Source organism: Mesorhizobium sp. WSM4308, from assembly GCF_002294905.1.
Lineage (GTDB): Bacteria > Pseudomonadota > Alphaproteobacteria > Rhizobiales > Rhizobiaceae > Mesorhizobium.
In genome coordinates this window covers 1-57267 of sequence record NZ_NSFW01000027.1, presented here as the reverse complement: position 1 = coordinate 57267, position 57267 = coordinate 1, and the positions used below count along the sequence as shown (strand labels likewise).

Genomic DNA, 57267 nt, shown 5'->3' with positions numbered 1-57267 from the left:
CATGGCGCCCGACGCGGGTGGGGCCGAGGGAATCATCATGGCGGTAGAGACAGTGCAGCGGGCGTCCGGGCGCGGCATCTGGGGATGGATGTTCTTCGACTGGGCGGCGCAGCCGTTCTTCACGGTCGTCACCACTTTCATCTTCGGTCCGTATTTCGTCTCGCGCATGGCCGGCGATCCCAACACCGGCCAAGCGGTCTGGGGCTACGGCATCGCCGCGGCAGGGCTGGTCATCGCCGTGCTGTCACCGATCCTCGGTTCGATCGCCGACCAGACCGGGCCGCGCAAGCCGTGGATCGCTTTCTTCGCCGCGATCAAGATCACCAGTCTCGCTTTGCTCTGGTTTGCCGCACCCGGCTCGAACCTGTTCCTGGTCGTGGCTTTGTTCTCGCTGGCGTCGGTAGCAGCGGAATTTTCTACCGTGTTCAACGATTCGATGATGCCGCGGCTGGTGCCGAAGAGCGAGATCGGCCGCATCTCCAACATGGCGTGGGGTCTCGGCTATCTCGGCGGTATGATCGCGCTGATCTTTGTCGTCACCTGCCTCGCCGGCTCGCCGGAGACCGGCAAGACGATCATCGGCATCGACCCGCTGTTCGGGCTCGATCCGAAGCTCGGCGAGGATGCGCGCGCCACCGGACCGCTGTCGGCCGGTTGGTATTTCCTGTTCATCCTGCCGATGTTCTTCTTTACGCCCGACGCCATCAAGGGCATCCCGATCGGGCCGGCGGTGCGGGAAGGCCTGTCGGAGCTGAAATCGACGCTGGCCGAGGTGCGCAGGCGCGGCGGCATCTTCCGCTTCCTCGTCGCCCGCATGATCTACCAGGACGGCGTCAACGCGCTGCTGGCGCTTGGCGGCACATTCGCGGCGGGCATGTTCCAGTGGTCGATCACCGAGATCGGCATGTTCGGCATCATCCTCAATGTCGTCGCCATCTTCGGCTGCTGGATCGCGGCACGCCTCGACACCGCGCTCGGCTCCAAGGCCGTGGTTATGATCGCGCTCGTCATGCTGTCGATAGCAACCATAGGCGTCATCTCGACGGGGCCGGGCTTCACGCTGCTCGGCCTGATCCAGCTCCCGACCACCGATTCGGGCGGGCTGTTCGGCACGGCGGCCGAAAAGGCCTATATTCTCTACGGGCTGTTGATCGGCCTGGCCTTCGGCCCCGTGCAGGCGTCGTCGCGCTCCTACATGGCGCGCAGCGTGACAGCGGCGGAATCCGGCCGCTATTTCGGCATCTACGCGCTGGCCGGTCGGGCGACCAGCTTCCTGGCGCCGTTCCTGGTGGCGACCATCACCGCGCTCTCCGACTCGGCGCGGCTCGGCATGGCCGTGATCATCCTGTTCCTCGGCATCGGCATGGCAATACTGGTTCGCACGCCGTATCCGGCGGATCGGCCGTCGGAGTAGCGCCTTACCCTCCCCCTTGTGGGGAGGGTCGATCCGCGAAGCGGAGCGGGGTGGGGGGCAGCGCCATCACGCCACCCCGGTGCGCTCGCAAGCGAGCGCACCGACCCTCCCCATCGAGGGGAGGGCAAAAGTGCTCAGTGCCGGAAATGCCTGACGCCGGTAAACACCATCGCAATGCCATGTTCATCGGCGGCCGCAATGACGTCCTTGTCGTTCATCGAGCCGCCGGGCTGGATGACGGCGGTGGCGCCGGCGGCGACTGCGGCAAGCAGACCGTCGGCGAAGGGGAAGAAGGCATCGGAAGCCACCACCGAGCCCTTGGTCAGCGGTTCGGCCATGCCGGCAGCCTCGGCCGCGTCGAGTGCCTTGCGGGCGGCGATGCGGGAGGAATCGACGCGGCTCATCTGGCCGGCGCCGATGCCGACTGTGGCGCCGTCTTTTGCATAGACGATGGCGTTGGACTTGACGTGCTTGGCGACGCGGAAGGCGAATTTGAGATCGGCCATCTCCGCCGGCGTCGGCGCGCGCCTGGTCACCACTTTCAGTTCGAGATCGTCGACCACGGCATTGTCCCGGCCCTGGACGAGCAGGCCGCCGGCAACGGATTTGACGGTCGTGCCGGGCGAGCGCGGGTCGGGCAGGCCACCGGTGACCAGCAGGCGCAGGTTTTTCTTCGCGGCAACGATCGCCGCGGCCTCGTCCGTGGCATCGGGCGCGATGATCACCTCGGTGAAGGTCTTCACGATGTCCTCCGCCGCTTCGGCGTCGAGCGTACGATTCAATGCGACGATGCCGCCGAAGGCCGAGACCGGATCGCAGGCGAGCGCCTTGGCATAGGCTGATTTCAGCGACGTGCCCTCGGCGACGCCGCACGGGTTGGCGTGCTTGATGATGGCGACGGCGGCGGAGCGGCTGGGATCGAACTCGCCGGCCAGTTCGAAGGCGGAGTCGGTGTCGTTGATGTTGTTGTAGGAGAGCTGCTTGCCCTGCAGCTGCCGCGCCGTGGCGACACCTGGACGCTTGTCGCCATTGACGTAGAAGCCGGCGCTCTGGTGCGGGTTTTCGCCGTAGCGCATCACTTCGGCCAGCCGGCCGCCAAAGGCGCGCCAGGTCGGATGCTCGATCTCCAGCGCCTCGGCGAACCAGCTGGAAATCGCCGCGTCATAGCTGGCTGTGCGGGCAAAGGCCTTGGCCGCCAGCTTCTTGCGGAAATCCAGCGACAGCGAGCCGATGTTCATCTCCAGCGCGTTCAGCACCGAGGCATAGTCGCCCGGATCGGTGACGATGGCGACATAGGCATGATTCTTGGCCGAGGCGCGGATCATCGCCGGGCCGCCAATGTCGATGTTCTCGACGATTGCCGCATAGTCGGCGCCGGAGCGGCGGACTTCCTCGAACGGATAGAGATTGGAGACGAGGAGGTCGATCGGCTCGATGCCGTATTTGCGCATCGCCGCCGCATGCTCGGGGTCGTCGCGCACGCCAAGCAGCGCGCCATGCACGGAAGGATGCAGCGTCTTGACGCGGCCATCCATGATCTCGGGGAAGCCGGTGAGCTCGGAGACGTCGCGCACCGCCAGCCCGGCCTCGGCGATCGCCTTGGCGGTGCCGCCGGTCGAGACCAGTTCGACACCGGCCGCGGCCAATGCCGTGGCGAAGTCGATGAGGCCGGTCTTGTCGAACACCGAAAGCAAGGCACGGCGTACGGGAACGAGGTCCGGGGCGGGAATGTTCTTGGCGGCGACGGCCATGGGCTGGCGGCCTTTCACGGCTGGAGGGGCAAGCCCGCGCCGTAGCACATGACATCAGGAAATCAAGCGCCGTGCACCATTCGGCGGTTTGATATGCAATTTGCCGGCCCCGGGTATAGGCTGATCTCCTCGCGATGGAGGAATATTGATGGCATTTGTCCGTATTGGCCAGTTCACGGCATTACCGGATACGACCGAGCGGTTGCGGGCGATCTACGAAACCGAGGCGATCCCAGCCATCCGCGCCGCCAACGGCAACATCAGCGCCGTGCTGCTGCAGCAGCATCAGGCGCGCGACACTTTCATGGCAATCACCGTATGGAGCACTGTCGAGGACGCGGAGCGCTATGACCGCAGCGGTCAGGCGGCGGCGATGGCCGACGAGATCCGTTTCGCCTTCGCCGGTCCGCCGACGCTCAGCACCTATGAGGCCTTCGGCATCCCGCAGCAGGCTTGAGCGAGCCGGCCGCCTTCGCGCGGCAAATCAGTTGTTTTCCGGATAGCCGACGATGCTGGTGCGCGTCAGCTGCCAGTGGACTTCGGACATGTCGGACGCCTTGAAGGCAAGCACGATCTGCCGGCTGCGGCGCGGGCCGCCAAGACCGGCGAAATAAATCGATTCCTCGACCTCAGGTACCACTTCGCCCGAGGTGAACACCCAGCTGTCGGCCTGCTCGGCGGTCAGCACCAGGCGGTCATGTTCGTCCTGCAGCAAGTTGATGTCGGGGTGGACATGGAAGCGCACGGTGATGAAGTCACGGCCATTGTTGCGGATCGCGGCATTGCCGGGGCGCTGGAACCGGTCCCTGCCGGCCAGCACATTGCCGTTCGACGACAGTTTCAGCTCGCGCTCGTGCAGGAAGCCGAAACGTGGGACGTAGCCGTCATGGCGGGCGATGAAGCCCTGGACGCCCTTCTGGTCGATGCGCTTGCACTGCACATGCTGCGGGCCGCCGATCAGCGGCGAACCCAGCAGGTCGTTGACGCGCAGCGAATGGCTGAAGCGCGCCGACGAGGTGTCGTTGATGGTGGCGGTCGAGTGCGCGGCGGTGGCGCGGGCCAGCGGCCGGAACTCGGCGGCGCCATAGGTGTCGATGCCGGCATTGACGATGTAATGCTGGCGGCCGGACGACAGTTCGAAGGCAAGGCAGCCGGCGTGCGCTGCGTTGGAAACATCGACCGGCGGCGGTAGGCCGGTGTCGGCGATGACGGTGACGCCGCCCATCGACAGCCGCTCATAGCCCGAATGCGGCGCGTGCAGCAGCGGCGCGCCGGCGGTGTCGTCATGTCGCAATATGGTGGCGATGCGGTCATGGATGGTGGCGCCCATGCCGTTGAAGCGGGCGAGGCTGCCATCCTGGTGGCGGAAGAAGCGCAGCGCCGGCAGCATGCGGTCGATGGCGCCGATCAGTGCCTGCGGCGGGGTCTCCGCCTGGTTGGCGTAGGTCTGGCGCAGCGGCAAAAGGTCGGCGAGGATTTCCAGCACCGACATTGGATTGCGTGAGATATGGCCGCCATCGGCGAGGATCTGGCGGTTGAGTTCCTCGGCGAGGTTGCGGGTGGCGCCGCGCAGCGCAGAAGCCGGCGCCGGCAGGGAAAGCGCGGCGAAGGCAAGTGCTATGCGGGCGCGCAGCCGGTCCTTGCCGTCGGGCATTTCGCGCGCCATCGACCTGAGGTAGCGGATCTGGACGGCCAGCGATTTCAGGAAGGCGCGGTAGAAGGGGAACTCGGCGCCCTGCAGCACGACGGAGGAATGCTGCAGCCAGGCGATGACGCGCTTCGCCGTCGTCCCGGGCTCCCAGGCGATGCCGGCAATGTTGTTTCCGTGCATGGCGATCCAGTCGGACACCAGGGCACGCGCATTGGCGGCGGCAAGTTCGGTGCCGGCGGCGCGCATGTGGCGCAGCCAGCGAAAGCCATGCAGCGTCTTTTGCCAGCCATGATTGGGCACGTTGATCTGGAAGGGCGACTTGCCGCCGGTCTCGACCAGGTGCCCCGACAAGGGATAGCGGCCGTAATAGATCTCGAGCGCGATCTGCGGGTCGGCCAGCCGCAGGTCCGGCGGCGCGATCAGCACGCGTTCGGGCGTGCGGCCGGAATAGCGCCAGCGATAGACCGGCCCGGCGCGCAAACGCCGGCGCGTCTTGCGCCAGAACTCCTTCGCGACAAGCGTCCACAGACGCGTCGTGTTGCTGGCAGCCAGTGCCAAAAGCCCTCCTGGTCCGTCCTCTACCCCGGCGCAGAGTTTACATGAATGAACGAGTCGTGCGAAGGCGAATTCCTGGGTATAGGTCCGGGGGCCTATACTCTCCCTAAAAAAGTCAGCAAATCCTGTGAGTTAAGTCAAATAGCGCCGCACCCGCCGGCCGGACGCGACGCGACTTGCTTTTTGTTCCATGCATGTCGTTATCCCAAAACCGCTACGCACTTTTGGGCGACATGCATTAGCCGGCGCGGCGCATGCGCGCGGCGAAGAAGCCGTCCAGGCCCGAGCGTTCCGGCGCGCCGAGGTCGAGGTCGGCCGGCGTGGTGCGCAGCGTGCCTTGTGGCGTCAAGAACGAATCGATGCCGGCGATCTCGCCTTGCCGCAGCGGATCATCGACGACCCCTTGCGTTTCCTTCAGAAACGCCAGATGCAACCCTTCGCCTTCGAGCGGGTCGAGCGAACAATTGGAAAAGACGATCCGGCCACCGGGCCTGACCAGCGTGACGGCGCGGGCGAGCAACCGCCTTTGCAGGTCGGCGAGCTTTTCGACATCGGCCGCCGTCTTGGTCCATGGCACGTCGGGATGCCGGCGCACCGTGCCGGTCGACGAGCACGGCGCGTCGAGCAGCACGGCGTCGAACACCTCCGTGGGCTCATATTTGAGCAAGTCGGCCTGGACGATTTCGGCCGAGAGGCCGAGGCGGTCGAGATTCTGCGCCAGCCGCCCAAGCCGGTTTTTCGAGGTGTCGACGGCGGTGACCCGGGCGCCGGCCAGGACCAGCTGCGCGGTCTTGCCGCCGGGCGCGGCGCAGAGGTCGGCGACGCGCAATCCGCCGACATCGCCGAAAAGCCGCGCCGGCAGGCTGGCCGCGGCATCCTGGACCCACCAGGCACCTTCGGCGAAACCGGGCAGGTCGGTGACGGCACCGGCAAGATTTTGCACGCGCACCGTGCCGGTCGGCAGCACGATGCCGCCGAGCTTTTCGGCCCAGAGTTCGGGATCGGCCTTGACCGAGAAGTCGACCGGCGCCTCGTACCGGTGCGCGGCGAGAATGAGCTTCGCTTTATCGGCGCCATAGGCAGCCTTCAGCCGGTCGGAAAACCATTTTGGCGCTTCATCGGTCGCGGCAAGAGCGGCGGGCAGTTCGGTTTCCTTGGCACGCGCGAGCGTGCGCAGCACGCCGTTGACGAGGCCGGAAAAGCGTTGCGTGCGCGGATCGGACTTGGCGTGGGTGACCGCAAGGTCGACAGCGGCGCTGTCGGGAATGTCGAGGAACAGGATCTGCGCGGCCGCCACATGCAGCATATGCGACAAAGCGGTGGCGTTGGGCGGCAGCGGCTTTTCCAGGCGCCGCGCCAGCAGGCCCGTAATGGTCATGCGGAAGCGCAGCGCGGTGACCAGGATTGCCCGCACCAGGCCACGATCGCGCAAATCGAGCGCCTTGTATTGCGGATGGCCGTTTTCGTGGTCGGTCAGTCCGTCGAGCGGAGTCCTGGCATCGATGACAGCGGCAAGCAGCCGCGCCGCCGCCTTGCGGGCGGCGAGACCGGCGACGAATTCGCCGCCGTCTCTATGATCCTGATTGCCTGAGCCTGCGCGTCGAGATCCCGCCACGCTCACGACCATCGGCCTTTGGGTCCGGTCGGATTGCGCCCCCATGGGTTGGCCTTAGGCCTTTCCGGTTCCGCCGGCTGTTCCGCTTGAGGGGCCTGGCCCCACGGGCCGGACGGCTGTTGTTCCCCGGCCTGCCGAGGCGCTGGCGTCGGGCGCGGGGCGGCCTGGTTGCCGCCCGCCATCTGCCGTGCCATCTCCTGCAATGCGGTGATGCGGTTTTCAGTGCTCGGGTGGGTGGAGAACAGATTGTCCATGCGCTCGCCGTGCAGGGGATTGATGATGAAGAGATGCGCCATCGCCGGATTGCGCTCCGCATCGGGGTTGGGAATGCGTTCGGCGCCGCGGGCGATCTTGTCAAGCGCCGATGCCAGCCACAGCGGGTGTCCACAGATTTCGGCACCGCGCCGGTCGGCCTCGTATTCGCGGGTGCGGCTGACCGCCATCTGCACGATCATCGCGGCAAAGGGCGCCACGATCATCGCCGCCAGCACGCCGACAAAACCGAACGGGTTGTTGTTGTCGCGGTTGCCGCCGAGGAAGAAGGCGAAATTGCCGAGCATCGAGATGGCGCCGGCGAAGGTGGCGACGATGGTCATGGTCAGCGTGTCGCGGTGCTGGACGTGGGCGAGTTCGTGCGCCATCACGGCCGCGACCTCTTCATGGGTCAGCCGCTGCAGCAGCCCGGTGGAGGCGGCGACCGCCGCGTTCTGCGGGTTGCGGCCGGTGGCGAAGGCGTTGGGCTGCGGGTTGTCGATCAGATAGGTCCTGGGCATCGGCAGCCCGGCCTGCTTGGCCAGCCCCTGGACGATGGCGTAATATTCCGGCGCGTTCTTCTCATCGACCTCGACGGCGCGGTTCATCGACAGCACCATCTTGTCGGCGTTCCAGTAGCTGAACAGATTGGTGCCGGCGGCGATCAGCAGGGCGATCATCATGCCGCCCGAACCGCCGATCAGGAAGCCGACGCCCATGAACAGCGCCGTCATCGCGGCCAGAAGCATGGCGGTGCGAAGGGTGTTCATCGTCTGCTCCTGTCGTGGTGGTAAAAAGGGGTCGATCGTCGTGAGTTCATGGCTATATGATGGGAAACACCTGCCCCCATTTCAATCTGCCGGGACTATCGCATGACCGACCAGACCAGCAAAACGCCAGCCGGCCCGAACGACGATGCGCCGCCAAGAGACCTGTCGCCCGCCGCACAGCGGGCGCTGGCCGAGGCCGAGGCGCGGCGTACGGATTATCGCAGCAAGGAAGCCGCGCTGCCGAAGGAAGTCGGCGGCCGTGGCGGCAAGGAACCCGGCCGCTATGGCGACTGGGAAGTCAAAGGGCTGACCAGCGACTTTTAGGGATTGGTCTCAAGCGGCGTTGCGCTGCGCCTCAAGCGCCAGCCAACCGCGCTCGTCGATGGTGATGCCGACATTGTCATAGCCCAGGATCGCGGCATGCAGCGTTGGCAGTGGGTGCGAATGCGTGGCGCTGATCACCATGACCGCGGCTTGCGCGGCCTCGGCCGCCGCGATGCCGGCCGGAGCATCCTCGAACACCAGGCAGTCGCGCGCATCGAAGCCGAGCCGTTGCGCGCCAAGCCGGAAACAGTCGGGGGCCGGCTTGCCACGCGAAACGTCTTCAGCCGCAACGATGACCGCGGGGACAGGAATGCCGGCAGCCTCCATGCGCGCAAGCGCCAGGGAGCGTGGCGCCGAGGTGACGATCGCCCAGCTTTCTCCCGGCAGCGCCTTGAGAAACGCCGCGGCGCCGGCGATCGGGACAATGCCGTCGAGATCGGCGGCCTCGGCCTTCAGCAGCAGGTCGGCCTCATGCGCCGGGTCGACGCCTGGAAGGGCAAGGTTGGTGATGGTCTCGATCGCCCGCACGCCGTGGATCGTCGGCAGGAAGGCGGCGACGTCGAGGCCATGGCGGCGCGCCCAATCGCTCCACACCCGCTCCGCCGAGGCGATGGAATTGATGAGCGTGCCATCCATGTCGAAAAGGAAGGCCGCGAATTTTCTGCCAGCAAACATGATTTTCCTTGAAGTCGGGGGAGCGTGTCGAGGGAGGGCTGCCCAACCGTAACGTCAAGGCGCGGGCATGGAAAGGCACGAGGGCCTATTTTGCGGCGGTCCAGGGAACCACAGCCATCTCGCGACGTTGGAACGGCATTGCTTTCCATGACGATCGAAGGGGACCTGTGATGCTGATCCGGCTCGGCTACGAAATCGCCATTGAGTGCGCAGAGGCCACACCGGTGATTTCGCTGCTCGAGATCCACAAGGACAGGCAAGCCGACATCAAGCGGCAGACCCGGGTGCTGACCTCGCCTTCGGTGCCGACCAAGCTCTACCATGACCTGCATGGCAATGGCTGCCGCCGCTTCACCGCACCAGCCGGCGCCTTTCGCATCCTCTATGACGCAGTGATCGAAGACAGTGGCGACACGGACGAGGTCAACACGCTGGCCCGGGAAGTGCCGGTGGCCGAATTACCCGACGATGTGCTCGTCTATCTCCTGGGCAGCCGCTATTGCGAGACCGATCACCTCAGTAGTCTCGCCTGGCAGCTGTTTGGCCATCTTCCCTCCGGCTGGGCACGGGTGCAGGCGATCGTCGACTATGTCCACAACCGGCTGTCGTTCGGCTATGGCTATGCGCGTTCGACCCGCACGGCGGCGCAGGCGCATGAGGAGCGGGTCGGCGTCTGCCGCGACTTCGCCCATCTGGCGATCACGCTCTGCCGCTGCATGAACATTCCGGCGCGCTATGTGAACGGCTATCTCGGCGATATCGGCGTGCCGATCGATCCGGCGCCGATGGATTTCTCGGCGTGGATGGAAGTGTTCGTCGACGGCAAATGGTACACGTTCGATCCACGCCACAACCGGCCTAGGACCGGTCGTGTCGTCATCGCGCGCGGCCGCGACGCCACCGACGTGCCTTTGCTGCACAGTTTTGGTCCACACCGGCTCAGCCTGTTCAAGGTGTGGACCTATGAGCAGGAAGGCAATCTGTTCAATCCGCCCCATCACGGTATCGACAGGACGGCCAGCGCACAGATGCTGGCCTAAGGTATGTTGATATTCAGGTGATGCCGGCTCGCAAATGGCCTGACCTGAATCTCAACACATTTTGATTCCGTTCGCGCCCCAACTTACTCGGCTATCTCGGTACAGTTGGCCCGTTGCGGCACAGAAGGCATGTGCCGCATCAGGACGGTGCGAAGCAGTCCGCGATTGCCTCGATTCAAGCATGGTAAGCAGTCCGTAAACGCGGCTGATGCCGCGACTTTTTGTTTACCAGTCATTCACCTTCGACACAGCCGAAGTCCAACAAAAACAAAAGGTTGAAGGTTAGGGGCTCGGTTCCGGCGCCTGACGAGCGGCTTCCGGCTGGAATCCTGCATTGCCCTCATTGCGGCGACGAGGCCGAGGCAAGCGGAGGCTGTTGGATGCGAAATTACGGGGGTCTTGTTCACGCGGTCGGCGGGTTCGCCAGACACAGCGGTGGAAATTTCGCGATCCTGTTCAGCTTTGCTGCCTCGGTCCTGGCGCTGGCCGCAGGCTTCTCGGTCGACATCTCGCAGCTCTACAACGCCAAATCGAGCCTGCAAGGGGTGATCGACGCCGCGGTGACATCGACGGCCCGCGACCTGACGACCGGGGTCATCAAGGAGGCCGACGCGAACAAGGCGGTGCAGAACTTTCTCGTGGCCAACAGCACGGCGGGCATTCTGCAGTCCGACCAAATAGTGCTCGACAAGCTTATCGTCGACAGGACCGCCAACACGGTGCAGGCGGACGCCCATGTCGATGTCGCCCTGTTCTTCCCAGTTTTCGGCATGGGCAATACGAAACGCGTCACCGCGTCGACGACATCGCTTTATTCGGACAAGACCATCGAAGTGGCGATGATGCTCGATGTGACAGGATCGATGGCCGCCAACTGGTGGGCAAAGACCGACAAGATCGGCGACCTGCAGGCCGCCGCTTCAACCGCCGTAGAAAATCTGCTGGACAACAACATCGACCCGAACAATCCGCGCGTGCGCGTGGCCATTGTTCCCTATGCCGAAGCGGTGAATACGGGCGGCCTCGCCGACAGCGTTTTCGTCGAGCAGGCAGGGGGCTCGAATCTGCCACCACCAGTGCCATCAGCGGGTGCACCGATCCCGGTTGGCTCATCCGTGACCCTGCGGCCCGACAAATGCGCCACCGAGCGCAAGGACAAGGATGGCTATGCCGATTACTCGTCCGACGGGCCGTCCGAGTTGCGCAGGAACAACCAGAACCAGGAGTATCTCGCCAAGGTCAACCGCGATGATCGCATGGGTACCTGCCCGACGCCGGAGCTCATTCCGCTGACAGCCGACAAACAGAAATTGCTCGACACGATTGCTGATTTCAAGGCGGCGGGCGTGACCGCCGGCGGCATCGCCGTGCAATGGGGCTATTACATGCTCTCGCCGTCCTGGCGCTCGACCATTGTCAACGCCCGGCTGGGCACCGGTCCCGCCAATTTCGACAACAGAAAGGTCGGCAAGGTCGCGCTCCTGATGACGGACGGCCAGTTCAACACTGCGTTCGCCGGCGGGCGAAGCGCGCCCAGATCGCAGAATGCCGGTCAGATGTCGCGAAGCAATGCCGAAAGCATTTGCGACAACATGAAGCGCGACGGCATCGAGATCTTCACCATAGGTTTCGATCTCGACGATCCGTCGATGACATCGACCGAGCGGGATCAGGCAAAGAGCGTGCTCCAGGGCTGCTCGACTGCGGACACGTCCACCCTGAAACATTATTACGAGGCGGCTACGGGTCCCGAACTGAACGAAGCGTTCAATGCCATCGTGCAGAACATCGAGCGGCTGACGATCGCCAAGTGAACCGCCGTGGCCTCCGGCGACATTGGCCCAACGGAAAAGGCCGCCGCTTCTTTCGAAGCCGGCGGCCTTCCGTGTTTCCGTCCATGGCGCGGCCTGTGGCGGCAACCCCTTCGGGCTACCTGCCGCGCATCTCGCGCCTTAACGGGAAGACTGCTTCCCGAAAGTGCAATCCGCTGAGGCCACGTTCTGGAAAACGAAATCACTCGACATCGGATCACCTCCTTTCGATTTGTTGAACACATCCTCATGATGGGGTGCGTTGCAGCAAATGACAAGATGCCGGGCTGAAAAAGGCGTCCCGCCGGAGAATGCCGCGCAGTCGGGTCCGCGTGCTTCGGCTTGCGATCCCCGGCCAAAACGGACAACATGGCGTTATCGGTCACGGGAGGGACCATGGACGCCACCGAGAGAGCCGCGCGCATCGTACGAACCGTGATCGGGGCGCTGCAGCCGGGCTTTGCCGTCAGGCTATGGACCGGAGAACGGATCGGCCCCGCCGGCGGTCCTGTGCTTGCCATCAACGACCAGGACATCGTCTGGCAACTAGCCCGTCGGCCGACTTTCTCGACGCTGGTCGAGATGTGGATTTCCAAAACCGTCGATATCGAAGAGGGATCGCTGTTCGATTTCTACGCCCTGCCTTCGCAAGGTAAGTTGAAGACAAAGCTCAGATCGCTGCCGAAGCTGGCGATTCTGCGCGACCTCCCGGCCGTGCTGCTTTCGCGAAAGCAGATGACGGCACGCACCGATCTATCGGGACACAATCCTTATGTCAGCGGTTCGAGCAAGGAGGCGATCCAGCATCACTACGACATTTCGAATGCTTTCTACCGGCTCTTCCTCGACGAACGAATGGTCTACAGCTGCGGTTATTTCAGGGATTTCGCCAACGGCATAGACCAGGCGCAGATCGACAAGCTCGACCACATCTGCCGCAAGCTCCGGCTGAAGCCGGGCGAAAGCCTGCTCGACATCGGCTGCGGCTGGGGGGCGATGCTGATCCACGCGGCGAAGCATTACGGCGTCGTCGGCCGTGGCGTGTCGCTGTCGGAAGCGCAGACGAAGCTGGCGCGCGAACGCATCCGCGCCGAGGGGCTCGAGGACCGCATCACCATCGAGATAAAATCCTACGCCGAGCTTTCCGGCACGTTCGACAAGATATCGTCGATCGGCATGTTCGAGCATCTGGGCCTCGCCAACCATGCGGCCTATTTCTCGACCGTCCACCGTCTGCTGAAGCCCGGCGGCATCTACCTGCACCACGCCATCACGCGGCGCAGCAAGGGCGACCCGAAGAAGACCCTGCGCAAAGGACCGGAATACAGGGCGCTGATCAAATACATCTTCCCGGGCGGCGAGCTCGACACCATCGGCATGACGCTCGGGAATCTCGAGGCGCACGGTTTCCTCGTCGCCGACGTCGAGAATTTGCGCGAGCATTATGCCCGCACCTGCAGGCTGTGGGCCGAGCGCCTGCAGGCCCGCTTCGATGAGGCGATCGCTGAGGTTGGCGAGCCCAAGGCACGGCTCTGGCTGCTTTATCTCACCGGCTGTTCGATCACCTTCGATCGCGGCTCGGCGCAGATTTTCCAGACAGTCGTCACCAAGCGCGCGCGGGGGCCAAGCGGCCTGCCGCCGACACGGGCCGACCTTTATCGGTAGCTACAGAAAACGCATCGCGTCGCCGACCTTGATACCGGCCGGCCGATCCACTGTGCAGTAGACGCCGAGATTGTGCGCGTTGTGGCGGACCAGATTGCGCAGGATGCCGGGATCGTGGTCGAAGCCGTCCTGGGCGATGATGGTGAAGCCGCAGCGGCGGCAAGGCTCCGAAATGGTCACCAGCAGATCGCCGATCGCGAGCTTGCGGCCGATCCATTCCGTTTCGGGGAACGAGCCTTCCACCGCCGCCATGTCGACGACGACGTTGGGGCGGAAGCGGCGCGGATCGGCGGCGCCATCCGGATGCAGCGCCTTCAGGCGCGCCAACGACGCCGTGGTCAAAAGGTGGATAGGCGCCTTGCTGTAGCGGGCGGCGGTGACCGGACCGGCATAGGCCGGCGGCGCATTCTCCAGGCCGAAGGGCCGGATCGAGGCGGCGAAGCCGAGATAGGCCGATATGGCACGGTCGCATTCGGCGCCGGGTGCGCTCACCCAGTCGCCGCCAGGGACGGCGATCTCCAGGTCGCGATCATTGGCCAGCCGGGTGCGAATGCGCGGCACCTTGTGCCATTTCGCCTCGCGGTCGGGCCTCGCGATCTCCTTGTCCGAGACATCGACGAGGCCGAACATGCGGTCGCCCGCCATGCCCGCCGGTCCGACCAGGATGGCGTCCTGGCGCTCGCCGGCGAGTGAACTCGCCGGATAGCGCCAGAGCTGCGCGACAGTGCCGATATCATTCATTCCGCTGGTCTCTCGTTGGCCGGGCTTCCCGCGACCTTCGACCAGTCGTTTTCAGCCTTTCTTGTTCTGCCGGTTGGCGATGAGATCGTCAACGACGGCCGGATCGGCGAGTGTCGAGGTGTCGCCCAGGGTGGCGAAATCGTCCTCGGCTATCTTGCGCAGGATGCGGCGCATGATCTTGCCCGAGCGTGTCTTGGGCAGGCCGGGAGCGAACTGGATCTTGTCGGGCGAAGCGATGGCGCCGATCTCCTTGCGGACGTGGGCGATGAGCTCCTTGCGCAGTTCCTCGGTCGGCCCCACCCCCTTCATCAAGGTGACGTAGCTGTAGATGCCCTGGCCCTTGATGTCGTGCGGATAGCCGACGACGGCGGCCTCGGACACCGTGTCATGGCTGACCAGCGCCGATTCGACTTCCGCCGTACCCATGCGGTGGCCGGAGACGTTGATGACGTCGTCGACACGGCCGGTGATCCAGTAGTAGCCGTCGGCGTCGCGCCTGCAGCCGTCACCAGTGAAATACTTGCCCTTGTAGGTGGAAAAATAGGTCTGCACGAAACGGTCGTGATCGCCATAGACGGTGCGCATCTGGCCCGGCCAGGAATCGGTGATGCAGAGATTGCCGTCGGCCGCCCCTTCCAGCACCTTGCCTTCGCCGTCGACCAGCTGCGGCTTGACGCCGAAGAAGGGCCGCGTCGCCGAGCCGGGCTTGAGGTCGGTGGCGCCCGGCAGCGGCGTGATCAGGATGCCGCCGGTCTCGGTCTGCCACCAGGTGTCGACGATCGGCACCTTGCCGTTGCCGACGACGTTGAAATACCACTCCCAGGCTTCCGGGTTGATCGGCTCGCCGACCGAACCGAGCACGCGCAGCGATTTGCGCGAGGTCTTCTTGACCGGGTCGTTGCCGGCGCCCATCAGCGCGCGCAGCGCGGTCGGGGCGGTGTAGAAGATGTTGACCTTGTGCTTGTCGATGACTTCCCAGAAGCGCGCCTGCGAGGGGTAGTTCGGCACGCCCTCGAACATCAGCGTGGTGGCGCCGTTGGCGAGCGGGCCATAGACGATGTAGCTGTGGCCGGTGACCCAGCCGACATCGGCGGTGCACCAGTAGATGTCGCCGTCATGGTAGTCGAAGACATATTGGTGCGTCATCGAGGCATAGACGAGATAGCCGGCGGTGGTGTGCAGCACGCCCTTCGGCTTGCCGGTCGAGCCTGAGGTGTAAAGGATGAACAGCGGGTCTTCCGCTTTCATCTTCTCGGGCTTGCACTCGGCCTTCACCGTCGCGACCTCGTCGTGATACCAGAGGTCGCGGCCCGGCGCCCAGCCGATCTTGCCGCCGGTGCGGCGCACGACGAGGACGTTCTTCACCATGACGAAGTTCTTGGCGGCGATGTCGATCGCCTTGTCGGTGTTCTCCTTCAGCGGAATCGACTTGCCGCCGCGCAGGCCCTCATCCGATGTGATGACGAAGGTCGATTCGCAGTCGACGATGCGGCCGGCCAGCGCATCGGGCGAGAAGCCGCCGAAGACGATCGAATGGATGGCGCCGATACGCGTGCAGGCCAGCATCGCATAGGCGGCTTCCGGGATCATCGGCATGTAGATGGTGACGCGGTCGCCCTTCTTGACGCCGTGCTTCTTCATCACATTGGCGAGCCGGCAAACGTGCTCGTAGAGCTCGTTGTAGGTAATTTTCTTGTCGTCGTAGGGGTTGTCGCCTTCCCAGATGATGGCGGTCTGGTTGCCACGCTTCTTCAGATGGCGGTCGATGCAATTGTACGAGACATTGGTCAGCCCGTCCTCGAACCATTTGATCGCGACCTTGCCGTCGAAGGAGGTGTTCTTGACCTTGCTGAACGGCTTGAACCAGTCGATGCGCTTGCCGTGCTTGCCCCAGAACTTGTCCGGGTTCTTGATGCTGTCGGCATACCATTTCAGGTAGGTGTCGTTGTCGATCAGCGCGTTCTTCTTCCACGCCGGCTGGACGCGATGGACATGAACCTCGGACATTCCTGACTTTCCTCCCAAACCAATCCGCCGCCTTGAACCGCCGGCTGGATCGCGGCGAAGCGGCCGCGAATTCGGCGGCATTATTACCAGTTCCGGCGTTACGGCAATATTAGACGTTGGATTTGCGTGGCGGGATGCCGCAGGGGCATTGGCGGACGTTGTCAGCACTCAGCTTAGCTCGCTGCTAACTGTATGTTTTCGCGTCGAAAAGCCTGTTTCGATCAGGAAAAATCAATAGACAGTTAAGCAACGGCGCGCACAATCTGACGTTGGGAGGAAAGGAGACTCAACCAAGGGACCGCCAAGGGGGCAGCAATGCGCGACCATGCCGAAATGGACCTGATGCTCAAAGGCTATGGCCTGACCACGGCCAAGATTCTCTATCATTTCCCCGACCATCCCCACCTGCTGCAGAGCTTCATCTGGCAGGACTACGACCTCGCTCCGACGTTTCCGGTGCTGATCAAATTCATCGAATTCTGGAAGGCCAAGCTCGACGGGCCGCTGCACTCGGTTGTCTACACGCACCAGAAGCTGATCGCGCCGAACGAATGGCGCAAGGTGGATGGCGAGTTCGTGCTGCATTAACACAAAGCTCGATGAACCGTCTGCCATCGATGGCCGAGATGGGATGGATAGGGCCGACCAGGTCGCCCCTATCCCGTCATCAACTCTTCGATGCTCAGGATCCGAGGGTTTCCACGTAGAAGTACCTCGCCATACCATGACACTTTGTCATGCGATGGCAGAAGAAGGGGTGACGCCCTCAGACCTAGCAGGGTGCGCTCCATTGCTTCACCAAAGGTACTGCCCATAAAACCTATGCCAGGCATACTCGGAGACACGACAAACACCCGGCCTCCTCCATCGACATACAGGCTTACGTGATAATTGTGAGCCGCTGCAAAGCAGGCCAGCTTGGTCTGAAGCAGGGCTTCAATCTCGAAAATTTCTTCGTAGCCTTCGTCTGGAGACCACCAAAAGCTGATATCGCTTCGGGCGCACTCGATCCCAGAACCGGTCTCACCGACCTTAAGGCCATCGAACTCGCTGAGAATGGCAGCTACCGGATGACCAGCCGGGACTGTTGGAGACACGGGAACTTTGCGCCCAGGAAACCACCCGGCTGCGGCAAAGATCGGCAAAACAGCAGGCGGTAGGGTCATCATTGCGCGACTATGAGCAGTGATCCTAACGTCCGCAATAGGTCGACTGCGGACGTTAGCCTAGTGGTGGGCGAATAGTCTCTTGTTGTCAGTTCCCTGTAGTCCTTTTCACACCGCCGGCGGGTTGAGCCGGGCAAAACCTTCCTGGCGGCGATAGGGGAAATACGGATAGGGCGCTGTCACTTCGCTTGCCGCGTCGAGTTTCTTCACCTGTTCGGGCGTCAAGGCCCAGCCGACGGCGCCGAGGTTCTGGCGCAATTGTTCCTCGTTGCGGGCGCCGATGATGACGGAGGAAACGGTCGGGCGCTGCAACAGCCAGTTGATGGCGATCTGCGGCACGGTCCTCCCGGTTTCCCGCGCCACCGCGTCCAGCGCGTCCATCACCCGGTAGAGATGTTCGTCCTCGACCGGCGGGCCGAAGCTTGCGGTGTCATGCAGCCGGCTCTTTTCCGGCAGCGGCTGGCCGCGGCGGATCTTGCCGGTCAGCCGCCCCCATCCGAGCGGGCTCCACACCAGCGCGTCGACGCCCTGGTCGAGGCCGAGCGGCATCAGTTCCCACTCATAGTCGCGGCCGACCAGCGAATAGTAGACCTGGTGCGCGACGTAACGCGGATAACCGTGCTTGTCGGCCTCCGCCAGCGACTTCATCACCTGCCAGCCGGAGAAGTTGGAGACGCCGACATAGCGCAGCTTGCCGGCGCGCACGAGCTCGTCCAGGGTCGACAGCACTTCCTCGATCGGCGTGCCGGCATCGAAGGCGTGCAGTTGCAACAGGTCGATATAGTCGGTGCCGAGGCGCTTCAGCGCGGCGTCCACGGATTTGATCAGTCGTGAACGGGAAGAGCCGTAGTCGGCCGGCCCATCACCCATCGGCAAGGACGTCTTGGTCGAGATCAGCACGGCATCGCGCCGGCCCTTGATGGCTTCGCCGAGCACCTCTTCCGAGGCGCCGTTCGAATAGACGTCGGCGGTGTCGAACAGATTGACGCCGGATTCCAGGCAGATGTCGACCAGCCGCCGCGCTTCCCTGGCGTCGCTGTTGCCCCAGGCGCCGAACAGCGGACCGGAGCCGCCAAAGGTTCCCGCGCCAAATGAGAGTGCGGGCACTTTCAGGCCCGATGCGCCGAGACGTCGATAGTCCATTTTCTTACTCCTGGTGGTTTGGAAAGGGGTGTCGAAAAAACCGGTCCGCCGACGTGCGTCAGGGTCGGACGGAGACGGGCGCGCCGAGCGCGTTGGCGCGATCAAGGCGCAGGGCCAGCCCGGCCACGCCGAGTGCCGCGACCGGCAGCAAGGCGGCCACCCAGGTGAGCGAACCCAGCCCAAGGCCATCGGCGATGACCGCTCCGCCGAGCCAGGCGCCAGCGGCATTGCCGAGATTGAAGGCGGCGATGTTGAAGGAGGAGGCAAGGCTCTGGCCGGCGCCTTGCGCCTTGTCCAGCACCCACATCTGCAGCGGCGCCACGGTGCCGAAGGCGGCGGCGCCGAGCAGGCCGGCATAGATGACGGCCATGACCTGGCTGTGGATGGCGAAGCTCATGGTCGCCAGCACCACGGCGAGCACCACGAGGCTGCCCAGCACCGCCGGCACCAGCCAGCGGTCGGCGACCTTGCCGCCGGCGAGGTTGCCGGCGATGAGGCCGCCGCCGAAGACGAGCAGGATCGGCGACACGGCGGCTTCCTTGAAGCCGCTGATCTCGGTCAACAGCGGAGCTATGTAGGTGAAGACGGCAAAGACGCCGGCATAGCCGAGCACGGTGGTGGCGAGGCCGAGCAGGACCGGCGTGCGGCGCAGCACGGCAAGGTCGGCGCGCAGGTCGCTCTTTTCGGGCGCGACCTCGCTGCGTGGCACCAGGGCCAGGATGACGGCGAAGGCCGCCAGGCCGACCAAGGCCACCGCCCAGAAGGTCGCGCGCCAGCCGAAGGCCTGGCCGAGCCAGGTGCCGAAGGGCACGCCGAGGATGTTGGCGCCGGTGAGCCCGGTGAACATCAGCGCGATCGCCGACGCCTTCTTGTTGGGCGCGACCAGGCCGGTGGCGACGACAGAACCGACGCCGAAGAACGTGCCATGGGCAAAGGCGGTGATGATCCGCGCGCCCATCAGGGTCCAATAATCGGGCGCCAGCGCACAGGCGAGATTGCCCAGCGTGAAGATCGCCATCAGCGCCAGCAGCACGGTCTTGCGCGGCCAGTTGCTGGTGGCGATGGTGAGCAGCGGCGCGCCGATGACGACACCCAGCGCATAGCCCGAAATGAGCTGGCCGGCGGCCGAGATCGAGACGCCGAGGTCCTTGCTGACGTCGATGAGCAGACCCATGATGACGAATTCGGTGACGCCAATGCCAAAGGCACCGGCGGCGAGGGCGTAGAGAGCAAGAGGCATGGCAGTTCCCACTTTGGCGACGAGCGCCTTGTCCAAACCGCGCTCCGAGCCAAAAGATCGTGTCGCCATGCACTGTGAACCAGACTTGCATTGGGCACATTTTCTGTGAAATAGATTCACAAATGGCCAGACCCGACATCAACCGCTCCGGCGAGATCGAAGTGTTTGTGCGCGTGGTCGAGGCGGGTAGCTTCTCGGCGGCTGCGCGCATGTTGCGCATGACGCCATCAGCCGTCAGCAAGCTGATCGCGCGTCTGGAAGCCCGGCTCGGCGCGCGGCTGGTCAGCCGCTCGACACGCAAGCTGCAGCTGACGCCGGAGGGAACGGCGTTCTACGACAGCGGATTGCGTATCCTGGCCGACATGGCCGCGGCCGAGCGCGAGGCGGCGGCGGGTGCCGCACCGCGCGGGCGGCTGCGCGTCAACACCTACGTGCCCTTCGGCGTGCACCGGCTGATCCCGCTGTTGCCGCGCTTCCTCGAACGCTATCCCGAAATTTCGGTCGATCTGGTGCTGACCGACAGCGTCATCGACCTGATGGCCGAACGCGCCGATGTCGCCATCCGCGCCGGGCCGCTCGGCGAATCGCGGCTGGTGGCGCGCAAGCTCGGGCAAAGCCCGGTGGTGGTGGTAGCGGCCCCGTCCTATCTCGAAGCGCATGGCAAGCCGCTGACGCCGGCCGATCTCGATGGGCATAATCGCATGGGCTTCGGCTTCGTCAGGCACATTGATGGCTGGCCGTTTGTCGACGCTGCCGGCAACGCGGTCATGGTCCCGATCACCGGCAACACGCTGGTCAGCGACGGCGAGGCGATGCGGCTGATGACGCTGGCCGGAGCGGGCATCTCCCGGCTGGCGCGCTGGCATGTCGCGGCCGATATCGCTGCCGGGCGGCTAGTGGCGCTGCTGGAGGATTTCAATCCGGGCGACGAGGAGGCGACCCACGCCGTCTATGTCGGCCAGGGCCGGCATCTGCCGGCGCGGGTGCGGGCCTTTCTCGATTTTCTGGGAGAGAGTGTGCGGCTGGCCTGACAGGACACTCGGGAGCCGCCGGGCTCCCGAGATAACTGCGCTGGCAGCTACTATGCTTTCGGCACGAACGGCGCCGGGCGACGGCCAGCCGCCTGGCGCTCCAGCATCCAGCCGGGATATTCGGATGGCAGCGCGCTGACCTCGTCGAGCCTGGCGAGATCGTCCGCGTCGAGCTTCACTTCAGCCGCGGCGAGGTTCTGTTCGAGCTGGTCCATGCGGCTGGCGCCGATGATGACGCTCATCACGAAGGGCTTGGCCAGGACATAGCCGAGCGCCACCGTGGCAACGCTGACGTCATGCTTCTTGGCGATCTCGCGCATGACGGCGACGGCCGCCCAGGCGCGGTCCTCGTTGACCGGCGGGAAGTTGAAGGACGCACGGCGGCCCTCGCCATTGCCGGGCGCGCCAGGACCGTACTTGCCGGAAAGCAGGCCGCCCGCCATCGGCGACCACACCATCAGGCCGAGTTTTTCTTCGCTGATGAGCGGCACGATCTCGCGCTCAAGGTCGCGGCCGGCGATCGAATAGTAGGACTGGATGGTCTCGAAGCGGGCGAATTCCTTGCGGTCGGCGATGCCGAGCGCCTTGGCGATGCGCCATGCCGCCCAGTTGGAAACGCCGACATAGCGGACCTTGCCGCTGGCAACGAGGTCGTCCAGCGCCCGTAGCGTCTCGTCGATCGGCGTCACCGCGTCGGTGCCGTGCAGCTGATAGAGATCGATATGGTCGAGCTGCAGCCGTTCGAGGCTGGCATCGACCGAATCCATGATGTGGCCGCGCGAGGAACCGCGCTCGTTCGGACCCTGGCCCATGGCCCCATGCACCTTGGTGGCGATGACGACGTCCGACCGTTTGACGCCGAGATCCCTGAGCGACTGGCCGAGCAGGCGCTCGGACTCGCCGAAGGAGTAGACGTCGGCCGTGTCGAAGAAATTGACGCCGGCGGCGATCGAGCGGCCGACGATCTCGTTGACGCCCTTCTGGTCGAGGCTGGCGATCAGCCCCCATTGGGCATTCTGCCCGGCGGCGCCGAAGGTCATGGTGCCGAGGCACAGTTCGGAGACGAACATCCCCGTATTTCCAAGCTGGTTGTAACGCATGGCGAAGCTCCAGGAGAAATGTGTGATGACACAAACCAAATAGGAACGGTACGTTTCGTTTCAAGTCGTGGCGCAGCCGGCTTGCCGAACTGGCCCAAAGGCGTGCGTATCAGCGGCTGCCGAAGATCGCCGAGCCGACCCTGACGCTGGTGGCGCCGAAGGCGATGGCCGTCTCGTAGTCGCCGGACATGCCCATCGACAGTTTGGCGACGCCGGCCTCGCGGGCAAGCTTTTCCAGCAGGGCGAAATGCGGACCGGGATTTTCGTCGGCCGGGGGGATGCACATAAGCCCTTCTATGGCGAGGCCGTGGACATCGCGGCAGCGGGCGACGAAGGCGATCGCCGCGCGCGGCTCGATGCCGGCCTTCTGCGGCTCGGAGCCGGTGTTGACCTGGACATAGAGCTTCGGTGCGCGGCCTTGCCTGGCGATTTCCTTGGCGAGTTCGGCGGCGATTTTCTCGCGGTCGATCGTTTCGATGACGTCGAACAGCGCCACCGCTTCCTTGGCCTTGTTCGATTGCAGCGGACCGATGAGATGCAACTCGATGTCAGGAAAAGCCTGCTTCTGATCGGGCCATTTGGCTTGCGCTTCCTGCACGCGGTTCTCGCCGAAGACCCGTTGGCCGGCCTCGATCACCGGCCGGATGTCGGCGGCGTCAAAGGTCTTGGAGACGGCCACCAGCGTCACCGCGCCGGCCTCGCGGCGGGCCTCCTGCTCGGCGGCGGCGATCTTCGCCTTGACCGCGAAAAACTGCTGAACGGTGTCACCCATATGCAAATCCCGCTGTTTTGACCCGCGTTTTTAGCCGCCGCGATGCCCATATGGTTGACGGGTTTGCCAAACCATGGTGAACACCCGGACCACATTCCCTGAACCGCGGAGCCAGTCGCCCGCGGTTCGCGCCTGCTTTTAAGTGAAAAACGTCCCATGGCAACCGAACGATACAATCCGCGCGCGTCAGAACCCAAATGGCAGAAGGCCTGGGCCGAAAAGAAGCTGTTCGAAGCGCGCAATGACGACCCGAAGCCGAAATACTATGTGCTGGAGATGTTCCCCTATCCGTCGGGGCGCATCCATATCGGTCACACCCGCAATTACACGATGGGCGACGTGGTGGCGCGCTACAAGCGGGCCAAGGGGTTCAACGTGCTGCATCCGATGGGCTGGGACGCCTTCGGCATGCCGGCCGAAAACGCAGCGATGCAGAACAAGGTCCACCCCAAGGAATGGACCTACCAGAACATCGCCACCATGCGCGAGCAGCTCAAGGTCATGGGCCTGTCGCTGGACTGGGCGCGCGAATTCGCGACCTGCGACGTCGACTACTACCACCGCCAGCAGATGCTGTTCCTCGATTTCGTCGAGAAGGGGCTGGTGACGCGCAAATCCTCCAAGGTCAACTGGGACCCGGAGGATATGACGGTGCTCGCCAACGAGCAGGTCATTGACGGGCGCGGCTGGCGCTCCGGCGCGCTGGTCGAACAGCGCGAACTGACGCAGTGGTTCTTCAAGATCACCGACTTTGCGCAGGACCTGCTGGATTCGCTCGACGGCCTCGACGAATGGCCGGAAAAAGTGAAGCTGATGCAGCAGAACTGGATCGGCCGTTCGGAAGGCCTGCTGATCCGCTGGCCTTTGGCCTCTGACGTTGCCGGCGAGCATGAGCTGGAAGTCTACACGACGCGGCCCGACACCATCTTCGGTGCCTCCTTCATGGCCGTCGCCGCCGATCACCCGCTGGCCAAAAAGGCCGCCGAGACCAATCCGGCGCTGGCGAAGTTCATCGACGAGGTCCGCCATATGGGCACGTCGGTGGCCGCACTGGAGACGGCCGAGAAGAAGGGTTTCGACACCGGCATCCGCGTCGTCCATCCCTTCGACGACAGCTGGACGCTGCCCGTCTACGTCGCCAATTTCGTGCTGATGGAATACGGCACCGGCGCCATATTCGGCTGTCCGTCCGGCGACCAGCGCGACCTCGACTTCGCCAACAAATACGGCCTGCCGGTGATCCCGGTGGTGATGCCGGAAGGCGGCGATGCGAAGTCGTTCCAGATCACGGAAGAAGCGTATGTCGACGACGGGGTGATGATCAATTCACGCTTCCTCGACGGCATGAAGCCGGACCGCGCCTTCGACGAGGTGGCGAAGCTGCTGGAGCAGAAGACGATCGGCAACAGGCCGATGGCCGAGCGCAAGGTGAATTTCCGCCTGCGCGACTGGGGCATTTCGCGCCAGCGCTACTGGGGCTGCCCGATCCCGATGATCCATTGCGAGGATTGCGGCGTGGTGCCCGTGCCGAAGGCCGACCTGCCGGTCAAGCTGCCCGACGATGTCGATTTCGACCGGCCGGGCAACCCGCTCGACCGGCATCCGACCTGGCGGCATGTGAAGTGCCCGCAATGCGGCAAGGACGCGCGGCGCGAGACCGATACGATGGACACGTTCGTCGATTCGTCCTGGTATTTCGCCCGCTTCACCGCGCCCTGGGCGCATGAGCCGACCGATCCCAGGGCGGCGAACGAATGGCTGCCGGTGGACCAGTATATCGGCGGCATCGAGCATGCGATCCTGCATCTGCTCTATTCGCGCTTCTTCACCCGCGCCATGCGCGAGACCGGCCATGTCGATCTGGCGGAGCCGTTCAAGGGCCTGTTCACGCAAGGCATGGTGGTGCACGAGACCTACCGCGTCGGATCGGCTTCGAACGGCCGCTGGCTGGCGCCGACCGAAGTGCGGCTGGAGGGCGTCGACGGCGAACGCCGCGCCTTCGACATCGCCACCGGCGAGGCTGTCACCATCGGCCCGCTGGAGAAGATGTCGAAGTCGAAGAAGAACACGGTGAGCCCGGAAGACATTACCGACGGCTACGGCGCCGACACGGCGCGCTGGTTCATGCTGTCGGATTCGCCGCCCGAGCGCGATGTCGAGTGGACCGACGATGGCGCCGCCGGCGCGCACCGCTTCATGCAGCGCATCTGGCGGCTGGTGTCGACGGCGGCCGAGACGCTGGCGGGCGTCAAGCCCGCGGCGGCCGACGCAGGCGAGGCGGGAGCGGTGTCGAAGGCCACGCACAAGATCCTGAAGGCGGTCGGCGAGGACATCGAGAAGCTCGGCTTCAACCGCGCCATCGCCCGCATCTATGAACTGGCCAATGTGCTGACCACGCCGCTCAACCAGGTGGCGGAAGGCAAGGCCGATCCGGCACTGCAGAGCGCCTCCCGCCAGGCGGTTGAGATCCTGGTGCATCTGATCGCGCCAGTGATGCCGCATCTGGCAGAAGAGTGCTGGGAGACGCTCGGCGGCACCGATCTGGTCGCCGAACGGCCATGGCCGGTCTTCGATCCGGCGCTGGTCGTCGACAACGAAGTGACCTATCCGGTGCAGGTCAACGGCAAGAAGCGGGGGGATTTGACAATTGCCCGCGACGCGGACCAAGGTGCGGTCGAAAAAGCGGTATTGGCTCTCGACTTCGTGCAGAAAGCACTCGAAGGTAAGGCTCCGCGCAAGGTGATCATCGTACCGCAGAGGATCGTCAATGTCGTTGCCTGATCGGGAAAAGACAGAGCTGAGCCGTCTGCTGCGCCGCGTCGCGCTCGCCGGCCTTGTCGGCTCGCTGGCTCTGGTTTCGGCCTGCACGGTACGGCCGCTCTATTCCAACGCGCCATTGTCGACGGGCTCGACCACCAATGCCGAGCTGGCGTCGATCGCCATCAAGCCGGTCAGGACGCGTTATGCCCAGCAGGTGCGTAACAATCTGATCTTCGGCTTCGGGCGGGGCGCCGGCGAACCGGCGTCGCCGCTTTATTCGCTTAATCTCAGCGTGGCCGAAGCTGTTGAATCCTCGGCCCTCGTGCAGGTCGGCACCGATGAGGACGAGCCGACCGCCGGCTCGGTGACGCTGACCGCCAACTATACGCTGACCGATGCGAAAACCGGCGCCGTCATCACCGTCGGCAAGCGCTCGATTACCTCGTCCTTCGACAGGCCGCGCCAGGAATTTGCCTCGTACAGGGCGCAGATCGACGCCGAGAACCGCGCCGCGCGCGAACTGGCCGAGGCGCTGCAGCTGTCCATCGCCCAGGATCTGGTCAGGCACGGCAAGGCGGCCAGCTAGCGCCAGCTTCTTTTCACGGAAACGCCATCTCGATCCTGGTGTCCGGTCGCCTCGCAGCGGCCGGGCGGCATATTTTCAACTCGCCCTTGGCCCGATGCATTGGGATGCGCGGGCGACCGTTGAACGAGGATCAGCCGCCCGAATTCCGATCACCTCACATCGCCGCGAAAGATACGTTTCGACCGCTCCAAAAGCGCTGGCGGGAAGCAACTGTTAACCACTCGCTCCCTATTGCTCAGCAGACATTTCAGAGTGAGTCTTGAGAATGGAATCCAAGCGTTTTCCTCGGGTCAATTCATTGAAGCCAGCTTCGCCCGATGACCCCGAGGGAAAGCGTTTCAACGGCGTGAGCGGCAAGGTGGACGGCCAGCCGCCCGGCGCGACCGCGGGCGGCAATTTCCCGCCACCTGTCGATCTCGGCGGCAATGAAAGTCCCGCCTGGCAGGAGTATTTCTTCCTGGCGCCCAATGTGCGGTTTACCCGCACGCCGGACTACGAAGCCAGCGCACGCCATCCGCGCCAGATCACCTCCGAGCAAGGTGAATCGCCGGCGCCGCCGGCGCGGCAAGCCGTCGCACAGCCTGCCGCGGCTGCGCCGTCGTCCGTGGTCCCGTCCCCGTCATTGTCGGCGGCGATGAAAAGCCGGAACGCCGCTTTGGAAACCGCCCGGCCGCCCGCCGGCAACAAAGCCGTGATGCATGAAAGATCACCGGCCTCGGCATCCGTTCCGCCAAGGCATGCCAGCGAAAAGGCGCGGACCGTCGTGACGGCCGGTCCGAGGACCGCCGCAACAGCAGGTGCATCGGCGCCGGCCGCGTCTGCCCAGGGAATGGCGGCGCCGGTCAAGACAACCGACCGCGAAACTGTCCGCTGGCCCTATCTGTCGGATCACGTCTTCTTCGAGCTCATGGCGCCCTACATGATCGAAGGTTCGTCGCCCGCGTCGCGAGCCGTCCCGGTTCAGCGCGCCGCCGCGCCGGTCGCCGCCGGGCGGGTCGACGTTCGCGCCGCGCCGACGGCCGACCCGACCGCGTTGTTCCGTGTCATCGACTGCCTTCCAGGCCAGCAGGCCTCGTCCGCCTCGTCGGATGTCCGTCCGGCCAACTCCAACGAAGCGGTGGTTCAGCCGGCGGCGGGTGGTGTGCCGAAGCGAACCCAGGCGCGGGTCGCAGTGCCCGCCGTCGCGGGCAATGCCGCTCCGGCGCAAGGCGCCGAGGACACCGTGCAGGTTCCGGCCGGGCGCGCCTCTTCGCCGCTGCCTCTGGCCGGCAAGATCGTGCCAGCCACGACGGGCGAGGCGTACGAACTTCCCTCGGAAGAGCTGCTGCAGCGGCCGCCGGAAGGGCAGGGCTTCTATATGTCGCAGGAGCGGCTCGAGCAGAATGCCGATCTCCTGGAGAGCGTGCTCGAGGATTTCGGCGTGCGCGGCGAGATCATCCACGTTCGCCCGGGTCCGGTCGTCACCCTCTATGAGTTCGAGCCGGCGCCGGGCGTCAAATCGTCCCGCGTCATCGGTCTTGCCGATGATATCGCCCGCTCCATGTCGGCGATTTCGGCGCGCGTCGCCGTCGTGCCCGGCCGCAACGTCATCGGCATCGAGCTGCCGAACGAGACGCGCGAGACCGTCTATTTCCGCGAACTGATCGAATCGCAGGGCTTCCGCAAGACCAGCTGCAAGCTGGCGCTTTGCCTCGGCAAGACGATCGGCGGCGAGCCCGTCATCGCCGAACTGGCGAAGATGCCGCATCTGCTGGTCGCCGGGACCACCGGCTCCGGCAAGTCGGTCGCCATCAACACCATGATCCTGTCGCTGCTCTACCGGCTGAAGCCGGAAGAATGCCGGCTGATCATGGTCGATCCGAAGATGCTGGAACTCTCGGTCTATGACGGCATCCCGCATCTTCTGACGCCCGTCGTCACCGATCCCAAGAAGGCCGTCACCGCGCTCAAATGGGCGGTGCGCGAGATGGAGGACCGCTATCGCAAGATGGCGCGGCTCGGCGTGCGCAACATCGACGGCTACAATGAGCGCGCCGCCCAGGCCCGCGACAAGGGCGAGGCGGTCGTCATGACCGTGCAGACCGGCTTCGAAAAGGGCACCGGCGAGCCGCTGTTCGAGCAGCAGGAAATCGATCTTGCGCCGATGCCCTACATCGTCGTCATCGTCGACGAGATGGCCGACCTGATGATGGTCGCCGGCAAGGAGATCGAAGGCGCCATCCAGCGCCTGGCGCAGATGGCGCGCGCGGCCGGCATCCATCTGATCATGGCAACGCAACGCCCCTCGGTCGACGTCATCACCGGCACGATCAAGGCCAACTTCCCGACCCGCATCTCCTTCCAGGTCACCTCCAAGATCGACAGCCGTACCATCCTGGGCGAGCAGGGGGCCGAACAGCTGCTCGGCCAGGGCGACATGCTGCACATGATGGGTGGCGGGCGGATTTCGCGCGTGCATGGCCCCTTCGTCTCCGACGCTGAGGTCGAACATGTCGTGGCGCATCTGAAGGCGCAGGGCCGCCCGGAATATCTGGAGACCGTGACCGCCGACGAGGACGAGGAAGAAGTCGAGGACGATCAGGGCGCGGTCTTCGACAAGGGATCGGTCGCCGCCGAGGACGGCAATTCCAGCTATGACGAAGCGGTCAAGGTGGTGGTGCGCGACAAGAAGTGTTCGACGTCCTACATCCAGCGCCGTCTCGGCATAGGCTACAACCGGGCCGCATCCCTGGTCGAGCGCATGGAGAAGGAAGGTCTGGTCGGCGCGCCCAACCATGTCGGCAAGCGCGAAATCATCATGGGCCGGCGCCCGCCGGCAGCCGCGCCCGACGAGGACGGCACGGAATGATCGGCGGCCCTTGCGGCGGTCGGGCTTCTCCCGACACATAACAAAAAGGCCGGTCGCCCGGCCTTTTCTCATTGAAGCAGTGCGATCTCAGCCGATCTTCTGGCCGGTCTTGGCCCAGTCCGCAAGGAAGGCGGCGAGACCCTTGTCGGTCAGCGGATGGTTGACCAGCGCCTTCAGCGTCGCCGGCGGCGCGGTGATGACGTCGGCACCGATGAGCGCCGCTTGCTTGACGTGGTTCACCGTGCGCACCGAAGCGGTCAGGATCTCGGTCTGGAAATCGTAATTGTCGTAGATCTGCCGGATCTCCTGGATCAGCTCCATGCCGTCCGAGCCGGTGTCGTCGATGCGGCCGACGAAGGGCGAGATGAACGAGGCGCCGGCCTTGGCGGCGAGCAGCGCCTGGTTGGCCGAGAAGCACAGCGTGACGTTGACCATGCGGTTCATCTGGGTGCGGATCGTCTTGCAGGCCTTCAGGCCGTCCAGCGTCAGCGGCACCTTGATGCAGACATTTGGCGCGATCTTGGCCAGCACCTCGGCCTCGGCCATCATGTCCTTGTATTCGGTCGCCACGACTTCGGCCGAGACCGGGCCGGCGACGATATCGCAGATCTGCTTGGTGACGTCGGCGATCTTGCCGCCGGATTTGAGAATCAGCGACGGATTGGTGGTGACGCCGTCGAGCAGCCCCAGATCATTCAGCTCACGGATTTCCTTGATGTCGGCGGTGTCGACAAAAAATTTCATGGCGGTCTCCTGACGATTTCGTCGTGCTTGGGAAGGCACGTTCAGCGTTGCTCTTTGATCTAGACCAAAGTCGGGGCAAGGTCACGCCTCATGATCGAAGATTCGCCCTTTGTCGCAGCCGCGCCGGTGCTGGTGCCGATGCCTGCCGAACGCCCCTACACCTATGCCGTGCCGGCCGGCATGCGCGTGGTGCCGGGGTCGATCGTGCGCGTGCCGCTCGGGCCGCGCCAGGTTGCCGGCATCGTCTGGGATGGCGCGGTCGAGACTGTCGACGCGAAAAAACTGCGCCCGATCGAACAGGTCTTCGACTGCCCGCCGATCGACCGTTCGATGCGCCGTTTCGTCGACTGGGTGGCGCAATACACGCTGTCGGCGCCGGGCATGGTGGCGCGGATGCTGCTCAGAGCGCCGGAGGCCTTCGACCCGGAGCCCTGGATCGAGGGGTTGCAGCGCACCCTTATCGTTCCCGACCGGATGACGGATGCGCGGGCGCGCGTGCTGGAAACGGCCGAAGGCGGGTTGGCCTGGACACGATCCGGCCTCGCGCATGCGGCCGGCGTGTCGTCGACGGTGATCGAGGGGCTGAAGGCGCAAGGCGTGTTCGAGGCGGTGATGATCCCGCCGCGCCCGGTCGTGGCAGCACCTGACCCGAGCTATGCCGTGCCGGAATTGATGCCAGACCAGAGCGACGCCGCATCGATGCTGCGCGCCAATGTCGCGGCCGGCGCCTTCAACGTCGCGCTGCTCGACGGCGTCACCGGGTCTGGCAAGACGGAGGTCTATTTCGAGGCGGTGGCGGCCGCGCTCGACCAGGGCAAGCAGGTGCTGATCCTTTTGCCGGAAATCGCGCTGACCCATGCCTTCCTCGAACGCTTCCAGCAGCGCTTCGGCGCCAAGCCGGGCGAATGGCATTCCGACCTGCCGCCCAGGATGCGCGAAAAAGTCTGGCGGCAGGTGGCGGAAGGCACGGTGCGCGTCGTTGCCGGCGCGCGCTCGGCGCTGTTCCTGCCGTTCAAGGAGCTCGGCCTGATCGTCGTCGACGAGGAGCACGACCCTGCCTACAAGCAGGAGGACCGTGTCTTCTACAATGCGCGCGACATGGCGGTGGTGCGCGGCCATATTGGCGGCTTCCCGGTGGTGCTGGCATCGGCGACGCCATCGGTCGAGAGCCGCGTCAATGCGAGCCAGGGCAAGTACAACAGGGCCATTCTCTCCGCCCGCTTCGCCGAGGCGGCGCTGCCGCAGCTGAAGTCGATCGACATGCGGCGCGCGCCACCGGCGCGTGGCGGCTTCCTGTCGCCGGTGCTGATCGACCATATGCGCAAGACGCTGGAGAAGAAGGAACAGTCGCTGCTGTTCCTCAACCGGCGCGGCTATGCGCCGCTAACGCTGTGCCGCGTTTGCGGCCACCGTTTCGGCTGCCCGGTCTGTTCGGCCTGGCTGGTCGAGCATCGCTTTCGCGGCCAGCTGGTCTGCCATCATTGCGGGCACAATGAGCGCCGCCCCGAAGCCTGCCCGGAATGCGGCACGCTCGATCATCTGGTCGCCTGCGGCCCGGGCGTCGAGCGCATCGCCGAGGAGGTCGTCACGCATTTCCCCGATGCGCGCACCATTGTCTTGTCGTCCGACCTGATGGGCGGCGTGCGGCGGCTGCGGCTGGAACTGGAGGCGATCGCCGATGGCGAGGCCGACATCGTCATCGGCACACAGCTCGTCGCCAAGGGCCACAATTTTCCCAACATGACGCTGGTCGGCGTCGTCGATGCCGATCTTGGCCTTGCCAATGGCGATCCGCGCGCCGCCGAGCGCACCTTCCAGCTGCTCAGCCAGGTGACCGGCCGCGCCGGCCGCACCGGCAAGAAGAGCCTCGGCCTGCTGCAGACTTTCCAGCCCGACCATCCGGTGATGCGGGCGATCGTCTCGGGCGATGCCGAGGCTTTTTACGAACGCGAGATCGCCGAGCGCGAGCGGGCGGCGCTGCCACCGTTCGGCCGGCTGGCCGGCGTCATCGTCAGCGCGGTGACGCGGGGGGAAGCGGAAGGGCATGCACGCGGCCTGCGCCGCGCCGCGCCCGAGGCGTCAGACCTGTTCGTGCTGGGGCCGGCGGAAGCGCCGCTGTCCCTGCTCGGCGGCCGCCACCGCTTCCGCCTGCTGATCCAGGGCGAACGGCGCGCCGACATGCAGGGCTTTATCCGCGCCATGCTGGCCAACGGGCCGAAGCAGCGTGGCTCGGTCCGGGTGCAGGTCGACATCGATCCGCAGAGCTTTTTATAAGGCCGCCATATCGGCGATAGCGAGAAATGGAAGATCACATGAAAACCCTTGGCTTGCTCGGCGGCATGAGCTGGGAATCGACCGCCATCTACTATCGCCTGCTCAACGAGATCGTGCGCGAGCGCCTCGGCGGGTTGCATTCGGCCAAGCTGCTTTTGTGGTCGTTCGATTTCGCCGCGATCGCCGAGCGGCAGCATCATGGCGATTGGGACGGCGCCGGCGTGCTTCTGAATGATGCCGCGCGCAAGCTGGAGGCGGGCGGTGCGGAAGGCCTGGTTCTGTGCACCAACACCATGCACAGACTGGCTGACCAGGTGCAGGCGTCGGTGTCGATCCCCTTGATCCATATCGCCGACGCCACTGCGGCCGCGGTCAAGCGCACAGGCATGCAGCGCCCGGCGCTGCTGGCGACGCGCTTCACCATGGAGCAGGATTTCTACAAGGGCCGGCTCGCCGACAAATACGGCCTGTCGCCTGTCGTGCCCGATGCGGCCGGGCGCGACATGGTGCATCGCGTCATCTATGACGAGCTCTGTCAGGGCATCGTCAGCGAAGCTTCGAAGGCGGCCTACATGGAAGAGGCCGAACGCCTTCGGCGTGACGAGGCCGCCGACAGCATCATCATGGGCTGCACCGAGATCACCATGCTCATCGGACAGGATGATTTCGACATTCCGGTTTTCGACACGACACGCATCCATGCCGAGGCGGCGGTGGAATTCGCGCTCGGTTGATGCGCCCGCTTTTTATTCTGACGCAATTGCCTAGGGAAAACGCTATGCGTTTTTCCCAGGAAAACGTTTCACGCTTTTCCTGCCATGGCTTTGAAAGTGCCTGATGCCATCTGGCGCGGCGCTGTTCCTCGGTTAGAATGCCCGGAATTTCAAAACAGGCATTTCGAGGGGACAGCATGGATTTTGCGCTTCCATGGCCGACGAGCCAGGGCGAATGGCTGGCCTGGTCGAGCGCCGTCTTCACCGTGCTGCTCGGGTTTCTGTTTTTCCTGGCGCCTGGGCTGGCCTTCCGCATCCTGCGCCTGCAGGCGAAACCGGACAAGGCGGCGGCGATCGCCGAGGGGCGTGGCAGGATGTCGGGCTTTTATCTCGGCGTCGGCCTGTGCTGCATTCTCTTGGCGCAGCCATTGGTTTACATGGCGCTCGGCTTCTCCTGGCTGTTCACGGCCTTCGGCCGGCTGCTGTCGATGATGTCGGATGGCGCCAACACACCTTTCAATTGGGTTTCCATTGTGGTGGAGTTGGTCCTGGCGGCGTTGCCGCTCGCCTTTGCCTTCGGCTTTGTGCCCTGAATCCAAGGCTATTCCGGCGCATCGGGCGCGAGTCTTTCGCCGGATGCGACAATAGTGCCTGAAAAGCATGCGGAACGACGCATTGCGGTCTTAAAATGCCTGTGCTAGACGGCAATCGACTTTCGGCCGGGGATAGCGGAAGCCGCGCCTCCGTGCTTGAAAAAATGCAGTAAGGTCAAAGATTTAGCCAGAGTTTTTGCTCGCGCCAACAATCTGCGGCCTGTCAGACAAGAGAAAAGACGGTCCGTGGCTCAATCGTCATCGCCAATCTCAGGTGTCGCAGAACGCTATGCGGGTTCGCTGTTCGAACTCGCCCTGCAGGCAAATTCCGTGGCCAAGGTCGAGTCCGACCTCAACAGTTTCGAGGCGATGCTCGCGGGCAGTTCCGACCTGACCCGGCTGATCAACAGCCCGGTATTCTCCAGCGAGGAGCAGGCCAAGGCCATCGCGGCGATCGCCGACAAGGCCAAGATCACCGGCCTCACCGGTAATTTCCTGCGCGTCGTCGCCCGCAATCGCCGGCTGTTCGCCGTGCCCGGCATGATCAAGGCGTTCCGCCAGATCGCCGCCGAGCATCGTGGCGAGACCGCTGCTGAAGTGACGTCGGCTCACGAGCTGACGGCTGCCCAGCAGACCGAACTCAAGGCGGCGCTGAAAAGCGTTGCCGGCAAGGACGTGGCCATCTCCGTCACCGTCGATCCGTCGCTGCTCGGCGGGCTGGTGGTCAGGATGGGCTCGCGCCAGATCGATACGTCGCTCAAAACCAAACTCAATTCGCTCAAGCTTGCACTGAAAGAGGTCGGCTGATGGACATCCGCGCCGCGGAAATTTCCGCAATTCTGAAAGACCAGATCAAGAATTTCGGCAAGGAGGCCGAGGTCTCCGAAGTTGGACAGGTGCTGTCCGTCGGTGACGGTATCGCCCGCGTCTACGGCCTCGACAATGTCCAGGCCGGCGAAATGGTCGAATTCCCCGGCGGCATCCGCGGCATGGCGCTCAACCTCGAAGCCGACAATGTCGGCGTCGTCATCTTCGGCGCCGACCGTGACATCAAGGAAGGCGACACCGTCAAGCGCACCGGCGCCATCGTCGACGTTCCGGTCGGTCCGGGCCTGCTCGGCCGCGTCGTCGACGCGCTCGGCAACCCGATCGACGGCAAGGGCCCGATCAAGGCGATCGAACGCAAGCGCGTCGACGTCAAGGCGCCCGGCATCATCCCGCGCAAGTCGGTGCATGAGCCGATGTCGACCGGCCTCAAGGCCATCGACGCGCTGATCCCGGTCGGCCGCGGCCAGCGCGAGCTGGTGATCGGCGACCGTCAGACCGGCAAGACCGCCATCATCCTCGACACGATGCTCAACCAGAAGTCGGTGCACGACAACGGCCCCGAGAAGGAAAAGCTCTACTGCGTCTACGTCGCCGTCGGCCAGAAGCGCTCGACCGTCGCGCAGTTCGTCAAGGTGCTGGAAGAGCGCGGCGCGCTCGAATATTCGATCATCGTCGCCGCCACCGCTTCCGATCCGGCGCCGATGCAGTTCCTGGCGCCGTTCGCCGGCTGCACCATGGGCGAATATTTCCGGGACAACGGCATGCATGCGCTGATCAGCTACGACGATCTGTCGAAGCAGGCCGTCGCCTATCGCCAGATGTCGCTGCTCCTGCGCCGCCCGCCGGGCCGCGAAGCCTATCCGGGCGACGTCTTCTACCTGCACTCGCGCCTGCTCGAGCGCGCCGCCAAGCTCAATGACGATCTGGGCAATGGCTCGCTGACGGCTCTGCCGGTCATCGAAACCCAGGCCAACGACGTGTCGGCCTACATCCCGACCAACGTGATCTCGATCACCGACGGCCAGATCTTCCTCGAAACCAACCTGTTCTTCCAGGGCATCCGTCCGGCCGTCAACGTCGGTCTGTCGGTGTCGCGCGTCGGTTCCTCGGCGCAGATCAAGGCAATGAAGCAGGTTGCCGGCTCGATCAAGGGCGAGCTCGCGCAGTACCGCGAAATGGCGGCCTTCGCGCAGTTCGGCTCGGATCTCGACGCCGCCACGCAGCGCCTGCTCAACCGCGGATCGCGCCTGACCGAACTCCTGAAGCAGCCGCAGTTCTCGCCGCTGAAGACGGAAGAGCAGGTCGCGGTGATCTTCGCCGGCGTCAACGGCTATCTCGACAAGCTGCCGGTCAACCAGGTCGGCAAGTTCGAGCATGGCCTGCTCAGCCACATGCGTGCGGCGGGCAAGGACGTTCTCGACGCCATCCGCAAGGAAAAGGCGCTGTCGGACGATCTGCGCGCCAAGCTGAAGGCAGAGATCGACGCTTTCGCCAAGACCTTCGCCTGAGCAAAGCGACAAGACGGGATCAGGTTTGAAGCATGCCTTCATTAAAAGACCTTCGTAACCGTATCGCCTCGGTCAAGGCGACGCAGAAGATCACCAAGGCGATGCAGATGGTCGCCGCGGCGAAGCTGCGCCGTGCGCAAGAGGCAGCGGAAGCGGCGCGCCCCTATTCGGAGCGCATGGGTTCCGTGCTGGCCAACATCACCCAGGCAATCGGCAGCGGCGGCGACGCCCCGGCGCTGATGACCGGCACCGGCAAGGACAACGTGCATCTGCTCGTCGTCTGCACCGCCGAGCGCGGCCTGTGCGGCGGCTTCAATTCGCAGATCGCCCGTCTTGCCCGCGATCATATCCGGCGGCTTCTGGCCGACGGCAAGCAGGTCAAGATCATCTGCGTCGGCAAGAAGGGTTTCGACATCCTGCGCCGCGACTATGCCTCGATGATCCTCGATCGTGTCGACCTGCGCGAGGTCAAGACGCTCGGCTTCTTCAATGCCGACGCGATCGCCAAGAAAGTCATCCACCTTTTCAACGAGGGCGCCTTCGACATCTGCACGCTGTTCTATTCGCAGTTCAAGTCGGTGATCAGCCAGGTCCCGACCGCGCAGCAGATCATCCCGGCCGGCGTCGCTTCGGCTCCCGCCGAGGCGGTGGATGGCGGCAATGCCGTCTACGAGTACGAACCGGAGCCGGGCGAAATCCTCTCCGACCTCATCCCGCGCAACATTTCCGTGCAGGTTTTTCGGGCGCTGCTCGAAAACGCGGCCGGCGAAATGGGCGCCAAGATGAGCGCCATGGACAATGCGACGCGCAACGCCGGCGAGATGATCAACAAGCTGTCGATCACCTACAATCGCCAGCGGCAGGCGCAGATCACCAAGGAACTGATCGAAATCATTTCGGGCGCCGAAGCGCTCTAGGCGTGGTTCGCGGGCCATCGGCCCGCTCCAGGACCGCGTGAGAAACAAAGGACGAAAAGGGTAAAGACGATGGCGAAAGCAGCGACCCCCAAGACGGCGACACCCAAGACGGCGGCCCCCAAGGTGGCAGCAGCGAAGACCGCAGCCCCCGCAAAGGCGGCCAAGGCTCCGGCAGCCGCCGCGAAGGCAGCTCCGGCAAAGACGGCCGCGGCGCCGGCCAAGGCCGCGGCGGCCAGGACTCCCGCAGTGGCCGCCAAGGCGACGGGCGTCGTCGGCAAGGTCCGCCAGGTCATCGGCGCCGTCGTCGACGTGCAATTCGGCGATCACCTTCCGGCGATCCTGAACGCGCTCGAGACGACCAATGTCGGCAATCGCCTAGTGCTCGAAGTTGCCCAGCACCTGGGTGAAAACACCGTGCGCTGCATCGCCATGGACTCCACCGAAGGTCTGGTGCGCGGCCAGGAAGTGCGCGACACCGGTGCGCCGATCACCGTGCCGGTCGGCCCGGGCATGCTCGGCCGCATCATCAACGTCATCGGTGAGCCGGTCGACGAAGAGGGCCCGGTCGACGCGATCGAAATGCGCTCCATCCACCAGCCGGCTCCGACCTATGTCGAGCAGTCGACGGAAGCGCAGATCCTGATCACCGGCATCAAGGTGCTCGACCTGCTGGCACCTTACGCCAAGGGCGGCAAGATCGGCCTGTTCGGCGGCGCCGGCGTCGGCAAGACCGTGCTGATCCAGGAACTGATCAACAACATCGCCAAGGCGCATGGCGGCTATTCGGTGTTCGCCGGCGTCGGCGAGCGCACCCGCGAGGGTAACGATCTCTATCACGAGTTCATCGAATCCGGCGTCAACAAGAAGGGCGGCGGCGAAGGCTCCAAGGCGGCTCTCGTGTACGGCCAGATGAACGAGCCGCCGGGCGCGCGCGCCCGCGTCGGCCTGACCGGCCTGACGGTCGCTGAATATTTCCGCGACCAGGGACAGGACGTGCTGTTCTTCGTCGACAACATCTTCCGCTTCACGCAGGCCGGTTCGGAAGTGTCGGCTCTTCTGGGCCGTATCCCGTCGGCCGTGGGCTATCAGCCGACGCTCGCCACCGACATGGGCGCGCTGCAGGAACGTATCACCACCACCACCAAGGGCTCGATCACCTCGGTGCAGGCCATCTACGTGCCCGCCGACGACTTGACCGACCCGGCGCCGGCGACCTCGTTCGCCCACCTTGACGCGACGACGACGCTGAACCGCGCCATCGCCGAAAAGGGCATCTATCCAGCGGTCGATCCGCTGGATTCGACCTCGCGCATGCTCGACCCGATGGTTGTCGGCGAAGAGCACTATGCCGTTGCCCGCCAGGTGCAGTCGATCCTCCAGCGCTACAAGTCGCTGCAGGACATCATCGCCATCCTGGGCATGGACGAGCTGTCGGAAGAGGACAAGCAGACCGTGGCCCGCGCCCGCAAGATCGAGCGCTTCCTGTCGCAGCCCTTCTTCGTCGCCGAAGTGTTCACCGGCGCGCCGGGCAAGCTCGTCGACCTCGCCGACACCATCAAGGGCTTCAAGGGCCTTTGCAACGGCGACTACGATCACCTGCCGGAAGCCGCCTTCTACATGGTCGGCGGCATCGAGGAAGCGGTCGAGAAGGCACAGCGCCTGGCGGCTGAAGCGGCTTAATCAAGGGAATAGGGAGTAGTCAGTAGTCAGTAGTGAATAGCAGCTGGGTGATCGGGGCGGTTCCCTCTCTCCCTACTTCCTACTCACTATTCCCTACTCACTAAATTGACATGGCTGAAGCTTTCAAATTCGAACTGGTCTCGCCGGAGCGCCTGCTGGTTTCCGCTGAGGTCGAATCCGTCGTCATTCCGGGTGCCGAAGGCGAGATGACCGTGATGGCGCATCACGCGCCGGTCATGACCACGATCAAGCCGGGTGTCGTCACGGTGAAGACCGCTTCGGGCGGCGAAGAACGCTATGTCGTGTTCGGCGGTTTCGCCGACATCGTTCCGGCCGGCTGCACGCTGCTGGCGGAATCGGCTGTGGCCGTGAAGGATGTCGACCGCGCCGATCTCGCCCGCCGCATCCAGGAAGCCAAGGAAGATGCCGCCGACGCCAAGGACGACCAGGCGCGCAGCAAGGCGGAACAGTTCCTTAGCCAGCTCACGACGCTGGAAGGCGCGATTCTTCCGGCCTGAAACTTGCTTCCAATGACTGATTGAAAAGCGGGGCCTTGCCTCGCTTTTTTGTTTGTTGGACAGTCGGACTTGGCGAGGGGGACGGCCGATGACCAACGAAACAGCTGCGCGAGAACCAGCTTCGCGATCCCGGTGGTCGACCGCTCTGGTATCGGCGTTTGGCGGTCCCTTCGGTGGGTTCCTCTGGATCGGCAGCGGCAGACTGGCGGTCGCCAGCCTGATGGTGTTCAGCGCCATCTTTTTCGCGTGTGTCTATACAGGATTTCCGGTGTTGCCGGGCGTCGATCTTGGCCCGGTAGCCAACCTTTCCAGTATTGGTTTGATGCTCCTGTCGGTCGGGCTCGTTGTGCCCTTCACGCGTCGCTTCAAGCCCGACAAGTGGTTTGCGCACGGGCTTTGGGTGCTGGTGCTTGTCTTTTTGACCACTTACCCGTTTGCATTTTCAATACGCGCGTTCCTGTTCCAGCCGTTTTCCACGCCGTCCGGCAGCATGGAGCCGACGCTGGTGGAGGGAGACTATTTCTTTGTCTCCAAATTCGCCTACGGCTACGGTCGCTACAGTGTGCCCTTTGGGCTGTTGCCGGTCGATGGCCGCATATTCGGCGCCGAGCCAAGGCGAGGCGATATCATGGTTTTCAGGGTGCCGACTAACCCAGACATAGACTACGTCAAGAGACTCATCGGTTTGCCCGGTGACAGGATTCAGATGATCGATGGCGTGCTCCACATTAACGGTGTGGCGGTGAAGCTTGAGGCTGTCGGCGATTATTCGTCGGAAGAGGTAAAATCGGCGAAGCTACAGCGGGAAATACTGCCGGAGGGAGTTTCCTATCTGGTGATCGACCTGGCCGACAATTCGGTCGGCGACAACACACGCGAGTTTGTGGTGCCCGTGGGAGAGTATTTCACGTTGGGCGACAATCGCGACAACTCCAACGACAGCCGCTTCCAAATGGGCCTCGTTCCCTACGAAAATCTCGTCGGCAAGGCGGTGCGCCTGTTCTGGAATTCGCGAGGCGTGGAATATTCTTCCCGGCAGACGTTGGACGGTTCGGCTGCCAAATAGCCCGTATCGGGTCCCGCCTTGACTATTCAGTTCCTATTCCCAACGCGGCGAAGGCCAGTGTCGGACCGTCCCGTCGCAGGTGAACGAGATGGACGGCCACGAGTTCAATCAGCGTCTGGCGCTCGGCGTGATCCCCGGCGAAGCCGGCCAAGTCGAACACCACCGTCACGGTTTCGTTCGCCGGCAATTGCTGGTCCAAAAGCGCCGTCAACGCCGCATCGAGCGGGTCGGTGAAATGGTTTTCGGGCAAGGTTTTTCCGCGTGCGGCGCAGGCGGCGATCCAGGCCGCCACCACCAGCGTGAGATGCACGAACTCAGTACCGGCTTCGAGGCACTCGATGGCGGAGGCGATGATGCGCTGCGGCAGCTTCTGGCTGCCATCATTGGCGATCTGCGCCGTGCGGTGGGCGAGCGCGGTGTTAGAAAAACGCTCGGCAAGCTCGGCCGTGTAGGTCGCCGTGTCGAGCCCGGCATCTTCCGGCAATGTCGGGATGGCCTCGGCCCATAGCCCGTCGACGAACTTCCGGATCGCCGGATCGGCGAAAGCGCGGTCGACAGTGGCGTGGCCGCTGAGCAGGCCGAGATAGGCGATGCCCGAATGCGCGCCGTTGAGCAGCCTGAGCTTCATGTCCTCGAAGGGGCCGACATCGCCGACCATGGTGACGCCGAACTTTTCCCAGTCCGGCCTGCCGGCCGGAAAATTGTCCTCGACCACCCATTGGCGGAAGGGCTCGGTCATCACGGGCCAGGCATCGTCGACACCGAGTTCGCCAGCTATGCGTGCCCGGTCGGCGTCGGTGGTTGCCGGCACGATGCGATCGACCATGCTCGACGGAAAGGCGACTTCATTCGCGATATGGTCGGCGATCCTGGTGTCGCCTGCCGTGCCAAACCTGGCATCGCGCAGCTCGGCGAATTCGGTCAGCAGCCGATGCAGCGTGGCGCCGTTGGCCGGCAGGTTGTCGCAGCACAGCACGGTGAAGGGCGCGGTGCCGGCGGCCAGTCTCCGGGCAACCGCCTCGGCGAGGAAACCATGTGCCGTCTTCGGCACCCGCGGATTGGCTACATCGTGGATGATGTCGGGATGGGCGACGTCCAATCCGCCGCCCGCGGCCCTGAGATAGGCCTTTTCGGTGATGGTCAGCGTGACGATGCGGGTGCGCGGATCGGTCAGCGCGGCCAGCACCGCGCCCGGGTCTTCCCGCGCCACCAGCATCGACTGGATAGAGCCGATGACGCGCAGCTCCTCCTCGCCACTGCTGCGGATCGCCAGCGTGTAGAGCCCGTCCTGCGGCGACAGCGCATCGCGCGTGTCGGGGCTGCGCAAGGAGACGCCGACGATGCCCCAGTCCGTTTCGCCCGCCGCCAGGCACTCGTCGACATAGGCGGCCTGATGGGCGCGATGGAAGGCACCGACGCCGAGATGCACGATGCCCGGCGCAACCGTGCCGCGGTCATATCGAGGTGCGACGACCCCCACCGGCAACGCATGCGCCGTGCGGTTGGAAAGGCGGCGGTCTGTCATCGGTTCGCGGCGCTCGTCTGACTGGTGATCTTGCTGGGCGGATCGGCAACCGACGTAACATCGCCGGCCTTTGCCCACAATGCTCAGCTTTGCTCAAAAGTCATCATACAACAGTCTAATTTTTGTATGTTGACATAATTTGTAGCCGACCCTACCGATAGCGCCCTGGGAGGATCGCCGTGGCGCTGACCGATGCGGATTTGCTGTTTCCCGCCGAGGGGCATCCGCGCTCGATCGCCCGCGATCTCTATGCCGGGATCAAAGACCTGCCGCTCGTCAGCCCGCACGGCCACACCGATCCGCGCTGGTACGCGCTCAACGAGCCATTCCCGGACCCTGCGCAATTGCTTATCGTCCCGGACCACTACATCTTCCGTATGCTGTTCAGTCAGGGCGTTCGGCTCGAGGATCTCGGCGTGCCGACCCTCGAAGGCGCGCCGGTGGAGACCGACGGCAGGACGATCTGGCGACGCTTCGCCGAACACTATTATCTCTTCCGTGGCACGCCGACCCGGCTGTGGTTCGACCATGTGCTCGCCGATCTGTTCAGTATCGAAGAGCCGCTGGATGCAACGACGGCCGACCGCCATTACGACACGATCGCGACGGTGCTGCAGTGGGAGAATTTCCGCCCGCGTGCGCTGTTCGAGCGCTTCAACATCGAGGTCATCTCGACCACCGAAGGCGCGCTCGACGATCTCAGATGGCACCAGATGATCCGCGACAGCGGCTGGGAAGGCCGCGTTATCACCGCCTATCGGCCGGATGCCGTCGTCGATCCCGACTTCGAAGGGTTTTCGGCCAATCTCGACCGGCTCGGCGAAATCACAGGCTGCGATACGGGGAGCTGGGCCGGCTATCTTGAGGCGCATCGCCAGCGGCGCGCCTTCTTCAAGAGCTTCGGTGCGACCTCGTCGGATCATGGCCACCCGACGGCCGAGACCGCCAATCTTTCCGATGCGGCGGCGCAGGAGCTGTTCGACCGCATCCGCCGCGGCTCGCAGGATGAGCGCGAGCGCAAACTGTTCCGCGCCCAGATGCTGACCGAGATGGCCAAGATGAGCCGGGATGACGGGCTGGTGCTGCAGATCCATCCCGGCTCCTGGCGCAATCATTCGCCTTCCATTTTCCAGAGATTCGGCCGCGACAAGGGCTTCGATATCCCGACCCGGACCGATTATGTGACGGCGCTGAAGCCGTTGCTCGATTGCGTCGGGCTGGAGCGCGACCTGACCGTCATCCTCTTCACGCTCGACGAGACCAGCTATGCGCGCGAACTGGCGCCGCTGGCCGGCGTCTACCCGGCGCTGAAGCTCGGGCCGGCGTGGTGGTTCCACGACAGCCCGGAAGGCATGCGCCGCTTCCGCGAGATGACGACCGAGACGGCAGGCTTCTACAACACCGTCGGCTTCAACGACGACACCCGCGCCTTTCCCTCGATACCGGCGCGCCACGACGTGGCGCGGCGTGTCGATTGCGCATTCCTGGCGCGGCTCGTCGCCGAACATCGATTGCGCGAGGGCGAGGCGCATGAATTGGCCCGCGACCTTGCCTACACGCTCGCGAAGAAAGCGTACCGGCTGTGAGCCGGGCGTTTCGGTTTTCAAAGGGAGGAAAGTCATGGCGCATTTTTCGAAACTGATGGCAGCCACATTCGCCTTCGGCTCGCTGCTGGTCGGCATTGCCAACGCCGGGACCGTATTGCGATCGTCGGATACGCATCCGGACGGCTATCCGACGGTCGAGGCGGTCAAATACATGGGCGACCTGATCAAGCAGCGCACCAATGGCCGCTATTCGGTCGAGGTCTATCATTCGGCGCAACTTGGCGAGGAGAAGGACACGATCGAGCAGACGCAGGCCGGGGTCATCGACCTCGACCGCGTCTCGATGGGGCCTTTCAACGGCATCGTGCCGGAGACCGCAGTGCCGTCACTGCCCTACATGTTCCGTTCGGTCGAGCACATGCGCCACGTCATGGACGGGCCCATCGGCGACCAGATCCTGAAGGCGTTCGAAACGCATGATCTCGTCGGTCTGGCCTTCTACGATTCCGGGGCGCGTTCCTTCTACAACACCAAGAAGGACATCACCTCGATCGCCGACCTGAAAGGCATGAAGTTCCGCGTCATCCAGTCGGACGTGTTTGTCGACATGGTCAATGCGCTGGGCGCCAATGCCACGCCGATGGCCTATGGCGAGGTCTATTCGGCGTTGCAGACCGGCGTCATCGACGGTGCCGAGAACAATTGGCCGAGCTTCGAATCCGCCAAACACTACGAAGTCGCGAAGCACTATACGATGGACCAGCACCAGATCGTGCCGGAAGTGCTCGTCATGTCGAAGGCAAGCTGGGAGAAGCTCTCGCCGGAAGACCAGGGGATCGTGCGGCAAGCGGCCAAGGACAGCGTCGTCAAGATGCGCGAACTGTGGGACGCACAGGAGAAGAAGTCGCGCGGCATCGTCGAGGCCGCCGGCGTCAAGGTCAGCGAAATCGACAAGCAGCCGCTGATCGATGCGATGAAGCCGGTCTACGACAAGTATCTGTCGACGCCCGAGCTGAAGGACCTGGCCGCGCGCATACAGGCCGAGAAATGAGCGGGACGGGCAATGGGCCGAGCAGCGCGGAAACCACCGCGCTGCCTTCGATCAACGCGGCCAAGGGATTCTGGCGCGGTGTGGAGCGCGTGCTCTCCGGGCTCGCCCGGCTGGCCCTGTGGGTCAGCGGCGCCGGATTGACGCTGATGACGATCATCATCTTCTGGCAGGTTTTCTCGCGCTATATGCTGAACCGCTCGCCGAGTTGGACGGAATCCTTTTCCGTGCTCCTGATGGGCTGGTTCATCTTCCTGGGTGCGGCCGTCGGGGTGCGTGAACGCACGCATCTCGGCTTCGATGTGCTGCTTTATGTCCTGCCCACCTCGGCCAAGGCGGTGCTGCGCAGCATTTCGGACATCGTCGTGTTCGCTTTCGGTGCCGGCATGATCGTCTACGGGGTCCAACTGGCCAAGCTGACATGGAACACGGTGATGCCTTCGCTTGCGCTGCCCGGCGGCGTCAGCTTCCTGCCGGTCATTTTGGGTGGTGCGTTGGTCTGCCTGTTTTCACTGGAGCGGCTGGCCGGGCGTTTTGCCGGCCTGCCCGTCGACGCGGATATCTATGCAACCGGCGAGGAGCTTTGAACAATGGCGCTGGCCGTCCTCTTCGGTGCATTCGTGTTCCTGCTGGTCATCGGCACGCCGATCGCGTTCTGTCTCGGCGTCGCCAGCTTCGCGACGATCCTGACGCTCGGCCTGCCGCCCGTCGTGGTGTTCCAGCGGCTCAATTCCGGCGTCAGCGTCTTTTCGCTCATGGCCATCCCGTTCTTCATCTTCGCGGGCGACCTGATGGTGCGCGGTGGCATCGCCGCGAGGCTGGTGGCGCTGGCGGGATCGCTGGTCGGCCATCTGCGCGGCGGCCTCGGGCAGGTCAACATAGCGGCCTCGACGATGTTTGGCGGCATTTCCGGCTCGGCGGTCGCGGATGCTTCGGCGGTCGGCGGGCTGATGATCCCGCAGATGAAGGCGCGCGGCTACGGCATCGACTACGCCGTCAACATCACCTCGGTCGGCGCAATCATCGCCCTTTTGATTCCGCCCTCGCACAATATGATCATCTATTCCATCTCTGCTGGCGGCCGCATCTCGATCGCGGACCTTTTCACGGCTGGCGTCCTGCCGGGTCTGCTGCTGGCGCTGTCGCTGATGGTAACGGCGTATTGGGTCGCAACCCGCCGAGGGTATCCGACGGAACCCTTCGCCGGCTTCGGCCGGGCGTTGCAGTTGCTTGTCGCCGCCATTCCCGGCCTCATCCTGATAGGCATAATCTTCGGCGGCGTCAGGTCCGGCGTCTTCACCGCGACCGAAAGCTCGTGCATCGCCATCGTCTATGCTTTCCTGGTGACGTTGATCGTCTACCGCTCGATGAGTTGGGGCGATTTCGTCGCGGCCACGACGGCGGCGGTGCGTACCACCGCCATGGTGCTGATGATCATCGGCTGTGCGGCTGCCTTCGGCTGGTTGCTCGCCTATCTTCGCGTGCCGGCCGCGCTCGTCGCCTTCCTGCAATCGGTGTCCAGCGACAAGCTGGTCATTCTCCTGCTGATCAATGTCGTGCTTTTGATCCTCGGCACCTTCATGGACATGTCGCCGCTCATCATCATCACGACCCCGATCTTCCTGCCGGTCGTCATGGCCTATGGCGTCGATCCCGTCCATTTCGGCGTGATCCTCATCCTCAATCTCGGCATCGGCCTTTGCACGCCGCCGGTCGGCGCGGTTCTGTTCGTCAGCTGCGCCATCGGCCGTATCCCGATCTGGACAGCGATGCGCTCGATCTGGCCATTCTATGGAGCGGCCTTCGTCGTGCTGATGCTTGTCACCTACGTGCCGGAAATTTCATTGTGGCTGCCGAGCCTGTTCCACTAGGAGATCGCCACGTGTCCGATACCGCGCGCGACCTCAGGGTCGAGAGAAAACCCAAGCTGTCGGAGACCGTCGTGGCGGCGATCCGCAGGCAGCTTCAGGCGGGCGAGATCCTGGCCGGCCACAAACTGCCCACCGAAGGCCAACTGACCGGAACCTTCGGCGTCAGCCGCACCGTCATCCGCGAGGCCTTGGCCAAGCTTGCCGCCGACGGCCTGGTCGAGCCGCGCCAGGGCGCCGGCGTCTTCGTCACCGAGCACATCTCGACGATGTTCGGTGCGCTTGCCGCCGACATGGGCAGCAAGGATTCGATCGCCCTCAACGTGCTCGAAGTGCGCCTGGCGATCGAGATCGAATCGGCCGGGCTCGCCGCCATCCGCCGCAACGCCGCTCAGGAGGCGGCGATCCAGGAAGCCTTCTTTGAATTCGAGCGGCTGCTGCTCGCCAGCGAGCCGACCGGTCCGGCCGATCTTGCCTTCCACCGCGCCATCGCCAGCGCCACCAACAATCCGTTCTACGTCGAGATGCTCGGCGTGCTCGGCCGCCGCGCCATTCCGTGCGACGTAACCTCACCCTGGTCCACCGAACTGGTGCAGTCCGACAGTTATCAGCGCGGGCTGCAGCGCGAGCATCTGGTGATTCTCGATGCGATTACATCGGGCGATGCCGAAGCCGCGCGCGAGGCGATGCGCGCCCATCTGGGCGCCAGCCAGCAACGCTACCGAGAGCGTCTGCACGCGCGACAGGCTTATTACGCCAGTTCGGTCAAGGCGGCCGCCGGCGAATGATCCATCGGAAGTCAGGACGGAAATGAGCCAGAACCATACCGACTATACATCGCGCTTCGCCATTGATCCGGTTGCCGCCGCGGCCATGGGAACGGACGAACTGCGGCACAATTTCCACATCGGGGACCTGTTCCAGCCAGGCCGCGTCAACCTGACCTACACTCATTATGACCGCATGGTCGTCGGTGGCGCCATGCCGGTGGCGACAGCGTTGCGGCTGGAAGCGATCAAACCGACCGGGACCAAAGGTTTTCTCGATCGCCGCGAACTGATCGCCGTCAACATCGGCGGCGCCGGCACGATCGAAGCAGGCGGCCAGTCCTTCGAATTGCAGGCGCGCGACATGCTCTATCTCAGCATGGGCACCAATGATGTGGCGTTCGCCTCGGATGACAAGGCCGCGCCGGCCAAGTTCTACCTGCTCAGCGCGCCAGCGCACCAGGCACATCCCAACCGGCTGATCCGCGTCAGTGATGCCAGGCGCCTCGACCTCGGCAGCAAGGATGCCTGCAACGAGCGCTCGATCTTCCAGTTCATCCATGCCGAAGGGGCACAGACCTGCCAGCTTGTCGTCGGCATGACGCAGCTGGCGCCCGGCTCCATCTGGAACACCATGCCGTGCCATGTGCACGACCGCCGCATGGAGGCCTATCTTTACTTCGACCTGGCCGAGGCGGCACGCGTCTTCCATTTCATGGGCGAGCCGGACGAAACGCGCCATATCGTCATGCGCAACGAGGAAGCGGTGCTGTCGCCGGGCTGGTCGATCCATTCGGGCGCGGGCACCTCCAACTATGCCTTCATCTGGGCCATGGCCGGTGACAATGTCGACTATACCGACATCGAGCCCGTGACGATGGAAGAGCTGCGGTGAGCGATCTCTCCGCCTTCAGCCTTGCCGGCAAGCGTATTCTCGTCACCGGCGCCAACACCGGCATCGGCCAAGGTATCGCACTCTCGATCGCGCGGGCCGGCGGCGTGGCAATCTGCGTCGGCCGCTCGTCGATGGACGATACGGCGAGCAAGGTCGCCGCCGTGGGCGGGCAGTTGGAGACGGTGCGCGCCGACCTTGCCGACGCGGCGGCCGCCGGACCGATGCTGGATCGGGTCTGGGACGAAAGCGGGCCGCTCGACGGGCTGGTCAACAATGCCGGCATCATCCGGCGCGCCGATGCCGTCGATCTGACCGAGACCGACTGGGACGACGTCATGGACGTCAATTTGAAGACGGTGTTTCTGCTTTGCCAGTCCTTCGCCAGGCGCGCGCTTGCCGATGGTCGCCGGGGCAAGATCGTCAACATCGCCTCGGTGCTGAGTTTCCAGGGCGGCATCCGCGTTGCCTCCTACACCGCCTCAAAACACGGCGTGCTCGGCATCACCCGCCTGCTCGCCTGCGAATGGGCGGCCAAGGGCATCAATGTCAATGCGATCGCGCCGGGCTATGTCGAGACAAACAACACGCAGGCGCTGCGGGCCGATCCCGAGCGCAGTGCCGCCATTCTCGGGCGCATTCCGGCGGGGCGGTGGGGCGAGCCGTCGGACATTGGCGATGCCGCCGTCTTCCTGCTGGCACGGGCTTCCGACTATATGCATGGCGCGGCGGTGCCTGTGGATGGCGGCTGGCTGGCGCGATGAGGAGAGAACATGACCAAGACCAAGATCTTCGCGCATGCCGGCGAGGGCGCCTGGACGCCGACGGCAGACGGCAACAGGCGGCGCGTTCTCCTCTCCACCGATGAGCTGATGCTGGTTGAATTCGGCTTCGACAAGGGTGGCGTCGGCGCCTTGCATTCGCACCCGCATGTCCAGTCAAGCTATGTCGCCGAGGGCCGTTTCGAGGTGACCATCGACGGGCGGACGGAAATTCTCGAGGCCGGCGGCAGCTTCATCGTGCCGTCCGGTCTGGTGCATGGCGTCAAGGCGCTGGAAGCGGGACGGCTGGTCGACAGCTTTACGCCGCACCGTGCCGATTTTCTTGCTCTAAATCAAAGCGATAGAGCATGATGTCGTCCAAAAACCGCTTCACAGTTTTCGGCATCATGCTTTAGCCGAGGACTTGCCCAGCCAAATCTGGGAGATCGAGTGCGGGCACATGACCCGCGCCCCAAGAGAGGCGCGGGTAGTTGCCTGGGCGCCTGTGGCGCCGCGGTACTCAAGACATGACCGCAGGATGTGAAGCCTGCCGCATCGTGGTGAAGATAAGCTTAATGCGCCGTACAACCGACGGCTGCCTTCGGTCAGGTGATGTGCCGGAGCAGGCTGAAAATCCGCTCGAACGTCTTGCCGTAGGGCGGGCGCAGCAGGGCGCCGGCGCTCAGGCGCGACTGCAGGAAAACCGGCTTCTCCTTGCTGAAGGTGCGGAACCCCCATTCGCCGTGATAGGCGCCCATGCCGCTGGCGCCGACGCCGCCGAAAGGCTGGTTCTCCTGCACCAGATGCAGCATGCAGTCGTTGACGGTGACGCCGCCGGCGACGGTCTCGCGCAAGATACGCCGGCGGTTGGTGCTGTCGTTGCCGAACCAGTAGAGCGCGAGCGGCCGGTCGGCCTGGTTCACATGGCTGATCGCCTCGTCGACGGTGGCATATTCGACGATCGGCAGCACCGGGCCGAAAATCTCCTCGCGCATCAGCCGCAAATCCGGGCCGGCATTGCTGACCAGGGTCGGCAAAAGTTTGCGGCTCGCGGCGCCGAAGTCCTCGCCGGCCGGATTGATTTCGACGACATCGGCACCGGCATCGCGGGCTTCCGCGATCATGGCGCGCAGGCGCTGAAAATGCCGGTCGCTGATGATGGCGGTGTAGTCGGGGTTGTCGAGCAGCGTCGGGTAGAGCCGCGCCACCGCGGCAGCGAGGTTGGCGGCGACCGTGCCGGCCTGCCCCTTGGGCACCAGCAGATAGTCCGGTGCGATGCAGGTCTGCCCGGCATTGAGCAGCTTGCCATAGGCGATGCTGGCCGTTGCCGCATCGAGATCGCAGGAGGGATCGAAGATCGCCGGCGACTTGCCGCCGAGTTCGAGCGTGACCGGAGTGAGGTTGGCGGCCGCGGCGATCGCGACCTGGCGGCCGACCGCGGTCGAGCCGGTGAACAGCAGATGATCGAACGGCATCGACACGAAGGCCTTGCCCATCTCGGCATCGCCGGGGATGACGCTCAACTCGTCCGGGGCGAAGTGCTCGCCGGCCAGCCTGGCGAGCAGCGCCGAGAAGGCCGGCGTCAGTTCGGACGGCTTTACCAGCACGCGGTTGCCGGCGGCGAGCGCTGCCGTGACCGGCGCGACGGCAAGCTGGAACGGGTAGTTCCAGGGCGACACGATGCCAACGACGCCGAGCGGCTGTGGCACGAGGCGATTGCGGCCCGGCAGGAACGGCAAGGTGGTGGCGACACGACGTTCCCGCATCCAGCCGCTCAGATGAGACAGCGTGTGGCGGATGCCGGCGCGCACGACAAACAGTTCGGCCAGGCGCGTCTCATGCGCCGAGCGGCCGCCAAAGTCCGCGTCGATCGCGGCGCAGATCTCCGCCTCATGCCGTTCGGTCAGCGCCAGCAGGCGCTTCAGCCGGCCCTTGCGAACGCTCAGGTCCGGAAAGGGCTGCTTCTCGAAGGCGGCGCGCTGCAGCTTAAACCGTTCGCCAAGGACGCCCTGTCTGGTCTGCAGCATCGCGCCCTCCCTGGCTCGTCGGACCAAGCTTACATCCTGTTGCGTGAAGGAATCCAGCGGGGGTGCGGTGTCCCTGGGGAAGCTGTGCCTTCGCGGGCCACGGCCAATCAGTCTGCCGTCAACATGGATGACCGTTCCGGTTGTGTTCCGAGGATAGCTGCGCTACTCCAAAGGTTCACGCGGAGAGCATCTTGATCGATTCCCACATCCTCTCCCATCCCCGAAAAATCGTTTCCCGTCCGGTGTCCGACTGATGTCGGCACAGGCAGCGAGTGTCCGGGCGGAGGATCCCAAGCGGCGCGTCCTGAAGGACGTGTTCGGCTTCGACGATTTCCGCCCCGGCCAGGCCGATGTCATGGACGCGCTGCTCGGCGGGCGCCATGTGCTGGCCGTCATGCCAACGGGTGCGGGCAAATCGCTTTGCTACCAGGTGCCGGCGCTGGTCATGGGCGGGCTCGCCCTGGTCGTGTCGCCGCTGGTGGCGCTGATGCAGGATCAGGTCGCGGCCTTGCGGCTGGCCGGCGTCGGCGCCGATACGATCAATTCCTCGCTCGACCGGGAAGCCAATGTCGCCGCCTGGCGCCGCGTGGCATCAGGCCAGACGCGGCTGCTCTACCTGGCGCCGGAACGGCTGATGACCGAGCGGATGCTCGAGGCGCTTTCCAGGCTCGAAATCAGCCTGATCGCCATCGACGAGGCACATTGCATCTCGCAATGGGGGCCGGCGTTCCGGCCTGAGTATGAGGATCTGTCGCGCCTGCGCCACATCTTCCCCAACGTGCCGATCATCGCGGTGACGGCGACGGCGGATGAGAGCACGCGCAGCGATATCGAGGCACGGCTGTTCGCCGAGCGGGTCGAAACCCTGGTGCTGGGGTTCGACCGGCCCAACATCAAGCTCGCCATCGAATCCAAGCAGGACAGCAAGCGGCAATTGCTGCGTTTCATCGAGCGTCACCCGGGCAAGAGCGGCATCGTCTACTGCCTGTCGCGCAAGAAGACGGAGGAGATGGCGGCCTTCCTGGAAAAGAACGGCGTCACCGCGCTCGCCTATCACGCCGGCATGAGCAAGGAGGCGCGCGAGGCCAATCAAAACGCCTTCATGACGCTGTCGGGCGTCGTCATGGTGGCGACCATCGCCTTCGGCATGGGCATCGACAAGCCCGATGTCGCCTATGTCTTCCATACCGACATGCCGGGCAGCCTGGAGGCCTATTATCAGGAGATCGGCCGTGCCGGCCGTGACGGGCGCAAGGCCGAGGCGCATATGCTGTACGGCCTTGGCGACATCCGCATGCGCCGGCTGTTCATCGACGATGAGGATGCTGCGGTCGAGCACAAGAAGCGCGCGCATCGCCGGCTCGACACGCTGATCGGCTATTGCGAGACGGCGCAGTGCCGTCGCCAGGTGCTGCTCGGCTATTTCGGAGAAGAAGCCGAGCCTTGCGGCAATTGCGACAACTGCCTGGACCAGGTGCCGCGCGCCGATGGCGGCGCGGAAGCGCGCATCATCCTGGCCGCGGTCGCGCAGAGCGGCGAGCGCTTCGGCGCCGCCCATGTCATCGATATCCTGCTCGGCCACGAGACCGAGAAGATCCTGGCCCGCGGTCACCAGAAGCTCGCCAGCTTCGGCAGCGGCGCGGCGCACAAGAAGGATCTTTGGCTATCGCTGATCCGGCAGCTCGTCGCCGGCGGTTTCCTCGAGCCGGATCCGAGCGGCCATGGCGGCCTCGCCATCGCCGAGAAAGGCCATGCGCTCGGCCGCGGCGAGATGCCGTTCCATTACCGTGTCGAGATGCGCAGCCGCGCCTTGCGCAAGATGCGGGCGGAGGGTTCGGGCGCCAACGCCGATGGCGTCGATGCCTCGCTGCTGGCCACGCTCAAATCCCTGCGGCTGCGCCTGGCCAAGGAGCGCCAGGTGCCGGCCTATGTGGTGTTTTCCGACCGCACGCTGATCGACATGGCCGAACGCCGCCCGCGCGACCTCGACGCCCTCGCCGAGGTCCATGGCGTGGGAGGGGCGAAGCTCAAGGCGTTCGGGGAGATTTTTGTCAAGGCGATTGCCGGACACCGGTCCGAAGGATCGGACTGAAAACCCTCACCACATCCTGCAGGCAATCCTCACATCTGTATCGACATGCCGCCATCGACGGTCAGGACGTGCCCGTTGACGAAAGACGCCGCGTCGCTGGCGAGGAAAAGCGCGGCGCCGGCGATTTCCTGCGGCCGCCCCCAGCGCTGCAGCGGAACCCGCTGGCGGGCGAAGGCGACCAGATCGGGGTTTGCCGCCATCGCGGCATTGGTCTCGGTGGCAAACATTCCCGGCGCGATGGCGTTGCTGGTCACGCCGTGGGCGCCATATTCGACGGCAATGCTGCGCATCAAGCCGGTCAGTCCCTGCTTGGCGGCGGGATAGATGGCATCGCCGGGTCGCGCCATCTCACCGACGATCGAGGTCACCGCGATCAGCCGGCCATGACCCTGGGCCTTCATGATCTCCGCCGCATCGCGTGACAGCGAGATCGCCGACAACAGATCCGTCCTGATCAGATCGAGAATGTCGTCGTCGTTGAAGGCGGCGAGCGGCCGCCTGTCGCGAGCGCCGACATTGTTGACGAGGACGTCGAGCCGGCCTCGGGTCTTGCTGATCTCGGCAATCATCGCGCGGCCCGCCCCGATGTCGGCGACGTCGAAGACCGCCGCTTGCGCACTGCCGCCATTTGCGGTGATGGCGGCGACGGCGCTATCGAGCGTCGCTGCGGTGCGTCCAGTCATCACGACATGGGCTCCGGCTTCGACAAAGGCACGCGCAATCTCGAAACCGAGGCCGCGTCCGCCGCCGGTGATCAGGGCCACGCGCCCCTTCAGGGAAAATCGATCGAAAATGCTCACAACCGGCGGCCTCTGCACGCATGGGACGGAAACCGATCCCATGCGGCAATCGGCGGCTTGTTGCCAGCCTACCGTTCAATCGAAGCCGGTCAAATGAACTTCATTTCGTTTCGTCTCGGGAGCGTGTCTGTTTGTACTATCCGAGCCGACGGAACGCCGCGCCGAAATTGCGCGCACTGGCGGCGAAATTCGCGCAGCTAATTTGACAAACTTTGCCAAAGTATGCCATACCGTAGGTCATCGGAGATGGCTATGGCGACAATGAACGTGTCCTTGCCCGATCCCATGAAAGACTGGGTCGAGGCGCAAACCAAGACAGGCCGCTATGCCAATGCGAGCGACTATGTGCGGGATCTGATCCGCCGGGATCAGGAGCGCAATGACAAGATCGCGGCCATGCAGCGCTTCGTCGATGACGGTCTGAAAAGCGGCATCGGCACTCGTTCCAAGGACGCGCTTTTCGCCGAGGCGCTGACGCGGGCCAATGCGCCGCGCGGCAATTGACCATGGGATTTCGCCTCTCTGTAGCGGCGGAAGAAGATATTATCGCTATCGCTGAAGAGGGTATGCGTCTGTTCGGCGCAGAGCAGGCCGGACTGTATCATGAGCAGATGTTTGCGATCCTTGACCTGATCGCTGCCAATCCCCGCATGGCCCGGGAGCGCCATGAGATATCCCCGCCGATGCGCATCCACCCGTTCAAGGCCCACCTTGTCGTCTACAGGATCGAAGCAGACGGCCATATTTCTCATTGTCCGGATACGTCACGGACACGAGGATTGGTCAGGCGATGTCCCTTAGGCCGGACCAAGCCCAGGCTGCGACATCTTTCGGGGTGTCGGGCAATTTATGAAATAGGGTGGCGGAGAGGGAGGGATTCCCTTTCACCTCTATGATACTGAAAATACTAGTCTTTTCGCGCTTTTTGTTACACAGTTTGTTACACAGCTACAACTACGATTTATAACCGCTCTAAGCTCGCAGCTTTTGGGCTCGCCTGCCCAATCCATCCGATCTGTCGAAACCGATGGCTTGTAGGACACTCCCGCGTGTGTACGTTGGGGCTTGGGTCAGAAGGTGACCCACAGCAAAGACGGGAGCGCCGCAGCGCAAAAGATCTCATCGGTCAAGGAACAGATAGTGAAGTAGCCTGTGACAATCGGCGCCAGCATCACCTCCAAAGCCGACCAGGAAAAACCCGCAAAAAACGTCGCCCTCAGATACCCCGTCGGCAATGAATATGGGACCGAAGTTGCGCGGCAGATCGGGCGTTAGATGCCTTCATGACATCTGAACCTGAGCAGGCTCCTACGCCGCGAGCCGGCACATTTCCGAACGGAGTTTCGTCCGGCTGCGCAAAAAGGTGCCCTGTCGAGACTTACTTGTTGGCCAAATGGCTTAGCAGGGACGAACTCGTGAAGAGATTGATAATGCAACACTATCAGTCGTTGTGCTGATCCGACAGGCTGTGCGTTTTGGCACGAAAATCATGGCGAAAAGCGCACCGGCACTTTACTCTCCAAATTATGATTCGCCTCGATCCCGCGACCGCCAGCTCCTCTGCGCCGCCCTCCGTTCCCGCGTGGGCGATCACAAGCGCCGGCGCGCCGAGTGACGGCGACGCCGCCTTCCGGGCCGGCGCCGCCCTGGGTGCCCTCGACACGCTCGCCCGCGCGCAGGCAGCCTGGGCCGGCGCTTGGCGGCAGCGGCTGGCGGTTCGCTGCGCCGCCTCCAGCATGCGGCTCGCCGGCCGCGCCGAGGATGCGGCCGCCTTGCGCGATGCCTGGCATTTGCGTCCCCTACGTGCTGACCCCGGTCCCGCAGGCGCCGTCTTTGGCGCCTGGCGGCAGTTGGCCAGGCAGCCGCCCGCCGCTACGCCCGGCCGGCTCGGGAAGATACTCGACCAGCTTGGCCTCCATTGGGACGGCGCCGCGCTCGCCGACCTTTGCACGCAGATCGAAAAACTCGGGGTATCCCAGCGGTCGGCGCCATTCGACGCCGCGGCGATCGCCGCTGAGGTCGTCGCCATGCGTCCCGATGCCGAAGTCTTTGGCTGGTGGCTCGCCGACCTGGTACTGGCGCAACGCCTGGGCTGGCCGCAGCCCCTGCCGCTCCTAATGGCGCAGGGTTTTGGACCATCTTTCCGCACCGAGGCCGGCGGTGGCCGGCGCATCCGGCCCGGGGACAAGAATTTTGAGCGGGCGGTTTGCATCGCGCTCGTCGCGGCCGCCGCGGACGCTTGTCGGTTGGCCGCCGAGCTGTCGCGCCGGGCCGAAAAACTCCTGGCGGTGGCGCCGAAACTGCGCGCCAAAGGCGCCGGCGACGTAATCTTTCTGCTGCTCAGTGAAGACGCCGTGTCCGGATCGCTGACGACGGACAATCTGTCGCGCTTTGCATCGCGACGGCTGTTCGAACGGCTGCAGCAACTGGAGGTCGTGCGCGAGCTCTCCGGCCGCCCCACATTCCGGCTGTTCGGGCTGTAGCGATGAGCGAAGCGTCCGCCCGCCGCAAGCCAAACGATCAGCCGGCGCTGCTCGACACCGAACTGGAACATCTGCCGCCGGAGCTGCGCTGGTGCGAATGGATGGCCCGCGTCGAAGCGGTGATCTTTGCGGCAAATGAACCGGTGACACGTAGTGTCCTCGCGCGGGTGGTGGGAAAAAACTGCAATATCGAGCTGATCATCGACGACATTCGCGCCGAACTCGCCGGCCGCCCTTACGAGCTGGTCGCGGTCGCCGGCGGCTGGCAGCACCGGACCAAAAAGGTTTTTGGCGACGCCATTCACGCAGCCTTCGGCACGGCAGCGGGCGAGGGAGCAAAAGAACTGTCGCAGGCGGAGGCGCTTGTCTTGATGTGCATTGCCTATTTCCAGCCGATCACCCGTGGCGAGCTGTCGAGCTTTTTCGGCAAGGAGGTGTCACGTGACCTGATCGGCGTGCTGCGCGCTGAGCAGCTGGTCGCCTCGGGGCCGCGCAGCCCGCAGCCGGGCGCGCCCTACACCTATGTGACGACCAAAACTTTTCTGTCGCAGTTCGGGCTCGACACGCTGCGCCAGCTGCCGGATTTCGAGGCGCTCGAGGACGCCGGGCTGCTGTCGAAGGAGAAGCTGCTGGATCATCCCAGGGTTTGCAGATATCGACGATGATGGCGCCAGCGCCGCGCTCGACGAATAGATGATCCCATCACGGCGGGACACACGCGATCTCGCCGCTCGTCACATAGAAGATTGCGCCACGCACGCCGTCTGGTCTCGCCGGCTGGGTCCTTCGCGTGACGGAAGGGAGGTGGCGGCACGCGTCCGCTTGTCGATGAAGGATAAGCGAACAGGCAATTGATCGAGCCTGGTCGCACATGTCGATCACCATTGAGAGCTCTCGAAGGGAGAAAGTTCAATTGAACCACGTCTACCTTGAGCTTCTCGCGACGATTGAGGCGTTAAGATCCAGCCCATCGGGGCGACCATTCAGACGCTGATGGACAAGGTTCGCGACCTTTCACAGACGATCAAAGCCCTGAAAGACGATCTCCACCAGACAGCCGGCTATGGCCTGCTAAGAACCTAGCCAGCCGGCGAGTGCCCATCCCGGCCATTGTCAGCGAGGCGGCCATCCCAACAAGATCGCCTTGCCGCCACCGCCAATGGCGGATGCTGACAGCAGCGCCATAAGAACGCCAACGTAGATGGGGAAGATCATCCTCGGGCTATTCGTCCTTCCAAATGACAGTCTTCCCCCGAAAATCCCAATGAAATTTGAGGTTGGCTTTCAGTACCTCGGTGGGGATCCTCGGCTCGATCGCTGTGTGGAGAGCGTTATACGTTTCTCGGCAGAAGCTCGGCGGCGGGACATTCAGCTTGTACCCCGACGGGTACCTAAAATCTTGCTGAGAATTCATCAGGTCAAGGTTGTTGGCAATCATCTTCACGTTCCCAATCGGCGGCATTCCTAGGGCCACTGCGGCTTCGTAAATGTCCTCGATCTTGTGACCGAAGCCGAGCCGGAGACCGCGTTTCGACACGCCCTTTGAAGCTAGATACGCTTTCAAGAGGAGTTCTAGGTGTGAGCTTTCGAGAGGTTGTCCATTCGGACCGGACCGAGGAGACTGGAGTTACCACGCTTCAGCATCCATCGGAGGGTCCGAATGAACATCCACAAGAATGCCCGTCTCACACCGCTGCGT

General features: G+C 64.2%; 48 protein-coding genes and 1 pseudogene. 33 read left to right on the top strand and 16 right to left on the bottom strand.

The features are described 5' to 3' along the window. Window positions 1-37 precede the first annotated feature (37 nt). Complete coding sequence (locus CK227_RS34035; protein WP_095775870.1) at window positions 38-1414, top strand: MFS transporter; 1377 nt, start codon at window positions 38-40, stop codon at window positions 1412-1414. A gap of 134 nt (window positions 1415-1548) precedes the next feature. On the opposite strand, the gene purH is transcribed toward CK227_RS34035, so the two are convergent. Next, window positions 1549-3165 (bottom strand): bifunctional phosphoribosylaminoimidazolecarboxamide formyltransferase/IMP cyclohydrolase, encoded by a 1617-nt coding sequence (purH, locus tag CK227_RS34030; RefSeq protein ID WP_095775852.1) that lies wholly within the window; start codon window positions 3163-3165, stop codon window positions 1549-1551. Between the two features lie 148 nt (window positions 3166-3313). On the opposite strand from purH, the gene CK227_RS34025 reads away from it, so the two are divergent. Beyond that, the gene (locus tag CK227_RS34025) at window positions 3314-3622 is read left to right on the top strand and encodes an antibiotic biosynthesis monooxygenase (protein ID WP_095775851.1); all 309 of its coding nucleotides are present in this window, start codon (window positions 3314-3316) and stop codon (window positions 3620-3622) included. 27 nt (window positions 3623-3649) lie between these two features. On the opposite strand, the gene CK227_RS34020 is transcribed toward CK227_RS34025, so the two are convergent. From CK227_RS34020 to htpX, 3 genes are all read right to left on the bottom strand, one after another. Beyond that, window positions 3650-5374, bottom strand: a complete 1725-nt coding sequence (locus CK227_RS34020; RefSeq protein ID WP_095775850.1) for a heparinase II/III family protein — start codon at window positions 5372-5374, stop codon at window positions 3650-3652. 235 nt (window positions 5375-5609) lie between these two features. Then, entirely contained in the window at window positions 5610-6998 is a 1389-nt protein-coding gene (locus CK227_RS34015; RefSeq protein WP_179296572.1) for an RsmB/NOP family class I SAM-dependent RNA methyltransferase, read from the bottom strand. Then, entirely contained in the window at window positions 6989-8008 is a 1020-nt protein-coding gene (gene htpX, locus CK227_RS34010) for a zinc metalloprotease HtpX (RefSeq protein WP_095775848.1), read from the bottom strand. Before htpX ends, CK227_RS34015 begins: the two co-directional genes overlap by 10 nt. Window positions 8009-8110: 102 nt before the next feature. Between htpX and CK227_RS34005 the strand changes: the two genes are divergently transcribed. Then, a complete protein-coding gene (locus tag CK227_RS34005; RefSeq protein WP_095775847.1) occupies window positions 8111-8332 on the top strand; it encodes a DUF1674 domain-containing protein in 222 nt (73 codons plus the stop codon). A gap of 9 nt (window positions 8333-8341) precedes the next feature. Here the strand turns inward: CK227_RS34005 and CK227_RS34000 are convergent, their stop codons facing one another. Beyond that, window positions 8342-9007, bottom strand: a complete 666-nt coding sequence (locus tag CK227_RS34000) for an HAD-IA family hydrolase (RefSeq protein WP_095775846.1) — start codon at window positions 9005-9007, stop codon at window positions 8342-8344. 170 nt (window positions 9008-9177) lie between these two features. Between CK227_RS34000 and CK227_RS33995 the strand changes: the two genes are divergently transcribed. The 3 genes from CK227_RS33995 (at window position 9178) to CK227_RS33985 (ending at window position 13523) form a co-directional block, all read left to right on the top strand. Beyond that, entirely contained in the window at window positions 9178-10047 is an 870-nt protein-coding gene (locus CK227_RS33995; protein WP_095775845.1) for a transglutaminase family protein, read from the top strand. A gap of 380 nt (window positions 10048-10427) precedes the next feature. Further along, window positions 10428-11861 carry a pilus assembly protein gene (locus CK227_RS33990; RefSeq protein WP_095775844.1) on the top strand — a complete coding sequence of 478 codons (1434 nt, stop codon included), beginning with the start codon at window positions 10428-10430 and terminating at the stop codon, window positions 11859-11861. A 393-nt stretch (window positions 11862-12254) separates the two neighbouring features. Then, window positions 12255-13523, top strand: coding sequence for a cyclopropane-fatty-acyl-phospholipid synthase family protein (locus CK227_RS33985; RefSeq protein WP_095775843.1), 1269 nt, complete (start codon window positions 12255-12257; stop codon window positions 13521-13523). Here the strand turns inward: CK227_RS33985 and CK227_RS33980 are convergent, their stop codons facing one another. Both CK227_RS33980 and acs read right to left on the bottom strand, forming a co-directional pair. Beyond that, on the bottom strand, window positions 13524-14264 hold the full coding sequence (locus CK227_RS33980; RefSeq protein WP_095775842.1) for an MOSC domain-containing protein: 741 nt from the start codon (window positions 14262-14264) through the stop codon (window positions 13524-13526). Between the two features lie 51 nt (window positions 14265-14315). Next, complete coding sequence (acs, locus tag CK227_RS33975; protein ID WP_095775841.1) at window positions 14316-16271, bottom strand: acetate--CoA ligase; 1956 nt, start codon at window positions 16269-16271, stop codon at window positions 14316-14318. A gap of 315 nt (window positions 16272-16586) precedes the next feature. Between acs and CK227_RS33970 the strand changes: the two genes are divergently transcribed. Then, entirely contained in the window at window positions 16587-16859 is a 273-nt protein-coding gene (locus CK227_RS33970) for an usg protein (protein ID WP_095775840.1), read from the top strand. Between the two features lie 68 nt (window positions 16860-16927). On the opposite strand, the gene CK227_RS33965 is transcribed toward CK227_RS33970, so the two are convergent. The 3 genes from CK227_RS33965 to CK227_RS33955 all read right to left on the bottom strand — a co-directional run bounded on the left by CK227_RS33965 (window position 16928) and on the right by CK227_RS33955 (window position 19820). Further along, on the bottom strand, window positions 16928-17440 hold the full coding sequence (locus CK227_RS33965) for an SUKH-3 domain-containing protein (RefSeq protein ID WP_095775839.1): 513 nt from the start codon (window positions 17438-17440) through the stop codon (window positions 16928-16930). Between the two features lie 105 nt (window positions 17441-17545). Further along, a complete protein-coding gene (locus tag CK227_RS33960) occupies window positions 17546-18580 on the bottom strand; it encodes an aldo/keto reductase (protein WP_095775838.1) in 1035 nt (344 codons plus the stop codon). 58 nt (window positions 18581-18638) lie between these two features. After that, entirely contained in the window at window positions 18639-19820 is a 1182-nt protein-coding gene (locus CK227_RS33955) for an MFS transporter (RefSeq protein ID WP_095775869.1), read from the bottom strand. 122 nt (window positions 19821-19942) lie between these two features. Between CK227_RS33955 and CK227_RS33950 the strand changes: the two genes are divergently transcribed. Next, complete coding sequence (locus tag CK227_RS33950) at window positions 19943-20851, top strand: LysR substrate-binding domain-containing protein (protein ID WP_095775837.1); 909 nt, start codon at window positions 19943-19945, stop codon at window positions 20849-20851. Between the two features lie 50 nt (window positions 20852-20901). Here CK227_RS33950 and CK227_RS33945 read toward each other — a convergent pair whose 3' ends face one another. Both CK227_RS33945 and CK227_RS33940 read right to left on the bottom strand, forming a co-directional pair. Further along, on the bottom strand, window positions 20902-21951 hold the full coding sequence (locus tag CK227_RS33945) for an aldo/keto reductase (protein WP_095775836.1): 1050 nt from the start codon (window positions 21949-21951) through the stop codon (window positions 20902-20904). A 109-nt stretch (window positions 21952-22060) separates the two neighbouring features. Then, window positions 22061-22723: a YggS family pyridoxal phosphate-dependent enzyme gene (locus CK227_RS33940; RefSeq protein ID WP_095775835.1), complete on the bottom strand. Its 663-nt coding sequence runs from the start codon at window positions 22721-22723 to the stop codon at window positions 22061-22063. A gap of 156 nt (window positions 22724-22879) precedes the next feature. Between CK227_RS33940 and leuS the strand changes: the two genes are divergently transcribed. The 3 genes from leuS to CK227_RS33925 all read left to right on the top strand — a co-directional run bounded on the left by leuS (window position 22880) and on the right by CK227_RS33925 (window position 28917). Further along, complete coding sequence (gene leuS / locus CK227_RS33935; RefSeq protein ID WP_095775834.1) at window positions 22880-25504, top strand: leucine--tRNA ligase; 2625 nt, start codon at window positions 22880-22882, stop codon at window positions 25502-25504. Further along, on the top strand, window positions 25491-26069 hold the full coding sequence (gene lptE / locus CK227_RS33930) for an LPS assembly lipoprotein LptE (protein WP_095775833.1): 579 nt from the start codon (window positions 25491-25493) through the stop codon (window positions 26067-26069). Before leuS ends, lptE begins: the two co-directional genes overlap by 14 nt. A 265-nt stretch (window positions 26070-26334) precedes the next feature. Further along, window positions 26335-28917 (top strand): DNA translocase FtsK, encoded by a 2583-nt coding sequence (locus tag CK227_RS33925; protein WP_095775832.1) that lies wholly within the window; start codon window positions 26335-26337, stop codon window positions 28915-28917. Window positions 28918-29004: 87 nt separating this feature from the next. Here the strand turns inward: CK227_RS33925 and fsa are convergent, their stop codons facing one another. Beyond that, window positions 29005-29661 carry a fructose-6-phosphate aldolase gene (gene fsa, locus CK227_RS33920; RefSeq protein WP_095775831.1) on the bottom strand — a complete coding sequence of 219 codons (657 nt, stop codon included), beginning with the start codon at window positions 29659-29661 and terminating at the stop codon, window positions 29005-29007. Between the two features lie 90 nt (window positions 29662-29751). Here fsa and CK227_RS33915 point away from each other — a divergent pair, with 90 nt between their 5' ends. The 9 genes from CK227_RS33915 to lepB all read left to right on the top strand — a co-directional run bounded on the left by CK227_RS33915 (window position 29752) and on the right by lepB (window position 39758). Continuing rightward, entirely contained in the window at window positions 29752-31935 is a 2184-nt protein-coding gene (locus tag CK227_RS33915) for a primosomal protein N' (protein WP_095775830.1), read from the top strand. Window positions 31936-31973: 38 nt separating this feature from the next. Continuing rightward, window positions 31974-32669: an aspartate/glutamate racemase family protein gene (locus CK227_RS33910; protein ID WP_095775868.1), complete on the top strand. Its 696-nt coding sequence runs from the start codon at window positions 31974-31976 to the stop codon at window positions 32667-32669. Window positions 32670-32845: 176 nt separating this feature from the next. Further along, window positions 32846-33241 (top strand): DUF4345 family protein, encoded by a 396-nt coding sequence (locus tag CK227_RS33905; RefSeq protein WP_095775829.1) that lies wholly within the window; start codon window positions 32846-32848, stop codon window positions 33239-33241. A gap of 246 nt (window positions 33242-33487) precedes the next feature. Then, the gene (locus tag CK227_RS33900) at window positions 33488-34048 is read left to right on the top strand and encodes a F0F1 ATP synthase subunit delta (protein ID WP_095775828.1); all 561 of its coding nucleotides are present in this window, start codon (window positions 33488-33490) and stop codon (window positions 34046-34048) included. After that, window positions 34048-35577 carry a F0F1 ATP synthase subunit alpha gene (atpA, locus tag CK227_RS33895; protein ID WP_095775827.1) on the top strand — a complete coding sequence of 510 codons (1530 nt, stop codon included), beginning with the start codon at window positions 34048-34050 and terminating at the stop codon, window positions 35575-35577. Before CK227_RS33900 ends, atpA begins: the two co-directional genes overlap by 1 nt. Window positions 35578-35609: 32 nt before the next feature. After that, a complete protein-coding gene (locus tag CK227_RS33890) occupies window positions 35610-36494 on the top strand; it encodes a F0F1 ATP synthase subunit gamma (RefSeq protein ID WP_095775826.1) in 885 nt (294 codons plus the stop codon). Window positions 36495-36563: 69 nt separating this feature from the next. Continuing rightward, complete coding sequence (gene atpD, locus CK227_RS33880; RefSeq protein ID WP_179296571.1) at window positions 36564-38174, top strand: F0F1 ATP synthase subunit beta; 1611 nt, start codon at window positions 36564-36566, stop codon at window positions 38172-38174. Between the two features lie 110 nt (window positions 38175-38284). Continuing rightward, window positions 38285-38692: a F0F1 ATP synthase subunit epsilon gene (locus CK227_RS33875; RefSeq protein WP_095775824.1), complete on the top strand. Its 408-nt coding sequence runs from the start codon at window positions 38285-38287 to the stop codon at window positions 38690-38692. Between the two features lie 88 nt (window positions 38693-38780). Further along, window positions 38781-39758: a signal peptidase I gene (gene lepB / locus CK227_RS33870; protein ID WP_245318371.1), complete on the top strand. Its 978-nt coding sequence runs from the start codon at window positions 38781-38783 to the stop codon at window positions 39756-39758. A 22-nt stretch (window positions 39759-39780) separates the two neighbouring features. Here the strand turns inward: lepB and CK227_RS33865 are convergent, their stop codons facing one another. Then, a complete protein-coding gene (locus CK227_RS33865; protein WP_095775823.1) occupies window positions 39781-41283 on the bottom strand; it encodes a mannitol dehydrogenase family protein in 1503 nt (500 codons plus the stop codon). Between the two features lie 179 nt (window positions 41284-41462). On the opposite strand from CK227_RS33865, the gene uxaC reads away from it, so the two are divergent. From uxaC to CK227_RS33825, 8 genes are read left to right on the top strand one after another with little or no spacing between them, the layout of a single operon-like run. Next, window positions 41463-42869: a glucuronate isomerase gene (gene uxaC / locus CK227_RS33860; RefSeq protein WP_095775822.1), complete on the top strand. Its 1407-nt coding sequence runs from the start codon at window positions 41463-41465 to the stop codon at window positions 42867-42869. Between the two features lie 34 nt (window positions 42870-42903). Continuing rightward, window positions 42904-43881: a TRAP transporter substrate-binding protein gene (locus CK227_RS33855; RefSeq protein WP_095775821.1), complete on the top strand. Its 978-nt coding sequence runs from the start codon at window positions 42904-42906 to the stop codon at window positions 43879-43881. Next, complete coding sequence (locus CK227_RS33850) at window positions 43878-44465, top strand: TRAP transporter small permease (protein WP_179296570.1); 588 nt, start codon at window positions 43878-43880, stop codon at window positions 44463-44465. The genes CK227_RS33855 and CK227_RS33850 overlap by 4 nt, the downstream gene beginning before the upstream one ends. A gap of 3 nt (window positions 44466-44468) precedes the next feature. Next, on the top strand, window positions 44469-45749 hold the full coding sequence (locus CK227_RS33845) for a TRAP transporter large permease (protein ID WP_095775820.1): 1281 nt from the start codon (window positions 44469-44471) through the stop codon (window positions 45747-45749). An 11-nt stretch (window positions 45750-45760) separates the two neighbouring features. After that, window positions 45761-46534 carry a FadR/GntR family transcriptional regulator gene (locus tag CK227_RS33840; protein ID WP_095775819.1) on the top strand — a complete coding sequence of 258 codons (774 nt, stop codon included), beginning with the start codon at window positions 45761-45763 and terminating at the stop codon, window positions 46532-46534. Window positions 46535-46556: 22 nt separating this feature from the next. Next, a complete protein-coding gene (gene kduI, locus CK227_RS33835; RefSeq protein WP_095775818.1) occupies window positions 46557-47408 on the top strand; it encodes a 5-dehydro-4-deoxy-D-glucuronate isomerase in 852 nt (283 codons plus the stop codon). Next, window positions 47405-48169, top strand: a complete 765-nt coding sequence (gene kduD / locus CK227_RS33830; RefSeq protein WP_095775817.1) for a 2-dehydro-3-deoxy-D-gluconate 5-dehydrogenase KduD — start codon at window positions 47405-47407, stop codon at window positions 48167-48169. The genes kduI and kduD overlap by 4 nt, the downstream gene beginning before the upstream one ends. A gap of 9 nt (window positions 48170-48178) precedes the next feature. Then, window positions 48179-48538: a cupin domain-containing protein gene (locus tag CK227_RS33825; RefSeq protein ID WP_095775816.1), complete on the top strand. Its 360-nt coding sequence runs from the start codon at window positions 48179-48181 to the stop codon at window positions 48536-48538. Between the two features lie 233 nt (window positions 48539-48771). On the opposite strand, the gene CK227_RS33820 is transcribed toward CK227_RS33825, so the two are convergent. Then, complete coding sequence (locus tag CK227_RS33820; RefSeq protein WP_095775815.1) at window positions 48772-50193, bottom strand: coniferyl aldehyde dehydrogenase; 1422 nt, start codon at window positions 50191-50193, stop codon at window positions 48772-48774. 253 nt (window positions 50194-50446) lie between these two features. On the opposite strand from CK227_RS33820, the gene recQ reads away from it, so the two are divergent. Further along, window positions 50447-52285, top strand: coding sequence for a DNA helicase RecQ (recQ, locus tag CK227_RS33815; protein ID WP_095775814.1), 1839 nt, complete (start codon window positions 50447-50449; stop codon window positions 52283-52285). A 29-nt stretch (window positions 52286-52314) separates the two neighbouring features. On the opposite strand, the gene CK227_RS33810 is transcribed toward recQ, so the two are convergent. After that, on the bottom strand, window positions 52315-53085 hold the full coding sequence (locus tag CK227_RS33810) for an SDR family oxidoreductase (protein ID WP_095775865.1): 771 nt from the start codon (window positions 53083-53085) through the stop codon (window positions 52315-52317). A gap of 252 nt (window positions 53086-53337) precedes the next feature. Here CK227_RS33810 and CK227_RS33805 point away from each other — a divergent pair, with 252 nt between their 5' ends. The 4 genes and pseudogenes from CK227_RS33805 (at window position 53338) to CK227_RS33790 (ending at window position 56233) form a co-directional block, all read left to right on the top strand. After that, on the top strand, window positions 53338-53589 hold the full coding sequence (locus CK227_RS33805) for a type II toxin-antitoxin system ParD family antitoxin (RefSeq protein ID WP_095775864.1): 252 nt from the start codon (window positions 53338-53340) through the stop codon (window positions 53587-53589). Between the two features lie 2 nt (window positions 53590-53591). Beyond that, window positions 53592-53886 (top strand): annotated as a pseudogene (locus tag CK227_RS33800) (type II toxin-antitoxin system RelE/ParE family toxin). A 725-nt stretch (window positions 53887-54611) separates the two neighbouring features. Further along, window positions 54612-55568: a DUF1403 family protein gene (locus CK227_RS33795; RefSeq protein ID WP_063169437.1), complete on the top strand. Its 957-nt coding sequence runs from the start codon at window positions 54612-54614 to the stop codon at window positions 55566-55568. A 2-nt stretch (window positions 55569-55570) separates the two neighbouring features. Beyond that, complete coding sequence (locus tag CK227_RS33790; protein ID WP_063169436.1) at window positions 55571-56233, top strand: SMC-Scp complex subunit ScpB; 663 nt, start codon at window positions 55571-55573, stop codon at window positions 56231-56233. Window positions 56234-57267 lie beyond the last annotated feature (1034 nt).

What these genes read in the sequence shown, in the direction of transcription:
- CK227_RS34035 (WP_095775870.1), top strand. Translation starts at nt 38, where the DNA reads ATGGCGGTAGAGACAGTGCAGCGGGCGTCCGGGCGCGGCATCTGGGGA.
- purH (WP_095775852.1), bottom strand. Translation starts at nt 3,165, where the DNA reads ATGGCCGTCGCCGCCAAGAACATTCCCGCCCCGGACCTCGTTCCCGTA.
- CK227_RS34025 (WP_095775851.1), top strand. Translation starts at nt 3,314, where the DNA reads ATGGCATTTGTCCGTATTGGCCAGTTCACGGCATTACCGGATACGACC.
- CK227_RS34015 (WP_179296572.1), bottom strand. Translation starts at nt 6,998, where the DNA reads ATGGTCGTGAGCGTGGCGGGATCTCGACGCGCAGGCTCAGGCAATCAG.
- htpX (WP_095775848.1), bottom strand. Translation starts at nt 8,008, where the DNA reads ATGAACACCCTTCGCACCGCCATGCTTCTGGCCGCGATGACGGCGCTG.
- CK227_RS34005 (WP_095775847.1), top strand. Translation starts at nt 8,111, where the DNA reads ATGACCGACCAGACCAGCAAAACGCCAGCCGGCCCGAACGACGATGCG.
- CK227_RS34000 (WP_095775846.1), bottom strand. Translation starts at nt 9,007, where the DNA reads ATGTTTGCTGGCAGAAAATTCGCGGCCTTCCTTTTCGACATGGATGGC.
- CK227_RS33995 (WP_095775845.1), top strand. Translation starts at nt 9,178, where the DNA reads ATGCTGATCCGGCTCGGCTACGAAATCGCCATTGAGTGCGCAGAGGCC.
- CK227_RS33990 (WP_095775844.1), top strand. Translation starts at nt 10,428, where the DNA reads ATGCGAAATTACGGGGGTCTTGTTCACGCGGTCGGCGGGTTCGCCAGA.
- CK227_RS33985 (WP_095775843.1), top strand. Translation starts at nt 12,255, where the DNA reads ATGGACGCCACCGAGAGAGCCGCGCGCATCGTACGAACCGTGATCGGG.
- CK227_RS33980 (WP_095775842.1), bottom strand. Translation starts at nt 14,264, where the DNA reads ATGAATGATATCGGCACTGTCGCGCAGCTCTGGCGCTATCCGGCGAGT.
- acs (WP_095775841.1), bottom strand. Translation starts at nt 16,271, where the DNA reads ATGTCCGAGGTTCATGTCCATCGCGTCCAGCCGGCGTGGAAGAAGAAC.
- CK227_RS33970 (WP_095775840.1), top strand. Translation starts at nt 16,587, where the DNA reads ATGCGCGACCATGCCGAAATGGACCTGATGCTCAAAGGCTATGGCCTG.
- CK227_RS33965 (WP_095775839.1), bottom strand. Translation starts at nt 17,440, where the DNA reads ATGATGACCCTACCGCCTGCTGTTTTGCCGATCTTTGCCGCAGCCGGG.
- CK227_RS33960 (WP_095775838.1), bottom strand. Translation starts at nt 18,580, where the DNA reads ATGGACTATCGACGTCTCGGCGCATCGGGCCTGAAAGTGCCCGCACTC.
- CK227_RS33955 (WP_095775869.1), bottom strand. Translation starts at nt 19,820, where the DNA reads ATGCCTCTTGCTCTCTACGCCCTCGCCGCCGGTGCCTTTGGCATTGGC.
- CK227_RS33950 (WP_095775837.1), top strand. Translation starts at nt 19,943, where the DNA reads ATGGCCAGACCCGACATCAACCGCTCCGGCGAGATCGAAGTGTTTGTG.
- CK227_RS33945 (WP_095775836.1), bottom strand. Translation starts at nt 21,951, where the DNA reads ATGCGTTACAACCAGCTTGGAAATACGGGGATGTTCGTCTCCGAACTG.
- CK227_RS33940 (WP_095775835.1), bottom strand. Translation starts at nt 22,723, where the DNA reads ATGGGTGACACCGTTCAGCAGTTTTTCGCGGTCAAGGCGAAGATCGCC.
- leuS (WP_095775834.1), top strand. Translation starts at nt 22,880, where the DNA reads ATGGCAACCGAACGATACAATCCGCGCGCGTCAGAACCCAAATGGCAG.
- lptE (WP_095775833.1), top strand. Translation starts at nt 25,491, where the DNA reads ATGTCGTTGCCTGATCGGGAAAAGACAGAGCTGAGCCGTCTGCTGCGC.
- CK227_RS33925 (WP_095775832.1), top strand. Translation starts at nt 26,335, where the DNA reads ATGGAATCCAAGCGTTTTCCTCGGGTCAATTCATTGAAGCCAGCTTCG.
- fsa (WP_095775831.1), bottom strand. Translation starts at nt 29,661, where the DNA reads ATGAAATTTTTTGTCGACACCGCCGACATCAAGGAAATCCGTGAGCTG.
- CK227_RS33915 (WP_095775830.1), top strand. Translation starts at nt 29,752, where the DNA reads ATGATCGAAGATTCGCCCTTTGTCGCAGCCGCGCCGGTGCTGGTGCCG.
- CK227_RS33910 (WP_095775868.1), top strand. Translation starts at nt 31,974, where the DNA reads ATGAAAACCCTTGGCTTGCTCGGCGGCATGAGCTGGGAATCGACCGCC.
- CK227_RS33905 (WP_095775829.1), top strand. Translation starts at nt 32,846, where the DNA reads ATGGATTTTGCGCTTCCATGGCCGACGAGCCAGGGCGAATGGCTGGCC.
- atpA (WP_095775827.1), top strand. Translation starts at nt 34,048, where the DNA reads ATGGACATCCGCGCCGCGGAAATTTCCGCAATTCTGAAAGACCAGATC.
- CK227_RS33890 (WP_095775826.1), top strand. Translation starts at nt 35,610, where the DNA reads ATGCCTTCATTAAAAGACCTTCGTAACCGTATCGCCTCGGTCAAGGCG.
- atpD (WP_179296571.1), top strand. Translation starts at nt 36,564, where the DNA reads ATGGCGAAAGCAGCGACCCCCAAGACGGCGACACCCAAGACGGCGGCC.
- CK227_RS33875 (WP_095775824.1), top strand. Translation starts at nt 38,285, where the DNA reads ATGGCTGAAGCTTTCAAATTCGAACTGGTCTCGCCGGAGCGCCTGCTG.
- lepB (WP_245318371.1), top strand. Translation starts at nt 38,781, where the DNA reads ATGACCAACGAAACAGCTGCGCGAGAACCAGCTTCGCGATCCCGGTGG.
- CK227_RS33865 (WP_095775823.1), bottom strand. Translation starts at nt 41,283, where the DNA reads ATGACAGACCGCCGCCTTTCCAACCGCACGGCGCATGCGTTGCCGGTG.
- CK227_RS33855 (WP_095775821.1), top strand. Translation starts at nt 42,904, where the DNA reads ATGGCGCATTTTTCGAAACTGATGGCAGCCACATTCGCCTTCGGCTCG.
- CK227_RS33850 (WP_179296570.1), top strand. Translation starts at nt 43,878, where the DNA reads ATGAGCGGGACGGGCAATGGGCCGAGCAGCGCGGAAACCACCGCGCTG.
- CK227_RS33845 (WP_095775820.1), top strand. Translation starts at nt 44,469, where the DNA reads ATGGCGCTGGCCGTCCTCTTCGGTGCATTCGTGTTCCTGCTGGTCATC.
- kduI (WP_095775818.1), top strand. Translation starts at nt 46,557, where the DNA reads ATGAGCCAGAACCATACCGACTATACATCGCGCTTCGCCATTGATCCG.
- CK227_RS33825 (WP_095775816.1), top strand. Translation starts at nt 48,179, where the DNA reads ATGACCAAGACCAAGATCTTCGCGCATGCCGGCGAGGGCGCCTGGACG.
- CK227_RS33820 (WP_095775815.1), bottom strand. Translation starts at nt 50,193, where the DNA reads ATGCTGCAGACCAGACAGGGCGTCCTTGGCGAACGGTTTAAGCTGCAG.
- recQ (WP_095775814.1), top strand. Translation starts at nt 50,447, where the DNA reads ATGTCGGCACAGGCAGCGAGTGTCCGGGCGGAGGATCCCAAGCGGCGC.
- CK227_RS33805 (WP_095775864.1), top strand. Translation starts at nt 53,338, where the DNA reads ATGGCGACAATGAACGTGTCCTTGCCCGATCCCATGAAAGACTGGGTC.
- CK227_RS33795 (WP_063169437.1), top strand. Translation starts at nt 54,612, where the DNA reads ATGATTCGCCTCGATCCCGCGACCGCCAGCTCCTCTGCGCCGCCCTCC.
- CK227_RS33790 (WP_063169436.1), top strand. Translation starts at nt 55,571, where the DNA reads ATGAGCGAAGCGTCCGCCCGCCGCAAGCCAAACGATCAGCCGGCGCTG.